We start from the raw sequence: 53,428 nt of genomic DNA on the forward strand, positions 1-53,428 counted from the left end.
GTGCCGGCGGCGCAGGCGATCACGAAGGCGGCGGCGGCCCAGGCGCAATTCACCGGAACCTTCGAGGGCTGATGACCCAGGCGGGGGCGCCATGCCGGCACAACCCACGTTAGATGTAACGCTGGCGATACAATTCGGCCAGCTCGTCGATGCGACCCGCGCGACATCGCCCGGCGATTTGACGAACAAGGCCGGGCAGGCCCTGAGCGCCGGCGGCGTCGACTACACCGTGGTCACGACGATCTACGCCAATGATCTGGCGACCGACATGAATCCGGCCCGCGCCGACGACGAAGTCTCCATCGGGCTCATCTGCCAGGAAAACAAGACTGGCAACGTGGCGATCGCGATCCGCGGCACCGCAGGGTGGCTGGAATGGATCCACGACGTCGAATTCGGGCTGGTGCCATGCCCTTTCCTGACGGGAGCCGGGCACACGGAGGACGGCTTCACCGACATGTACGAGTCGCTGCGCACCGGGGCCCAGTCGGGTTCGCCGAAGGTGGTCGACGCGCTTGCGAACCTTGCGTTCCCGCAGGCCGTCGGCTCCGTGACGATCTGCGGGCACAGCCTGGGCGGAGCCCTGGCGACGCTGCTGGCCCTCGATCTGGCGGCCAACACCACATTCGCCGCTCCCGCGGTCTACACGTATGCCAGTCCGCGCACCGGGGATTCGCTGTTCGCCGCCACCTTCGACCAGGTGGTGAAGAACTCGTTTCGCATCGCGAACCGGTTGGACATCGTCACCGCCCTGCCTCCCCCCGTCGACTACGAACACGTGCTCAATCCGACTTGGCTGAACCCGATTCGGTTGCTGCCGCTGCCACCGAAGGTTCTGGTCAAATACTCGGTGGCGTGCGAGCATTCGCTCGCGACCTACCTGTACCTGCTGTCGCTGCAATCGGGCGGCCCGACCCTGAACCTCGAGCCGGCCTGCAAGCCCTCCTAGTCCGCCGGTGTCCGGGTGGCGAGCCGAATTAACCCGCGGCGCAGCCGTTTGTCGCGCTTACCGGCGGCCAGCTCGATCAGGGCGATCTCCGCGACCGCCGCGACGAGCAGCACCGCGACCGGTTCCGGGGGCGCCCAGCCGAGCGCGGCCAGATCGGGCGCGATCAGCGCGGCCGCGGTTTCGTTGCGGGCGGCGACCAAATCGCTCAGCCCGGCCTCGGTCCGCGACTGCACGAGCAACGCCTTGGTGGCCGCCTCGGCCAGGCAGCCGTCGAGGTAGGCGTTCATCCCCGCCGCGAGCCGCTCGCCGCCGGGCGGCAGGTCGCCCATGGCGGCGGTAATCAACTCCAGCAGGTCGTCATGGAACCGGGTGTGCAGCGCCCGCAGATACTCCGACCGGCTGGGCCAATGCTGATAGAAGCTGCCCTTCGCCATGCCGGCCTCACCGACGATCGCGTTGACCGAAATCCGGGCCAGGTCGGCCGATCCCAGCAACCGCTGTCCCGCGTCCAGCAGCGCATTGCGCCCCGGCTCTGGCGATCTCACCGCACCCCCGCCCGACGTTGGCTGCGGCGGGCCAGCATTTCGCCGTACTGCTCGCAGACGTGGATCACGCCGGTGAGCTGATAGGTGATCCATCCCTTGTGGGTCGACGGCAGGTTCTTCTCGAACACCCGGTGCCCGATGATTTGCAGGGCCCACCCGCCGACGAACATCGCGGCGCCCACTCTCGGCTTGGCCCACACCAGCGGGAGGCCGGCCGCGATGATCGGCGTGCCGACGAGGTGCGTCGCCCGCACCCCCTTCGAGGTGTGCTGGGTTCGGTAGTAGGCCATCTTGTCCGCAAAAGGCGCTTCGGGCGGCGGGGCCGGCATCGCGGGATCCCTTCTTGTCAGGGCGATCGTGTCGTTGTAGCGTAAGCCATGACCGACCAGTCGGTCAACATCTGCGAGAGGACCTCCGATGGCGACTGTTCAAACCCGCGCTGGGCGCGTGGGCTACCACGAATCCGGCAGTGGTCCAACGGTTTTGCTGCTGCATGCGACGCTGCACGACCGGCACGACTTCGATCCCATTGTCGAAACGCTGGCCACGAACTACCGCACCATCGCGGTGGACTGGCCCGGGCACGGCGAATCCGATCCGCTCGTCTCCCCGATGGAGACCAGCTCGCCGCTCTTCGCTGACGTGCTGGAGGACGTCGTGGACGGCCTGGGTCTGTCGAAGGTTCTGTTGATCGGGAATTCGGTCGGCGGGTTCGCGGCCGCGCGATTGGCGATCAATCGCCCCGAGTGCGTCGCGGGTCTGATCCTCGTCAACACGGGCGGGTTTGTTGCCCTCACTCCGACGGTTCGGGCCTTTTGCCGGGTGCTCGGCACGCCGGCGGTGTTCCGCCGGGTCGCTCCCTTCTTCGTCCGCGGCTACATGAAGGCCAAGACCGACAGCGACCGGCGGATCGTCGAGCGTACGACCGCGGTGGCGAAAACGCCCGAGGGCGTCCGCAATGGCGCGGCGCTGTGGCGAAACCACGCCACGGCGCCGCTCGAGCACGACCTGCGCGGCCGCGCCGGCGAACTGTCCGTGCCCACGCTGATCGTGTGGGGCAAGAAGGACATCGCCATACCGTTGCGAGCGGGACGCGCGACCCACGACGCCATCGCCGGGTCCCGGCTGGAGATCCTCGACACCGGTCACGTGGTCTTTTCGTCGGACCCCAAGGGCTTTCTCGCCGTCGCCGAGCCGTTCCTGGAATCGGTCAGCCTGCGGCGGTGACCGGCGCGTCACCGCGCCGCGGCACTGCACAGGCTGCAACGACACGCCGAGAAACGTGACGCTGCTTCAAGGTTCGCGAACAGGAAGTCCCGATAACCCCTGCGCGCTCTCGACGGCCGCCTCGACGAAGCGGCGCAGCGCGGCGTTGCGGCCGCGCGGCAGAAACACCAGCGCCACCGGGCTCGGGGGCGCGCCCCGCAGCGGAATGAAGCGCACCCCGGGGTGGATGTTGCGCCGGACGGCGACGTCGGGGATCACGCCGAGGCCGCGATCGGCCGCGACGGATTCGATCCACTCGTCGAAATTCGCTGTCTCCACGATCGTTTCGGGTCCCGCGCCGGCGGCCCACGACCACGGGCCGGTGGTGCCGCTGGCGGTGTTGACGACCAAGGGCCACCGCGGTACCTCGGCCCAGTCCAATTCCGATCGGTCCGCCAGCGCCGAATGCACCGAGCACACCGCGACCCGAGACTCGTTGAACAGGTGCACGACGCGCAGGCCCGCCGCCGTGAGCCGGCCGCGCACGACGGCGACGTCGACCTTGCGCTGCTGCACCGCGCCCGGCGCGTCGTCCGTGCGGACCAGCCCGACCGCGGTCCCGGTGGCGCGCTCGAAGCGGGCGAGGGTGTCCTGCGCCCAGGGGTCGGGCAGCAACCAGCTGAATCCGAGGCGGATCACTGCCTGCTGCCGCACCGCGCCGAACCCGCGTTCCAGTTCCGCGAGGACTCGTTCGACATGGTCGAGGAAAGTCCGGCCGGCCTGCGTCGTCTCGACGTGGCGCGAACTGCGGTCCAGGAGCGTCACTCCCAGGGCGTCCTCCAACTGTTGAATGGTGCGGCTCAGCGCCGGTTGGGTGATGCTGAGCTCATCCGCGGCCTGCGTGAACGACTTGAGTCGCGCCACCGCCTCGAACACCCGGAGGTGGCGCAACTCGACCCGGCCGCCGTCCAAACCGCCCATGTCTGGCAAGCATAGATCGATTACATCGGGCATTTCACAGCGGCTTTCGGCGGGCCTAGCGTCGTAATCAGACCAAGGACTCAAGGAGACACAATGCCGCTGCTGTACATAGACCTCATCGAGGGCCGCACGCCGGAGGAGCTTCGGGCCCTCCTGGATGCCGTCCACGACACAGTTGTCGAAGCGTTCGGGGTGCCGCCGCGCGACCGCTACCAGGTGGTGCGCACGCATCCGGCCCACGAGATCGTCGCGTGGGACACCGGTCTCGGCATCACCCGCTCGACCGGGCAGGTGGTCGTGCACGTGGTGAGCCGGCGCCGCACGCGCGCGATGAAGGAGAAGTTCTATGAGCTGCTGGTGACCAATCTGTCCGAGCGGTGCGGGGTCGACCCGGCCGACGTGATCGTCTCGATCACCGAAAACGGCGACGAGGACTGGTCGTTCGGATATGGACGGGCCCAGTTCCTCACCGGGGAGCTGACATGACGCTCAGCACCCGACTCACGGAATTTTTCGGGATCGAACACCCGATCCTGCTCGCCCCGATGGCCATGGTCTCGGGGGGCCAGCTGGCGGCGGCGGTGACGGCGGCCGGCGGGCTGGGCCTCATCGGCGGGGGCTACGGTGACGCGGCATGGCTGGAACGGGAATTCGACCACGCCGCCGGGACCAGGGTCGGAGCCGGGTTCATCACCTGGAGCCTGGCCCGCACGCCGGACCTGCTCGACGAAGCATTGGCGCGCCAGCCGGCCACGATCATGCTGTCGTTCGGTGAACTGCAGCCGTTCGCCGACCGCATCCGCGGGGCCGGCGTCCCGCTGATCGCGCAGGTGCAGAACCTCGACCACGCGCGGCGGGCCCTCGACGCCGGCGCGGAAATCATTGTGGCCCAAGGCGGCGAGGCCGGCGGGCACGGAATGACCGCCCGCTCCACCTTCACGCTGGTGCCCGACGTCGCCGATCTCGTCGCCGCACGCTCGCCCCAAACCCTGGTGGTGGCCGCCGGCGGCGTCGCCGACGGCCGCGGCCTGGCCGCGGCGCTGGCGCTCGGCGCCGACGGTGCGCTCGTCGGAACCAGGTTCTGGGCGTCGACCGAAGCGCTGGTGTCGGCGCGGGCCCAGCAGCGCGCCATCGGAGCGAGCGGCGACGAGACCGTTCGCACCCGCGTCTATGACCTTGTGCGGCGGCTGGATTGGCCCGCCGAATACACGGTCCGGGCGCTGGCCAACCCCTTCCTCGGCACCTGGCATGACCGCGAGGAGCAGCTGTCCGGTTCGCTCACCGAGGCGGTCGAAGCCTTCCAAACGGCGACGGTCGCAGAGGATTTCGACACCGCGGCCATCATCATTGGCGAGGCAATCGGGCGCGTCCGCCAAATCCGTCCCGCCGCGGACATCGTCGGTGACATGGTCGGCGAGGCCGGCGAGATCCTCAACCGGGCGCAGGTCCGGTGCTCAGTACAGGGGTGACCAGCTCGACGTCCGCAGCAGCCGGCTCTCCCACTGATCGCGGTACTTGAGGGCCTCGTACATGTAGCTGCCCGGCGCGCGGTGCTCGGGCGGGGTCTCGGTAGTCAGCAGGTGCACGAGCGCCGCATAGTTGTTGGCGTCGTCAATCTTCTGCCACAGCATGGCTTCTCGCCGCCGATAGCTCCCATGCGCGACCTGGAAGCACGCCTGGATGTCCAGGATGCGCATCCCGCGTGGGGCTTTGGAAAGCACCCGGTAGTAGATCTCGTCCCACATGCGGATGTAGTCGTCGAGCGGGGCGGACGGCCAGCCGGTGTCCTCCATGAACAGGCTCAGCGGATGCGTCGCGCCATCGGTGGGCACGCTGGCCAGGTCGACCGTCTGCAGCGGTGACCAGGAGACGGGCACCAGCATCTTGCCCGTGACCTCGTGGCGCAGGGTGTCCAGCTCGCGCATCCAGGCCCGAAGGTCGCCGGTCTGGGCACGCTGGACCAGGCTCTCCCACGCCGCGCCGTCGCTGATCGCGGTGATGGTGACGACGTTGTAGGACACCCCGGAGCCGTGGGCGTGGTTCGTGTACCAGAGCAGCCGGGCATCGTCCCCCTTGGCCAGCATGGGCATCCAGCCGTCACGGTAGGCCGCTTCGAATTCCTCCTGCCGAGAGCCGACCACCTTGTGGGTCTCGTGAAGAAACAGCACTGGCACTCCCTGAGTTCAGGCACTAGCTCATGTCTCGTGCAAGATGAGCGCGGCGATCTGGCGGCGGCTGACCTTGCCGGTCGCGTTGTAAGGAATGCTGTCGACGATCGCCAGCCGCTCGGGCAGCTTGAAGTAGGCGATCAGCTCGCGGCAGTGCGACCGCAGCTGCTCGAGTGTCACTGGGGCGCAAGCAACTACGGCCGCCCCGACCCGCTGGCCGAGCTCGTCGTCGGCGACGCCGGCGACCGCGACGTCGCTCACCGCAGGATGGGAACGCAATGCCTCCTCGACTTCGACCGGGCCGAACTTCTCTCCCCCACGGTTGATCGTGTCACTCAGCCGGCCGCACGGGAAGATGTAGCCGTCGGCATCCCGGCGGGCGAGGTCGCCGGTGTGCAGCCACCCCTCGGTGACGTTCTGCATGGTGTTCACCCACAGTTCGCCGACCGTTCCCGGTGCGACGTCGTCGCCGGTGACGGGGTCCACCACTCGCACGTCGACCCCGGGCAGCGGCCGGCCCACCGAACCGGCCCGGGCCGGATCCCGGTGGTCTTGAGGCAGCAGGGTCGTGTAGGCCCCGAGGGTCTCGGTCTGCCCGAACACGTTGGCGAACGCGACGTGCGGCAGCGCGGCCATCGCCCTGCGCACCAACGCAATTGGCGCGGCGGCGGCCCCGTACGCGATGGCGACCAGGGACGACAGGTCGCTGGTCGCAAAGTCCGGGTGATCGAGGATGCGCTGCAGCATCGTCGGCACCATGAAGGTGGCCGTGACCCGGTGCTGCGCCACCAGCCGCAGCCACTCGCCGGCGTCGAACCGCGGTTGCACCACCGACGTGTTGCCCGAGTACAGACTGCCGAGCGTGCCGAGCGAGCCGCCGACGTGAAAGAACGGGACACACATCATGCCCACCGCGGGTGCGGCGTCCGCCCGGAACGGCGCGGCCATTCCCTTGATCCGCGCGGTGAGCTGCCGGGTGGAGATGCCGACGGCTTTGGGGAGTCCGGTCGTGCCGCTGGTGAACAGCACCAGGGCCTCCCCGTCGCCGGCGGACGGGTCGGGCTCGACGACGTCATCCGCGAGGTCGGCGGCGGTCAGGACGATCGGTGCACCCGCTTCGCGCACCCGCTGCGCGTACTGCTCCCCCGCGACCGCGACGTCGGCGCAGCCGGCGTTTTTCAGCAGTCCCTGTAGTTCCGGCGGCGTCAGCGCGGGATTCATCAGCGCGGCCGCGGCGCCGAGGCGCGGCGCGGCGAGCAGGGTCGCGATCGACATCAGGCTGCCGTTGTCGACGACCGCGACCCGCTCGCCGGCCGTCACGCCCCGGTCGGCCAGGGTGGCGGCGCACCGCCGAACCGTCGTCGCCAGTTCGCCGTAGCTGATGCTGCGCCCGTCGATGATCAGGGCAGCCCGGGCGGGATCGCCGATGGCGGCGGCCTCGTGGATCGTCCCGGTGTTCATCCGCGGTCCCTAATGCAGCGGCGACCAGGTGGAGGTTCTAAGCAGCCGGCTGGTCCACTGGTCGCGCAGGTCCAGCGCGTCGTACATCCAGGTCCCGGGGGCGCGGTATTCGGCGGGGATGTGGGTGCGGAGCAGATCGAGCAACGCTTCCGGCCTACTGATGCGCTGCATCAGGATCACCTCGCGGCGCACGTGGCTGCCGAGGGCGGGCTGGAACGAGGCGTGCATGCTCAGCATGGATGACGGTTGGTCGAGGCTCTTGGCGTAGACCTCGCCGCATCTGACGATGTACTCCTCGAACTTGTCCTCGTAGGGCCACATGGTGTCCTCCATGTAGAGGCTCATGTCGTGCTCTCGCCCGTCGACCGGCACCTCCTCGAGGCGGACCTCCTGCAGTGGCGACCACGGGAGCGGCACCAGCAGCTTGGCGTCGACCTCGTGGCGGAGCTCGTCGAGGTGGCGCATCCACTCCTGCAGGTCGCCCTTCTGGACCCGCTGGGTCAGACGCTCCCAGGCCGCGCCGTCGCGAACGGCGGTCACGGTGATCACCGTGTAGGCGGGTCCGCTGCCATGGGCCTGGTTCGTGTACCACAGCAACCGCGCGTCGTTCCCGGCGGCGAGCATGGGCATCCAGCCCGTTCGAAACGCGGCCTCGAAGTCGTCCTCACTGCGGCCACGGACCTTGTGCACCTCGTGCATGAACAGCACGCACCGACCTCCAAATTCGGGACGCCCGCCCGATGAGCGCCCTCAATCAACGGACCGTAGCCAACCAGAATTTCGCGGCGGCGCCGGGTCTGCCTATGCACGATCGCATGCCGGATCCGACCTAGACAGCCCAGTTGAGAATCTGGTTTGCTCCACTAGGTAACGATCTTCCGCGGGCAGGAGTTCACGAATGGCCCGAGTCAATGTTCCAGATGGCCCCGGCGGCGAAGCCGCCATGATCTGGTCGCTACGACCGCAGCTCGGCTCCATGGTCGAGCGCATGATCCGGGGCGCTTACCAGCAGAGCATGCTGCCGGCCGAGGAGCGGGAGCTGGCCCGGATGCGAATCGCCCAGATCAACGACTGCGTCGCCTGCTCGGACTTCCGTGCCCAGTCGGTCCTGGACGCCGGGGTCGCCCCCGAGCTGTACGACAACGTAGCCGCGTACGCCAGCTACCCCGGCTACACCACGCGCCAGCGCCTGGCCATCGAGTACGCGGAGCGCTTCGCCACCGACCACGCGTCGATGGGCGACGCGTTCTTCGACCGGCTGCGGGAGTCGTTCTCGGACGAGGAGATCCTCGATCTCACGCTGTGTGTCGCGGTGTTTCTCGGCCTGGGGCGTTCGCTGACCGTCCTGGGCGTCGACCAATCCTGTGCCATCGACCTCTGACCCCGTCGGGAAGGACCCAATGGACCTCGCCTCGGTCGACGAATTGCTGACCACCACACGGGCGGTGCGCAGACGCCTCGACCTGAACCGGCCGGTCGGACGCGAGGTGGTCCTCGAGTGCATCCGGCTCGCCATGCAGGCCCCCACCGCCAGCAACGCGCAGGATTGGCGATGGCTGGTGATCACGGACGCCGACAAGCGCGCCGCGATCGGCGACATCTACCGCAGCGTCGGCGCCGAGTACCTCGCGTACGCGGCAAAGGAGGCTTCCGATCCCCAGACCCAGCGCGTGTACGCCGGCGCGCTGGCCCTGACGGACACGCTGGCCCGGGTCCCCGTGCACGTCATCCCCTGCCTGGATAACCGCATCGACAACTCGAACCTGCTGACCGCCGCCTCCGCCTGGGCGTCGATCATCCCGGCCGGCTGGAGCTTCCTGTTGGCCCTGCGGTCGCGTGGGCTGGGATCGGTGTGGACGACGATGCACCTGGCCAAGGAGCAACAGGTGGCCGAGCTGCTCGGCATCCCGCCGACGGCCACCCAGGCCGCGCTGTTCCCGGTCGCCTACACCATCGGCACCGACTTCCGGCCGGCCGCACGCCCGCCCGCGGAGACCATCACTTATTGGAATTCCTGGGGATAGCCTGGTTGGAGCGAACTGATGCAGTCCTACACCGTGCGATTCCACGTCGACGCGCCGCCGAAAAAGGTGTGGCGGGTGCTTCACCCGCCGGCGCCGCCCGACGCGCCGCGGCCGCGGGTCCTCACCTGGCCCACCGGCAGCATGGAGATCCTCAACGAAGGCAACGAGGCCGGCGAGGGCCTGGTGCGCACGTGCGTCTTCCCGGTTCCCAAATACCTGCTGTCCGGCGGCAAGGGGCGGTCCTGGGAGAGCGTGACCGAGGCCGAGATCAACAAGCTGTCGCGCTATGTGGCCGTCGGCGCGCCATTGTGGTCGCGCGCGGAGGGTTATCACGAACTCGAGGAGCAGCCCGACGGCACGACCGTGCTGACCTTCCACGAGACCTACCACGCCTATAACCCGGTGCTGCGCTTCTTCCTGGAACGCCCCGTGCACGCGAGGATTTCTCGCGACAACCTCGAGGTGTACGAGCATGCGCTGGGCTACGCGGGGAAGGTGCGTCGGCTGACGTAATCGGCCGCCGTCGAGCACCCCGACGTGTATCTGATTTTCGCCGGCGCAATCTTCGGCGACCAGGTGACCGCGCTGCAGGTGGTGTGGGTGGACTCGCACGGTCGCTGGCCGTGGGCTGCGGGCTTCGACGGCGGACGCGGCACCCAGGCGGCGATCGGCGTGCACGCGACAACAGAAATGTGAAATGGAGTGCTCGCCCCGGTACGCTGACGTTCTATGTGGTTCAAAGCAGGCGCACCGGTTTCGGCACGGGTTGTCGCCGCCGGGCTGCTGCTTGCGGGCTGGGCGGCATCCGCCGCTGTCGCCGGCGCCGATCCCGAGCCGACGCCACCGCCGTCGCCGACGGCCTCACCCGGACCATCGCCTTCGCCGGGCGCCTCACCTGCATCGGCGCCGAAGACGACGATCGACCACGACGGCACCTACGCGGTGGGCACGGACATCGCGCCAGGCATCTACAGCTCGGCGGGGCCTGTGGGCGAGGGCACCTGTTACTGGAAGCGGACGAGTAACCCCGACGGCAACCTCGTCGACAACGCCATGAGCAAGAAGCCCCAGGTAGTGCAGATCGACCCGGGCGACAAGTCGTTCAAGACGACGGGCTGCCAGCCCTGGCAGCTGACCCCCGACGCCGCACTGCCTCCCAGCGCACCGCCCGCCGGTGTGCAAGGCACTCTCGGCATCCTCAACGGGCTGCTCGGCGGCCAGAACGGCCCGCAACCCCCCCACTCCTGACGGGAGACCGCGGCCGTTGGCAAGTGAGGCGGGTGACCCACAGGAGATCGTCGTCGTCGGCGCCGGCGTCAGCGGTTTGACGTCGGCGATCTGCCTGGCCGAAGCGGGCTGGCCGGTGCGGGTGTGGGCGGCCGCGATGCCACAACGGACGACCTCGGCGGTCGCCGGCGCGGTGTGGGCTCCCCCACGGCCCGCCGAACGCGCCGCGGCGACCCTGGGTTGGAGCGAGCACTCCCTTCGGGTGTTCCGCGAACTGGCCTGCGACCCGGGCACCGGCGTTCGCATGGCACCGGCGCTGGCCGTCGGGGAATTCATCGGCGCCGAGGCGGCCGCGCCGGCGGCCGAGCTGATCCCCGACCTGCGGCCGGCCGACCCGGCCGACGTCCCGGCGGGCTTCGGCGCCGGCTTCCGCGCCACGATGCCCATGATCGACATGCCGCAATACCTCGATTACCTGACCCGGCGCCTGGCCGCGGCCGGCTGCGCAATCGAGGAGCGCCCGGTCGGGTCGTTGGCGGAGGCCGCCGACGCCGCACCGATCGTCGTCAACTGTGCCGGCCTCGGCGCCGCAGCGCTGACGGGCGACGACACCGTGCGGCCGCGGTTCGGCCAGCACGTCGTGCTGGCGAATCCCGGCCTGCAGCAACTATTTATCGAGCTGAACCAGGCACCGGAGTGGACCTGCTTCTTCCCGCACCCGCAGCGGGTGGTGTGCGGTGGCATCAGCATCGCCGACCGCTGGGACACCACCGCGGACCCCGAGGTGACCGACCGCGTCCTCCAACGCTGCCGCCGGATCGAGCCACGCCTCGGCGACGTCGAGGTGATCGAGACCATCACCGCGCTCCGCCCGGACCGGCCGTCGGTACGGGTGGAAGCCGAGTCGCTCGGGCGGGCCCGGTGCATCCACAACTACGGCCACGGCGGCAACGGCGTGACCCTGTCGTGGGGTTGCGCGCGCGACGTCGTGCGTCTGGTCGACGGGGTCGCGCGGTGAGCATCGACTACCGGCTGGATGACCACATCGCCACCATCACGATCAACCGCCCGGAGACGCGAAACTCGTTGGATATGGCGCACTTTCGTGACTTGGCCCACGCGTGGGCGGCGTTCCGCGACGACGAACGGGCCTGGGTGGCGGTAATCACCGGCGTCGGCCGGGACTTCTGCACGGGCGCCGACCTCAAGAAGTTCATCCCCGAACTCACCGGTGACCTGCCCAGGCCAGAGGGGTGGAACAAGGACGACGCCATCCACGCCGTCCTGCATCGGTTCCCCGTGTACAAGCCGATCGTCGCCGCCGTGAACGGGACATGCGTCGCAGGCGGCTTCGAGATGCTGACCTCCACCGACATTCGCGTCGCCGTCCCCGACGCGCGTTTCGCGGTGATGGAGCCCAAGCGCGGCCTGTTCGCCGGCGGCGGAAGCACCGTGCGGCTGCCGCGCCAGCTGCCCTACCCGTTGGCGATGGAGCTGCTGCTGACGGCGGACATGGTGGACGCCGAACGGGCCCTTGCCATGGGACTGATCAACCGGGTGGTCCCGGCGGATCAACTGATGGACACCGCCTACGACTTTGCGGAGCGCATCGCTGCGAACGCGCCGCTGGCGGTGTTCGCGACGAAGCAGTCGGCCGTCGAAGGCCTGGCGCTGGATCTGAAGTCGGCCTACGACAACGAAACCCGGCACAGCGACCGGGTTTTCGAGACCGAGGACGCCAAGGAGGGGCCGCGCGCGTTCGCCGAGAAGCGACCGCCGCGCTGGCGGGCCCGGTGAAGGTTTAGGCGCCCTTAGCCGCGCGTGACGTCGCGGATCACCAGGGACAGCACCCAGCTCACGATCGACAGCAGGATGGCGGCCCAGATCGCCGTCCACCAAAAATGGTCGATCTGCAGTCCCCAGTGGGTGGTGTGCGAGGTGATCCACGCAGTGATCCACAACATCAACGCGTTGATCACGATGTGGAAGAGCCCGAGGGTCACGATGTAGAGGGGAATCGACAGGATCTGGACGACCGGCTTGATGAACGCGTTGACCAGACCGAAGATCACCGCGACGACGAAGATGATGCCGGCCGTCTGCAACGTGGTGGTGCCGCCGACGAATCTCATCCCGTGCATGAAGAGGGTGACGATCCACATTGCGATGCTGGTCAGCGCTGCGCGAAGCAGAAAGGGTCCCATGCGGGAGATCCTGCCACCCGGCGGGCGGTTTAGTTCAGGTTGTAGAAGCGCTGCGCGTTGAGGCCGCCGATCTTTTCGCGTGCCTCCTCGCTGATGTCCGCACGGGTCCGCAGGTGCTTCGTGCTCTCCGGCCATTCGCCGTCCCAGTGCGGGTAGTCGCTGGCGAACATGATGAAGTCGGCGCCGAGCACGTCGATCACGCCGGGCAGGATCGGTTCCTCCGGCTCGCACGTCACGAAGATGTTGCCGGCGGCCAGGTACTCGTGCGGATCGCGACGCCAGCCGCGCTCGACCCAGTCGCCCCGCTTCTCGTAATGCTCGTGCAGGCGATCGATGAAAAACGGGACCCACCCCGCGCCCGCCTCGAGGAAGGCGACCCGCAGCTGGGGATGCCGCTCGAAGACGCCGCCGGAAACCATCGCGGTCATCGCCGTCATCTGGTCGAAGGGAAAGCTGATGCAGTGCACCTGAATGTAATTGGTGAAGCGGTCCACGCCGATCTTCGGCAGATGGATGCCGGGGGCACCGTGAACGCCCAGCGGCATCCCGAGTTCGACGGCGGCGGCGTAGAACGGATCGAGGTCGGGGTGGTCGAGGTTGCGGGTCTTGAGCGCCGGCGGGACCAGCGTCGCCACCAGCCCGAGTTCTTTGGCTTCCGTCATAACGTCGATCGCCGCCTGGCCGTGCTCGATCGGTGTAACGGCGACGCCGAGCAACCGGCCTTGCGATGACGCGCAGTAATCCGCGATCCACTGGTTGTAGAGCCGCGAGAATCCCGCGGCGAATTCCGGGTCCTCGAGGCTGGGTGCGCACAGGCCCATGCTCGGATACAGCACCATCGTGTCGATGTGATCGCGGTCGGCGTCGCCCAGCACCCCCTCCGGTGTGCGGCAATTGATGTCGGGTGCCTTGCTGATCCCGTGTTCGGGCGGACAACCCGCACCGGGGCCCTCGTCCTCCGGATAGTTGCGGCCCTCGAACATCAACCGCAGCCGCCCGTCCGTGCTGGGCCGGACGTGGTCAGGCCAGCGTTTGATCGCTTCGATCGCCAGCGAGGAGTTCTCGGCGACGTGTCCATCGGCATCGATGATTCGCATGTATCCGGAACTTACTCTCGCGCATCGCCGCCCGGTACTGCAACGATGCTGAAGTGACAACACAACCCTCTCGGCAGAAGTTGACCCCCGATCAGCGGAATTCGTTCGTCGCGGCATTGCTGGGCTGGACGATGGACGCCTTCGACTACTTCATCGTCGTGCTCGTCTACGCCGACATCGCCAAGACGTTCCACATCAGCAAGGCGGAGGTCGCGTTCGTCACCACGGCCACCCTGATCATGCGCCCCGTCGGCGCGCTGCTGTTCGGGCTGTGGGCCGACCGCGTCGGGCGGCGCCTCCCCCTGATGGTCGACGTGACGTTCTATTCCATCGTGGGGTTCCTGTGCGCGTTCGCCCCCAATTTCACCGTCCTGGTGGTGTTGCGGCTGCTGTACGGCATCGGCATGGGCGGTGAGTGGGGGCTGGGGGCCGCGCTGGCCATGGAGAAGGTTCCCGTGGAGCGGCGCGGGTTCTTTTCTGGTCTGCTGCAAGAGGGTTACGCGTTCGGCTACCTGCTGGCGAGCGTCGCGTCGCTGCTGGTGATGAACTGGCTGGGGCTGTCGTGGCGCTGGCTGTTCGCCTTGAGCATCATCCCGGCACTGATCAGCCTCATCATCCGGTACCGAGTCGAGGAGTCCGAGGTCTGGGAGGCCGCGCAGGACCAGATGCGGCTCACCAGCACCAGGATCCGCGACGTGCTGCGCGACGGCGCGATCATCCGCCGATTTTTCTACCTGGTCCTGCTGATGACCGCCTTCAACTGGATGAGCCACGGCACCCAGGACGTCTACCCCACCTTCCTGGGCGCCACGGGCAATCACGGCGCCGGCCTGCCCAGCGCGACCGTCAAGTGGATTGTCATCGTCTACAACATCGGCGCCATCGTCGGCGGGCTGTTCTTCGGCACGATGTCGCAGCGGTTCGGCCGCCGCTACACCATCATCTTCTGCGCGCTGCTGGGCCTGCCGATCGTGCCGTTGTTCGCCTACTCGCACAGCGCGGCGATGCTGTGCCTCGGCTCGTTCATGATGCAGCTGTGCGTGCAGGGCGCGTGGGGAGTGATCCCCGCTCATCTCACCGAGATGTCCCCGGACGCCATCCGCGGTCTCTACCCCGGCGTGACCTACCAGCTCGGGAACCTGTTGGCCGCGTTCAACCTGCCCATCCAGGAACACCTGGCCGAGTCGCACGGCTACCCCTTCGCGCTGGCGGCGACGATCGTGCCGGTGCTGATCGCCGTGGCCTTCCTGACGCTGATCGGCAAGGATGCCACGGGGATTCGGTTCGGCACCTCCGAAAGCGCGTTCCTGCCAACCGAAATGACGTGAGGCTATTCGGCGCCGCTCAGCATTCGCAGCAGCAGGTGCATCGCCACCGTCGTCGACCGCTCACGGACGTCGGAACGGTTGCCGGGCAGCCGCAGCGTTCGTGTATCGGCGCCGCCATCGGCGAGCATCACTGTGAAACAGACTGTGCCGACGGGCTTTTCCGGGGTTCCCCCGCCCGGGCCGGCGATCCCGGTGATCGCGACGGCGGTGTCCGCACCGAAGCGCTTGAGCGCGCCTTGCGCCATCGCCTCGGCCACCGGTTCGGACACCGCGCCGTGCTTCTCGATCAGGGCCGGGTCCACGCCGAGCAGCTGCGCCTTCGCGTCGTTGGAGTAGGACACCACGCCGCCGGCCACGTAGTCCGAGGAACCGGCCCGGTCGGTCAGCCGCGCCGCCAACAGGCCCGCGGTGCAGGATTCCGCCGTCGCTATCCAGCGGCCCTGCAGCAACCGCGCCACCAGGTCGTCGACCCCTGAGCCGTCTTCGGAGTAGATCTGCCGTCCGTGCCGCTCGCGCAGCACCTCGGTCAGGCGCGCATAGGCGTCCGCGGCGTCCGGCTCGTAGCGGGTGACCATTTCGATCTCCCCGCGGCGCAGGCAGGTGGTGATCTCCAGGCGGTCAAAGCCGGGAACGGATTTCTCGGCGTCGCGCAGCGTTTCGGCCAGCCCCGACTCGGGCAGCCCGAACATCCGGATCGTCTCCTGGCGGTAGGTCGTTCGGCCGGCGATCGCCTCCTGCGCCGCGGGCGTCTCAATTGCCGTGTGCCACATGGGCTGAAGCTCGCGCGGCGGTCCCGGAAGCACGATGACCGTCGGCTTGCCGGGCACCACTACGCCCGGTGCCGTGCCCACCGGGTCGAGCACCTGCGCGCCGTCGGGGATCATCGCCTGTTTGCGGTTGGCGGCCCTGATGGACTCGAAAGTGCCGGGATCCAGAGCGGATTGGAACGCGGGATTGCGGGCCATCAATTTCTTGAGGATCTCGGCGATCTTGTTCTCGGTTGCCTCGTCGAGCACCAAGTCGCGGCCGCAGAAGCGCGCCACCACCTCGACGGTCATGTCGTCGGCCGTCGGGCCCAGGCCGCCGCTGGTGACGATCAGGTCCACGCCCTGCTCGGCCAGGAAACGCAGCTGCGCCTCGATATCGGCAGGGCGGTCGCCGCAGATGGTGATGTGCGCCAGCTCGACGCCCAGCTCGAGGAGGCGATCGGCGAGCCAGGGGCCGTTTGCGTCCTGGACGCGCCCGGTGAGGACTTCGGTTCCGGTGACGACAATGCCCGCGCGTGCGCTCACCGGGTTGAGCCTACTGGCGTGCCGTCGGCCGGTTGACTGAACTAGCCTGAGGCCGTGGCCGGGACGTCTGCGGCACCGCGGATTCGCTACGCCAGATGCGGTGATATCGACATCGCCTACCAGGTCTTCGGGGAAGGCCCGGTCGATCTGGTCTTGCTGGCCGGGCCATCGATACCGATCGACTCCATCGACGCCGAACCCTCGCTGTACCGCTTCTACCGGCGTCTGGCGTCGTTCAGCCGCGTGATCCGCTTCGATTTCCGCGGGATGGGTCTGTCGTCGCGAGTCCCCTCGCTGGAGATGATCGGGCCGAAGTTCTGGGCCGAGGACGCGATCGCGGTGATGGATGCGGTCGGCTCCGAGCAGGCGTCCATTCTCGCGACAAGCTACAACGCGATGAGCGGGCTGGTGCTCGCCGCCGACTACCCCGACCGGGTGCGCAGCCTGGTGATCATCAACGGCACGGCGCGGGTGCTCTGGGCACCCGATTACCCCGTCGGGGCTCGGCCCAGCGCCACCGACCCGTTCACGTCCGTCGCGATCGAGCCCGACGCGGTTGAACAGGGGTCGACGTGCTGGGAATCATCGCGCCCAGCGTCGCCCGCGACGACGCGTTTCGCGCGTGGTGGGACATCGCCGGCAACCGCGCTGCGTCGCCGAGCATGGCGCGCGCCGTGAGCAAGGTCGTGACCGAGAGCGACGTACGCGACACGCTCCCGCGCATCGGCGTGAAGACCCTTGTCTTGCACCGAGATCGCGTGAAATTCATCTTGGCGGACAACGGTCGTTATCTCGCGGAGCACATCGCGGGGTCGCGCTATGTCGAACTGCCGGGCGAAGATTCGCTGTACTGGGTCGGCGACGCCGGGGCGATGCTCGCAGAGATCGAGGAGTTCATCACCGGTGTCCGCGGGGGCTCGGACAGCGAGCGCGTGCTCACCACCATCGTGTTCACCGACATCGTCGGCGCCACCGTGCGCGCCGCGGAGCTCGGCGACCAACGCTGGCGGGATCTGCTCGACCGGCACGACACCGCGGTCCGCCGGGAAATCACGCGATTCGGTGGGACCGAAAGGAACAGGGCCGGTGACGGATTCCTCGCGACGTTTGCGAGTCCCAGTGCCGCAATTTCGTTCGCCGAGGCCGTCGTCGACGCGGTGCGTGTGCTCGGTGTCGAGGTGAGGGTCGGCATTCACGCGGGCGAGATAGAGGTTCGCGGCAACGACGTCGCCGGACTGTCCGTACACATCGGTGCGCGCGTCTCGGCGCTGGCCGGACCGAGCGAGGTGCTGGTGTCCTCGACGGTGCGCGACATCGTCGCCGGCTCCGGGCGCCAGTTCGCAGCGCGCGGTGAGCATGAGCTCAAAGGTGTGCCGGACTTGTGGCGGCTCTACTTGTTGGTCCGCGAGCGACAATGAGCCGATGATCGAGCTAGAGGTAGTACAAGCCGACGTGACCAAGCTCGAGGTCGACGCGATCACCAACGCGGCCAACACCCAACTGCGGCACGGCGGCGGTGTCGCCGCGGCCATCTCCCGCGCCGGCGGACCCGCGGTACAGCGTGAGTCGACCGAGAAAGCGCCGATCGGGCTCGGCGAAGCCGTCGAAACCACCGCCGGCGACATGCCGGCGCGCTACGTGATCCACGCGGCGACGATGGAACTCGGCGGCCCGACCTCGGCCGACATCATCTCCCGCGCCACGGATTCCACGCTGCGCAAGGCCGACGAACTCGGCTGCCGCTCCTTGGCCCTGGTGGCGTTCGGCACCGGCGTCGGCGGGTTCCCGCTCGAAGACGCGGCGCGGCTGATGGTCGACGTCGTCCGTGGGCACCGGGCGAGCTCCTTGGAGAAGGTGGTGTTCGCGGTCCACGGCGAGGCGGCCGAGCGGGCGTTCCGCGACGCGGTACAGCAGGCCTAACCGTCGGAGAGATAACGCTCGACCGTGGCGACTTTCTGCGTCATCGCGTCGCGTGCGCCGGGCCGCCAGTCCGCCTTGATCACCGTGCTGACCCGCGGCGCGCGGGCGGCCACCGCCTCGACGGCGCGCTGCACGACGGCCATCACTTCCCCCCAGCTGTCGCCCTCGATCACGGTGAACATGGCATCGGTCTTGTTGGGCAGCCCGGACTCGCGAACCACGCGGACCGCGTCGGCAACGATCTCGCCGACGCCCTCTCCGACGCCCAGCGGGGTGACCGAAAACGCGACCAGCACGGACACGTGCCGAGCCTACCCAACCTTTTCGCGGCAAGCCTGGCAGCATCGAGGGCCATGCGGGTTCTGGTGCAACGGGTCTCGTCGGCGTCGGTGTCGGTCGACGGCCGGGTGGTGGCAGCCGTCCGGCCGGACGGCCAGGGCTTGCTGGCGTTCGTCGGCGTCACCCACAGCGACGACCCCGACAAGGCGCGGCGGCTGGCCGAAAAGCTCTGGTATCTGCGCATACTCGCCGACGAACGGTCCGCGGCGGATGTCAACGCGCCGATCCTGGTGGTCAGCCAGTTCACCCTGTACGCCGACACCGCGAAGGGCCGGCGCCCGTCGTGGAACGCCGCCGCGCCCGCCGGGGTCGCCGAACCGCTGGTGACGGCGTTCGCGGAGGCGCTGCGGGCGCTGGGCGCCGAGGTGCAGACCGGCGTGTTCGGCGCGCACATGCAAGTCGAATTGGTGAACGACGGCCCGGTCACGGTTGCTTTGGAACTTTGACGGTGCCCACGCAGGTAGGTTGGTGAGTCGGGAGGGCTGAATCCGCTATGAGCACGACACCTGAGTTCGGGTCGCTTCGTTCCGACGACGACCAGTGGGACATCGTCAGCGGCGTGGGCTACACCGCGCTGCTGGTGGCGGGGTGGCGGGCGCTGCACGCCGTGAGCCCCCAACCGCTGGTCCGAGACGAATACGCGAAGGCGTTCATCGCCGCCTCGCAGGACCCGTATCTGGCGGGCGTGCTCGCCAATCCGGGAACCTCGGACGACGAGACGGCCTTTCCGCGCCTGTATGGCGTGCAGACCCGGTTCTTCGACGACTTCTTCGTGTCAGCGGGTGACGCGGGCATTCGGCAAGCGGTGATCGTCGCTGCCGGATTGGATTCGCGGGCCTATCGCCTCGAATGGCCGGATGACACAACGGTTTTCGAGGTCGATCTGCCGAAGGTCCTCGAATTCAAGGCGCGCGTGCTCGACGAGCAGGGCGCGACGCCCAAGGCCCGCCGGATCGAGGTCGGAGCCGACCTGCGCACCGACTGGTCGCGGCGATTGGAAGAGGCCGGCTTCGACACGGAAACACCGAGCGCCTGGTCGGTGGAGGGAGTGCTGCCCTACCTCACCGACGAAGCCCAGAACACGCTCTTCACCCGCATCAGCGGGCTCAGCGCGCCGGGAAGCCGAATCGCCATCGGAGCGCTGGGATCGCGGCTGGACCGCCAGCAGCTCGCCGCCCTGGAGGCCGACCATCCCGGGGTCAACATGTCCGGCGACGTCGACTTCTCCGCCCTCACCTACGAACCCAAATCCGACCCGGCGGAGTGGCTCGCCGAGCACGGCTGGGCCGTCGAACCGGTCCGCAACACGCTGGATCTGCAGGCCGGCTACGGGCTGACCCCGCCGGAGGTCGACGTTAAGATCGACGCTTTCATGCACTCGCAATACATCACGGCGACGCGCTCGGCCTAAGCCGGGACTAGGGCGTTAGCAGGACCTTCACCTCGTCACCGGAGCGCGCCTCGGCGGTCGCGTAGCCTTTGGCCGCCTCGTCCAACGGCAGTGTGGTGGTGAAGATTCCGTCGACGTCGAGCCGGCCGGACCGCAGCAGCGGGATCAACTCGGGCCAGGTCCGCTGGACGGGCGCCGTGGTCATCCGCAGGGTGATGCTGCGAATCAGGCAGCCGAGCGCGTTGAGCGGAAACGGATTCATATCGTGCACGCCCACCACCGAGACGGTGCCTCCCGCCCGCACCGCGTTGAGCGCGTCGGTCAGCGACGCGTCCGTGGCGACGGCGTCGATCACCGCGTCGGCGCCCCGGCCGCCCGTCGCCGCGAGGATCGCTTCGACCGCGGGCGCCTTGATCGGCGTGGCGCCCCACCGGGCGGCGCGATCCAGCCGGCCATCGACCTGATCGACGGCGAAAACCGTTGCCGCGCCTTGGAAAAGCGCGCTGCGCAGCGAGCACAATCCGACCGCGCCCAGGCCGATCACGGCCACGGTGCCGCCGTAGGGAATGTCGGCGCGTTGGGCGGCGGCCCAGCCCGTCGCCAGGTTGTCGGTCAGCAGCAGCGCCTGCTCGGTGCTGATCCCATCGGGCGTCCGCAGCAGCTGAAAGTCGGCGGCGGGCACGGCGAGCAGATCGGCCTGCGCCCCGCCGAGCAGGCCGCCGCCGAAGATCTGAAACCCGGAGTAGCACATGACCGGATCGCGGGTGGCACACCCCGGGCAGTGGCCGCAGCCGGTCACCGACGACACCATGACCTGGTCGCCCGCCTTGACCGTGTGCACCTCGGGTCCGACCTCCACGACCGTGCCGACGGCCTCGTGGCCCAGCGCGATCGGATCGGGCATGGTGAAATCGGCCTCGTAGAAGTGCAGATCCGATCCGCAGATGCCCGCGGCGGTGACCTCGACGATGGCCCCGTCGGGGCCGGGAAGCGTGGGATCGGGGCGGGTCTCGACCCGGATGTTGCGGGGTCCGTCGACGACTACCGTACGCATGGTGGTGTGCTCACTTTCCCTCTCGCACTCACTCTGTTTCTCGCACAACGAATTGCGACCAGTCGGGCTCGCGCACCGCGGCCCAGTACTCGTTGAGGCGCCACGGGCTGACGGTGTGGATCTCGCCGTCGGCGTTCTTGAAGTACGAGTGTTTGACCGCCGGGTGCGACCAGACCATCTTCTTGATCTGCGTTTGTGTCCGCTCGTGCCAAGCGGTGGCGGCTTCGGCCTTCGGCTCGACCGAATGCAGGTTCTGCTCGGCCAGCCGCCTGAGGCATTGGTCGACGTAGCGCATCTGCAGTTCGGATTGGAAGATCAGGCTGCCCCCGTGGGCGAGGTGGGTGCCGGGGCCGTAGATGATGAAGAAGTTCGGGAATCCCGGCACCGTGATGCCCAAGTAGGCGTACGGGCGGCTCCCCCACATCTCATGCAGGTCAATCCCGTTGCGTCCCCGTACCTTCAGCGGCCACAGCACATCGGTGTGCCGGAACCCGGTGGCATAGACGATCACGTCCGCGTCGTACGTCGCGCCGTCCTCGGTGACGATGCCGTGCGGTGTGATCTGCCGGATCGGTGTGCGCACCAACTCGACGTTGTCCCGTCGCAGCGTCCGCAGCCAGCTGCCGTTGTCCTGCAGGGTCCGCTTGCCTGTGGCGGGGTAATCGGGCAGCACCTTGTCCAGCAGCTCTTGGGAGTTCGAGCCTTCGCCGACCTGACTGGTGATCCACTGCGAGAACATCATTCGTGCGGCGGCGTTGATGTCGCTGACGGCGTAGTCCTGGTCGGCGTAGTTCGGATCGCCTTCCGCGGCGTCCAGGCCCTTGTCGGCGCCGGGCCACAGCACGAGAAACCGATACCAACGGCCGTAGAACGGCAGATGACGCATCGCCCAGCGCACGCCGTCTCCGACCTCGTCGTGGTACATGGTGTTGGGGAACATCCATTGCGCCGTCCGCTGGAACACCGTCAGGCTCTCGACCTGGTCGGCAATCGCGGGCGCGATTTGAAATCCGCTGGCGCCCGCCCCGATCAGCGCGACCCGCTTGCCCGTCAGGTCGATCGAGTGGTCCCATGCTGCGGAGTGAAATGAGGGTCCCTCGAAGCTGTCGGCCCCCTCGAACTCGGGGAGATGGGGCCGGTTCAGTTGCCCGACGGCGGTGATGACGGCCCGCGCGGTGAGTGTGCTCGTCTCGCCGTCGGCGCTGCGGACGGAGACGCTCCAGGTGCCGTCGTCGTCGTTCCATTCGGCTGCGAGTACCTCGGTGTTCCACCGGATGTGCTCGGACAGGTCGTGCTTGTTCATCACCTCGGTGAAATAGTCCTGCAGCTCGTGCTGCTCGGCAAAGAAGTGAGTCCAGTCGTTGTTGGGCTCGAAGCTGTAGCAGTAGAAATGGTTTGCGACGTCAACGCGGGCGCCGGGATAGCTGTTCTCCCACCACGTTCCGCCGGGACCGGCGTTCTTTTCGACGATGGTGAACGGGATGTTGGCCTGTTTCAGGCGGATTCCGGCGAGGATGCCCGACTCGCCGCAGCCGACCACCAGGACGGGGAGCTCGGCGGCGGATTGTGCCGGCAGGGCTGTTGGGCGACGGGGGTCGACGCCCTCCAGATCCATTTCCTCCAGGATCAGCGGCAGGTAATCGTCGGTGACGTGTTCGCAGGCGGCCCAGTCCATCATCTCCCGAATGAGTTCGAGGCTCAGCGGCTCGGGCTCGGGGCAACCCCGGTCTCGGTAGTCGGTGATCACCGGCAGCGCTGCCGCGCGGGCCCGGGCCTTGTCCTCCTCCGACATGAACCCCTGGACCTCGTTGAGGAAGATCCCCATGGGCTTGAAGTCTCGGATGAACCGCGGATCGCCGGTGATGTGGACGAGCGAAAGCAGCAGCGTCGGGATGCTGACATCCTCGAGCGCGGCCGCGATTTCGGCCGTCGAAGTGGTGAACGGACGGCCGGCGTAACGGCTGCGCATCAAGCCGATTCCTTCCGCTGGACGGGGCGCCGGGAATTACGCTACGCGCGGTTTCGTAATTGGCAGCACCACGCTACCGCGTGACGCCGGAGACGATCAAGAGCCGCTACGGGTCGTCGTCGGTGTTGCGGAGGAATCGTTCGGGGTGGTGGTAGGGGTTGGTGCGGGGTTGGCCGTGGTCGAGGTGGGGTGGGGGGATCCATTCGGTTTCGCCGTGGGCGTTGGTGCGGGTGGTCCAGCCTTGTTCGGCGAGGCGGTTGTCGGGTCCGCAGGCCAGGGTGAGGTCGTCGATGTCGGTGCGGTGGGTGGTTGTCCAGCCGCGGGTGTGGTGGACCTGGCTGTGATAGGCCGGGGCGGTGCAGCCGGGTTTGGTGCAGCCGCGGTGTTGGGCGAAGAGCATGAGGCGCTGGGCGGGGGTGGCCAGCCGCTTGCTGTGATACAAAGCCAGCGGCTTGGCCCGATCGAAGATCGCCAGATAGTGATGCGCGTGGGCGGCCCAGCGGATCACGTCGGACATCGGCACCAGGGTGCCGCCGCCGGTTAGGGCCTTGCCGGTGGCGGCCTCCAAATCCTGCAGCGTCGTGGTGACGACGATCGATACGGGTAGGCCGTTGTGGGTGCCCAGCTTTCCGGTGGTGAACAGGGCGTGCAGCGCGGCCGCAAACGCGTCGTGGTTGCGCTGGGCGGCCGAGCGGGTGTCGCGGCGCACCGCGTCCTGGTCGGGGTCCGCGTCGAGCACCGGGGTGGGGTCGTCGGGGTTGGCGGTGCCGGGGGCGGCCAGCTTGGCCAGCATCGCTTCGATCGCGGCGCGTAATTCGGGGGTGATCAGGCCGGTGATGCGGGACATGCCGTCGAAGTCCTGGTGGCCCAAAGTGATGCCGCGTTTGCGGGCCCGTTCGGCGTCGCTGAAGTCGCCGTCGGGGTGTAGCCAGTCCATGATCCGTTTGGCGTATTGGGCCAACTCGTCGGGGCGATAGTCGCGGGCCTTGCCGGCCAGATCGGCCTCGGCGGCTTCCCGGGTGCCCAGGTCGACCTCGGCGGGCAGGTGGGCGAAAAAGCTGCGGATCACCCGCACATGCGCATCGCCGATGCGCCCGTCGCGGACTGCGGTGGCGGTCGCCGCCAGCTGCGGGGGCAACGCTTCCCCCGTCAACGCCCGACGCTCCCCGAGGTCGGCGGCGTCGTCGATGCGCCGAGACGCCTCAGCCTTGGTGATGCGCAGCCGGTCGGCCAGCGCGCCGCGCAGCGTGTCGCCGAGTTCTTCGGCGCCGGCCTGGGCGGCGAGGTGATTGATCAGCGTGTGCTGCGGGGCGCGCAGCCGGCGCGCCGCGGCTTCCACCCGCTCGAGGACCCGGAGTCGTTCCGGGGGTGGTCAATACGTCAAAAGACAAATCGCACAAGCGTTTCAGGTCGTGATCGAGCGCGTCGAAAACCTCGACGATCTCCTCACGACTGCTCGCGCCCATACCTCAAATCGTATGAACGGCTACCGACAAAAACCGTCCCGATGTGACCCCTGAAACCAAAGTGGTGCAAGGGATTTCAACAGCTAGGGAGTGCCGTTCTTGCCGGGCGCCCCGAAGAAGCCGCCGAGGCCACCGGTGCCGCCGTGCCCGGTGGCGCTTCCGTTGCCGCCGTTGCCGCCGAAACCGAATATTGAGGGGGTGGTGGAGCCGCCCATTGTCACCACGGCGCTGCCGCCGTTGCCGCCGTTGGCAGGGCCGCCGCCCGTGCCGGCGTTGCCGCCGGTGCCGCCTTGGCCGAAGAACCCGAGGGCGGCGCCGCCGTCGCCGCCGTTGTTGAAGCCGTTGCCGTTGGGAGCCGCGCCTCCGTTCCCGCCGTTACCGCCTATGACGCCCCCCAGCGCGCCGGCCAGGCCGCCGGCCCCGCCGGCGCCACCGTTGCCAAGGGGCGCCGCGCCGCCGGCCCCGCCCGCACCGCCACCGGCGATGCCGAATATCGCCGCCGACTCACCGCCGGCCCCACCGGCCCCGCCGAACCCGGGGCCGGTGACGGCACCGCCAGCCCCACCGTTACCGCCGATGGTGGCGGCGAAGCCGATGAAGTCGGGGGCACCGGCGGCGCCGCCGGCACCGCCCGCGCCACCGGTAGCGGCACCGGTGCCGCCAAGGCCGCCGGCACCTCCCTGGGCCAAGTCGATTCCGAAGAAGCCGCTGGAGGCGGCGGCGCCGCCCGCGCCGCCGATGCCTCCGGTACCTCCGACGCCGGTAGCGCCGCCACCCGCGCCGCCGGCCCCGCCCATGCTCAAGTCGATCCCAAACGGGATGCGGGCGAAGCCCTGGCCGCCGGCGCCGCCTGCGCCGCCGGTACCCGTAAGACCGGTGGCGTCGCCGCCAGCGCCGCCGGCGCCGCCGAAGCCGGTGAGGAGGCCGGTTCCGGCGCCACCGGCGCCACCCTGACCCCCGAAGCCCCCGGCGGAGGTGGCGGTGCCGCCGGCCCCGCCGGCTCCGCCGATACCCGAGAGGAAGCCGGACTGACCGCCGGCGCCGCCGGCACCGCCGAAGCTGGCGGGGATGTTCCCGCTGCCCCCGCCGGTCCCGCCGGCGCCGCCAGACCCGATCAGGAACGCGTTGCCGCCGGCACCGCCGTCACCGCCGATGTTGCCCAACGTTGCGGTCCCGCCCATCCCGCCGGCGCCGCCGTTGCCCCACAGCCACCCGCCGGTGCCGCCGGCACCGCCATTGAAGCCGGGAGAACCGGTCCCGCCGGCCCCACCGCGCCCGATGAGGCCTGCGGGGCCGCCGGCGCCGCCAGCCTGCCCGGTCGCACTACCCGAGCCACCGTTGCCGCCGCGACCAAACAAGAGCCCGCCCGGACCGCCCGGCGCCCCGGTCCCCGGCGCGCCGTCAGTGCCGGGGCCGATCAGCGGGCGGCCCAGCAGCAGCTCGGTCGGGGTGTTGATCGCTTGCAGGATGGGCTGCAGCGGGTTCGCGCTGGCCGCCTCGGTTGCCGCGTAGGCGCCGCCGGCGCTCTGAAGGAGCTCGACGAATTGATTGTGAAACACCGCCGCCTGAGCGCTGAGCGCCTGGTATTGGACGGCGTGATTGGAGAATAAGGAGGCGATCGCGGTCGACACCTCATCACTTGCCGCGGTCAGCAGGCCGGTGGTGTTGGCCGCCGCAGCGGCATTGGCCGTGCCCAGCGATGAACCGATGCCCGCCAAATTCTCCGCCGCGGTCGACACCGCGTCCGGCACTGCAACTACAAACGACATCCGACAACCTCCAGGTCGCCCCCGACAAGCGGATCGTAGGCCCTTCGGGTGCCTAATTAGGCGTGGTTACAACAATTCAAAGCTGTTTCCCAGCCGCAGCCAAGCGCGCAACAATAAATCAACCCCGAATTTGCGGTGTTTAGGCGAACCGGAGGTAACGAGCGTCATGGCCCCGTTACTCGCTGGCTGCGGTGGATTTCTGCTCGCCGTTTTGTGGATGGACCTGATTTTCGACTTCCAGGTTCTTCAAAATCGAAGCGCGGGTGACGAATTGCCCGAGCCGGTGCTCGCTTCGATCGCGGGCTATTACCATCGCGCGACCACCACGTCGCGACCGATGAGCCGGTTGATCGCCTCGGTCATGCTGATCTTGTTGGCGGCGTTGGGCTTTCAGGCCGCCCGGGGACATGACCCCGGGTGGCTGCTGGCAATCTCCGCGGCGCTCGCGGGTGTCCCGATGGCGCTGGCGCTGACACGCACGGTCCCCGCCGCCGTTCGGCTCGGGTACCGTGCGGACGGTCCGGCCGAACAAACCCGGCTGGCGCGAGCGATCTGCCGCGACCACCTGGTCTGCTTCGGTGGGATGCTGGCATTTGTGATCCTGTGGACCACCTGATACGTCGTAGTGACCGCGCGCTGGTCGGGGGCGGCTGGCCACGTCAACCGCGTCCGTACTAAACTAGAACACGTTTCAGTTCCTTTCGCATCGGTCAAGCTTCCAGGAGTAGGCATGCACACCGCGATTTGCGACGAACTCGGCATCGAGTTCCCGATCTTCGCCTTCACCCACTGCCGCGACGTCGTGGTGGCTGTCAGCAAGGCCGGTGGTTTCGGCGTGCTCGGCGCCGTGGGCTTCACGCCCGAGCAGCTGGAGATCGAGCTCAACTGGATCGACGACAATATCGGCGACCACCCCTACGGCGTCGACATCGTGATCCCGAACAAGTACGAGGGCATGGACTCGCACCTCTCGGCCGAGGAGCTGGCCGACACGCTGCGCAAGATGGTGCCGCAGGAGCACCTGGACTTCGCGAAGAAGATCCTGGCCGATCACGGTGTGCCGGTCGATCACGCCGACGAGGACACCCTGCAACTGCTCGGCTGGACCGAGGCGACCGCCACCCCGCAAGTCGAAGTCGCGCTACAACACCCGAAGGTGGCGATGATCGCCAACGCGCTGGGCACCCCCCCGGCCGACATGATCAAACACATCCACGAATCCGGCCGCAAGGTGGCCGCGCTGTGCGGCTCACCGTCGCAAGCCCGCAAGCACGCCGACGCCGGGGTCGACATCATCATCGCCCAGGGCGGCGAGGCCGGCGGCCACTGCGGCGAGGTGGGCTCCATTGTGTTGTGGCCCCAGGTCGTTAAGGAGGTGGCGCCGGTGCCGGTGCTCGCGGCGGGCGGGATCGGCAGTGGTCAGCAGATCGCCGCTGCCTTGGCCCTCGGGGCCCAGGGCGCGTGGACCGGTTCGCAGTGGCTGATGGTCGAGGAAGCTTCGAACACCCCCGTTCAGCAGGCCGCATATGCCAAGGCGTCCAGCCGCGACACCGTGCGCAGCCGTTCGTTCACCGGCAAGCCGGCCCGGATGCTGCGCAACGACTGGACCGAGGCATGGGAGCAGCCGGACAACCCCAAGCCGCTCGGAATGCCGTTGCAATACATGGTTTCCGGCATGGCCGTGCGGGCCACAAACAAATACCCGAACGAGACGGTCGACGTCGCGTTCAACCCGGTCGGTCAGGTCGTCGGGCAGTTCAACAAGGTGGAAAAGACGTCGACCGTCATCGAGCGGTGGGTGCAGGAATACCTGGAGTCGACCAACAGACTGGACGAGCTGAACGCCGCCGCCGCCGTCTGACGGCGGCTGTTTGGCGGCTACTCGTCGACTTCGTCGACTTCGTCCCTAGCGGGCCCGGTGAACACCTCTTTCGTCCGGTCCACCGCGTAGGTGCCGATGTCGATCGAGTTCTGGACGATGCCGCTCGCGCCGCCCGCAATATCGCCCCGGATCATGTCGCTGGCGTGTTCGACGATGTCGGAAGCCTTTTCGACGGCGTTGGTGGCGATGTCGCGGGCGGCGTCGACTGCGTCTTTCGGATTGAAGCCCATCGGAATCTCCTTTTGTCGCAGAGCCTTTGGGAACGACTCTAGTGGCGATCGCGAGCGCGGCGTAGCCGGGCGCTGCGGGTCGCCACCATCGGCTCTCGTGGCGATCGCGAGCGCGGCGTAGCCGGGCGCTGCGGGTCGCCACCATCGGCTCTCGTGGCGATCGCGAGCGCGGCGTAGCCGGGCGCTGCGGGTCGCCACCATCGGCTCTAGTAGTTCACCAGGGTGCGCCAGTAATCCTCGGGGATCTCGGTGCCGGACCGCAGTATCCGCGCCAGCCCGACGGCCATCGCGATACCAAGGAGGCCCAGCCATAATCCGGCTAACGCGATGACTCCCCAGAGCACGGCGGTGACCGCGGGCCACGGCGATAGCACGGCGAGCACCGGCGCGAAGAAGAAGCCGGTCCCGACGTACCAGGCGGAGCCCGCGCGATCCGACGCGAGGACGAAGCGCAGCCAGCGCGGGACGGGAGCTTCGGGGGACCGAGTCTGGCTCATCGCATCAGCCGGTCATGACGATGGGGGGAAGAATCCCGCCCCGGTGAACCATCCCTCTTGCCAGCCTTGATCGCCGAGGCAGAGCATGGGCAGGCCGCGCTCCGACTGTGCGGCCGCCTGCGGGCCGGGGCACCTCGCGCCGGCCTGCTGCACCCCGTACAGCGGGTAGGAGATGACCCAATAGCCGATGGTGGCCGGCGGGAACTGGTTCGGCGGCGGGAAGTGGCACGCCTCGGCCTGCCCGCTGGGGCCCCGCCCGAAGATGAAGCGCTCGTAGTTGTCGCAGGGCGCGCCCAGCGAGGCGTCGTAATTCATGTTCGGCACGTCGCCGTCGTAACCTGCGGCGGCGCACGGCGCCATGCCGATCGTGATGCCCGCTATCGAAGCGGCGCTGAGCAGTTCCCGAATCATGTTCCACCCCACCTGTCGCCGATGACCAGGACCAAAGCATATCCGCCGGTCAAAGACGCCGGTAGGTGCAGATCAGCACCCCCGTCCCGGTCGTCGTAGCCGAGACGAGCTCGAGCGCTCGGGCCCGCCCATCGGCGGGGAACACCCGCTTGCCGCCGCCGAGCAGGATCGGCTCGAGCATCAGCCGGTATTCGTCGACCAGGTCATGCTCGATCAGTTGCGCGACCAGCGACGCGCTGCCCATCACCTGCAGCGACCGGCCGTCGCGTGCGCGCAGCTCGCGTATCGCGCCGATCACGTCGTCGGCGGGCAGCAGGGTCGAGCCCGGCCAGTCGAGATCGCCCTGGGTAAGGGTCCGGGACGCCACGTACTTCGGGATCTCGTTCATCCGGTCGGCGAACGGGTCACCCGCCCGGCTCGGCCAGGCGGCGGCCATCGTCTGCCAGGTGCGACGGCCGAACAGCAGCGCGTCGGTCTCCGCCAGCAGCTCGGAGACGGCCGGTCCCATGGTCTCGGGTTCGAAGTACGGCATCGACCAACCGCCGTGTGCGAATCCCCCGTCGCTGTCCTCGCCCTGGCCGCCCGGGGCTTGGACGACCCCATCCAGGCTCATGAAGTGGCTGGCAACGATGCGCATGTGCTCCCTCTCGGTCGGTCGGTCTCTCGTACCGATACAGACCGGTGGCGCGCGGGAAACTCATCGGCGGTGAACACGTTGCAATTCGGCCTGGCGATCTTGCCGCAATCCTTCCCAACGGTGGTGTAGCAGTGGTTTATTTGGCACAAAGAAGACGACTAGACGACTTCGTATGAAGGAGCGGACCTTGTCAGCATCGAAGACGACCACCGAGCCGAATCTGCCGCCCGGATTCGATTTCACCGACCCGGACATCCATGCCGAGCGGCTGCCGGTGGAAGAGCTGGCCGAGCTGCGCCGAACCGCGCCGATCTGGTGGAACGAACAGCCGATCGGGGCCGGCGGCTTCGACGACGGCGGGTTCTGGGTGGTGTCCAAGCACAAGGACGTCAAGGAAATCTCGCTGCGCAGCGACGTCTTCTCCAGCCTGCAGAAGACCGCCCTGCCGCGCTACAAGGACGGCACGGTCGGCGAGCAGGTCGAACGGGGCAAATTCGTCCTGCTCAACATGGATGCGCCGCAGCACACCCGGCTGCGCAAGATCATCTCGCGGGCCTTCACGCCGCGCGCCATTGAGCGCCTGCGCGACGACCTGGCCGATCGCGCCCGGCGCATCGTCGAGGAAGCGGCCGCCGAGGGTCGCGGCGACTTCGTCGAGCAGGTGTCGTGCGAGCTGCCGTTGCAGGCGATCGCCGGGTTGATGGGTGTGCCACAGGACGAACGCAAAAAACTCTTCCACTGGTCCAACGAGATGGTGGGTGACCAGGACCCCGAGTTCGCGAACAATGACGCCATCACCGCTTCGGTCGAACTCATCACGTACGGCATGCAGATGGCTGCCGACCGGGCGAAGAACCCGGGCGACGACCTCGTCACCAAGCTGGTGCAGGCCGACATCGACGGCCACAAGCTCTCCGACGACGAGTTCGGCTTCTTCGTGATCCTGCTGGCGGTGGCCGGCAACGAGACCACCCGCAACTCGATCACCCAGGGCATGATGGCCTTCACCGATTTCCCCGACCAGTGGGAGCTGTTCAAAAGGGAACGCCCCGGCACTGCGGCCGACGAGATCGTGCGGTGGGCCACCCCCGTCACGTCGTTTCAGCGCACCGCGCTGGAGGACTACGAGCTGTCCGGCGTGCAGATCAAGAAGGGTCAGCGGGTGGTCATGGTGTACCGCTCGGCCAATTTCGACGAGGACGTGTTCGACGACCCCTTCACCTTCAACATCCTGCGCGACCCCAACCCGCACGTCGGATTCGGTGGCACCGGTGCGCATTACTGCATCGGGGCCAACCTGGCGCGCATGACGATCGACCTGATGTTCAACGCGATCGCCGACGGCATCCCGAACCTGGAATCGATCGGCAAGCCCGAGCGGCTGCGGTCGGGATGGCTCAACGGGATCAAGCACTGGCAGGTCGACTACCACACCGACGGCGCGAAATCACCTGCCGCGCACTAGCCTCAACGCATGGCTACCCATCGAGCTGTTCACGTCAAGTCCGCCGGCGCACCGCTAGAACTGGTCGATGTCGAAACCCAGCCGCCGGGCCCCGGTGAGGCGCGGCTGACGGTCACCGCGTGCGGGATCTGCGGCACCGACGCACACTTCGTCGCGGGCGGCTTCCCGGGCATGACGTGGCCGCTGACGCCTGGGCACGAAATCGCTGGAACGATCGCCGAGCTCGGCTCGGGTGTCGAGGGTTTCGAGGTGGGCGATCGCGTCGCGGTCGGGTGGTTCGGCGGGTGCTGCTACCACTGCGACGAGTGCCGGAAAGGCCACTTCATTCATTGCGAGAACGGGAAGGTCCCGAGCTACCAATATCCGGGCGGGTACGCGGAGTCCGTGACCGTCCCGGGCAGTGCGCTCGCCCGGATACCCGCGGGGCTGTCCGACGCGGAAGCCGCGCCGATGGGCTGCGCCGGCGTCACCACCTACAACGCGTTGCGTCATACCAAGGCGCTGCCCGGCGACCGCGTCGCCGTCCTCGGTGTCGGCGGGCTCGGTCACCTCGGGGTGCAGTTCGCCCGTGCGATGGGTTTCGAGACCATCGCGATCGCCCGCGGCGCGGGCAAGGAGGAGGATGCCCGCAAGTTGGGTGCCCACCACTACATCGACTCCACCGCTGCGGATCCCGCCGAAGCGCTCAAGGCCCTGGGCGGGGCGGCGGTCGTGCTGGCGACCGCGGGCAACTCGCCGGCGATGGCGGCAACCGTCGGCGGGATATCGCCGCAAGGCGAGCTGGTCACCATCGGCGTCACGCCCGAACCGTTGCCGATCAGTCCCATCCAGCTCATCACACCGGGGGTCAGCATCGTCGGGCATCCCTCCGGCACCGCGAAAGACGTTGAAGACACTATGCATTTCGCCGTTGTGTCGGGCGTTAGGGCATGGATCGAGGAGCTACCGCTGGCGCAGGCCGCCGAGGGCTACGCGGCTTTGGAGCAGGGGCGCGCTCACTACCGCACCGTTTTGACGATGTGACCACGGGCGCGCTGTGACCGGCCTGTGGACCCTGACCGCATCCGACGGGGAGCTGCTGGTCCGCACCGGCGTCGCGGGTAGGGCGGCGCGAATGGGTCATCGGCTCACCATCGCGATGACGCGCTGGGAGGCCACCGTGGCCTGGGCCTCGGGCGAACCGGTCACCGCCGAGCTGACCGTGGACGTCGATTCGTTCGAGGTGCTGCGAGGCGAGGGCGGGGTCAAGGGGCTGTCCGGGCCGGAGAAAGCGGTGGTCAAATCCAATGCGCTGAAATCGTTGGGCGCCAACCGCTATCCCGAGATCCGATTTAACGCGGACACCATCGAGAAGAGCGGCGACGGGTACCGCCTCAGCGGAAAGCTGCACATCCGCGGGCAGTCCCGAAAACACGTGATCGATTTGCGCACAGTGGATCTCGGCGACGCCTGGCGGATGACCGTCGAATCGCGGGTTCGCCAAACCGATTACGGCGTCAAGCCCTACTCGCTGCTGATGGGCTCGGTCCGGGTCGACGACGAGGTGACGGTGTCGTTCACCGCCGTTCACGCCAAAGACGGCTGAGTTCAGGCGCCGCGCTACGGCGTCGGGGTGTGCGGCGCCGCATCACCGGCGTCGCCGGGGATGTGCTCGAGCACCCGGGTCAAGTACGGCTGACGATCGTTCGAGTCCGGCTGCTGCTCGCCGGGAGCGCCTTGCTGTTCCCCTCCGGACCCCGACTCGGTGACCGGTTCGCCGGCGGGCGTCTTCGACTGCGGGGCAGGCGAAACCGCCTCGGGGGGCGGAGCGGGGGCAGGCGCGACGGCCTCGGCGATCTGCGGCGGCGGCGCATGCACGACCCGCTTGCCCGGCGCGGACTCGCTGGCCGGGGCAAGCTGGATGCCCAGGGCGAGCGACAGGGACGAGACGAAGGTGATCGCTCCCGCGGCCAGCGCGGTCACGGCGCCGGCGTAGGACAGCCTGCGAGGCCGTTCTTGGGGCGCGACGGGGGGCTCACCGGCGTGCGCCACCAGTTGATCGTCGGTGAACTCGGTGCTTTGGGCCGCGGCCAGCGCCGCGCCGCGCGCCACCGTCACCTGCGCCATCGTCTGCGCGAAAACCGGTACGGGCAGAGTCTTTTCGAGCTGCCAGGAGAATCCGTCGACGTCGCTGCCCCCGCCGACGACAACCACCCCGCCGGGCCGCCAGCCGGTCGGTCGTTCGAACATCCCGCTCAGCCAGGAAGTCAGGCCGTCGAAGCCGCCGCGCACGTGCTTGACGGCCGTCTGGGTCTGGCCCTCGTAGGTGGCGACCATGACGACCGTGGCCCGGTCCTGATCGAGGATGCAGACGGCGGTCTGCTCGTACCCGATAACCGGGGCGATCGCGAGCGCCAGCGTCTCGACCGCCTCCAGCAGCCGGACGGGCACCACGTTGTCGAAGCCGGCGTCGGTCAAGGCCTCCAACAGCAGCGCCGCCTGCGCGGACGCGTCGTCGTTCCAGGTGAGCCCGATGACACGCACCCGCTGTTCGCAGGCCGACGCGCGCGCATCCACCCGCAACACCTCGTCCGCCGCTTGCTCCGCGGTGCTCAGGGCTCGGGCGCCACGGCCGGCGCGCAGGCTCAGCTCGTGATGGTCCAGGATCGTGCCGTCCGCGCCGTGTCCCTCGGCCAGGACCCACCCGAGGGTGGTCGGCGTCAGCGATAGCCCCAGTACCGTATCCAAGTCTGCACCTCAATCGGTCCCGGACCTCCGAAGCCCTCGGCCGCACTCACGCACCAAAAAGTGCTAGTGCGGCGGTTCGTGAGGGCCGGAACGGACCGGGATTGCGTGGTCTCCATCGGCTTGCTCCGTGAGAGCCTACGCGGTCCGCGCAAGATCGGCTCGCCCCGGTTCCGAATCCCCGTCAAACCCGCACGCGAACGCGGCCAAGCCGGCGATCCCTTCCCAGCAGGCCGCGAAAACGGCAGGTGACGGGCACACAGCGTTTCAACCGGTCCGCCCATTTACGTCCCCAAAAAATTATCGCGGCCCGGCCGTCGAGCATTCGCCGTCCGCAATCGAACGCGTGGGCGACCAACTCCGACACTCCGGACCGGCTCGGGAGTATGTCACACGCACCCGCCGGAAAACGACGTCGCTATTTCTGATCGCGGGCGCCCGATCTCTTAAGTCGGATACCACCCGCTGCCCTGGCTCTCCGCTCTCGTCAGGGCCGGCTGCCTCGGGGTTTGCGGCACAACGGCCGCGAACCGGCGGTCGCGCGGTTCCCGCAGTTGTGCCTGTGCGATCGCCATATCCGCTTTGCGAAATTCGGACGAAAACCGATATGAAACTGAGACACCATCGCGTCCCGATCGACATTTGGTCTAATAACCCGGTAAATTCCTGCCTGAGATCGCGATCACAGACACGGACAGGGGCAGGTATGACAGACGTGAGCGAGAAGATCCGGGCCTGGGGGCGCCGGCTTTTGGTCGGTGCGGCGGCGGCTGCCACCCTCCCGGGCCTGATCGGTCTTGTGGGGGGGTCGGCGACCGCGGGGGCGTTCTCCCGCCCGGGTCTGCCCGTCGAATACCTGCAGGTGCCGTCGGCTTCAATGGGCCGCAACATCAAGGTGCAATTCCAGAGCGGCGGAGACGGCTCGCCCGCGGTGTACCTGCTCGACGGCCTTCGTGCCCAGGACGACTACAACGGCTGGGACATCAACACGCCGGCGTTTGAGTGGTACTACAAGTCCGGCCTGTCGATCGTCATGCCGGTCGGTGGGCAGTCCAGCTTCTACACCGACTGGTACCGCCCCGCGTGCGGGAAGGCCGGCTGCTCGACTTACAAGTGGGAGACGTTCCTGACCAGCGAGCTGCCCGGCTACCTGTCGTCGCAGCGGAGCGTCAAGGCGACCGGTAGCGCCGCGGTCGGCATCTCGATGGCCGGTGCATCGGCGATGAACCTGGCGAACTACCACCCGGGCCAGTTCGTCTACGCCGGTTCGCTGTCCGGCTACCTCAGCCCGTCCACCGGGCAGGGCTGGATAGGCCTGGCGATGGGCGATGCCGGCGGCTACAAGAAGGAAGACATGTGGGGGCCGGACAACGACCCCGCGTGGCAACGCAACGACCCGTTGGTCAACGTCAACCTGCTCGTCGAGCACAACACCCGGCTCTGGGTGTACTGCGGTAACGGGACCCCGAACGAACTGGGTGGCGCCAACTTGCCGGCCACGTTCCTCGAGAGCAACTTCATGATCGGCGTCAACAAGAAGTTCCAAGACGCCTACAACGCCGCGGGCGGCCACAACGCCGTCTTCAACTTCCCGCCCTACGGAACGCACAGCTGGGAGTACTGGGGAGCGCAGCTCAACGCGATGAAGCCCGACCTGCAGAGCAGCCTGGGTGCGACCCCCGGCGGCGGTGGATAACCACCTGACCTGCCAGAGATTCCGCTACTGCGCCTGACGGAAACGCCAGGCGCAGTAGCGCGTCAGGGGGCCTTGAATCGGTCGGTGACGTCGGTCCATGCGGTCACGTCGGTGCGGTGGTTGTTCATGTTTCGGCACTGGCCGTAGACGCGCAGCACCCCCACGTCGGGGGCCTCGGTCTGCCGATACACGATCGCCGTGACGGCGTCCTTGGTGAGGGACCGGGCGAACACGTGGTCGTTGGGTGGTAGGCCCTCGGTCCAGCCGTGGCCGACGAGCGTCGCCGCGAGGCCCGGGAAGTAGGCCTCGGCTTGGGTATCGGCGGGCAACGCGAAGGTCAGGTAGATCGCGCCCTGGTACGGGGGGTCGTCGCGATTTTTGCACGACATCAACGTGTAGCCCGCCGACGTCGTGCGCAGTCCGGTCAGGGTGACGATTTGCCTGGCCGACTCGACCGCCTGGGACCGCGACTGATCGTCGCTGACCGGGTTGGCGGGATGGTCGAGAACGTCGGAGGGGGTGGTGTGCAGCCTGTCCACCAGCAGGATGGCCCCGCTCATGAGCAGCGAGGCCGTCAGCGCGGCCGCGGTCAGCGCGCGAACCTGGGTCGTGCGCAACCAATCTCCGCGAGACACCTGCGACATCAGTGCCCAGGCTAACTCGGGAGAGAATCAGCATCATGGTCATCACCGGCGCTCGGGGGCGGCGCACCCGCCCGGTGGCGCGCCGCGCGCTGCCCGGCATGGTGGCCATCCTGGTGTGCGCGGCGCCGGTCGCCCGGGGCGACGCCGCCGGCCCGTTGATCGGGTTGGTCGACGCCGCCGCGCAGCGGCTCCAGGTCGCCGAGCCGGTGGCCGCCTTCAAGTGGAAGACGGGCGGCGCCATCGAGGACCCGGGCCGGGTCCAGCAGGAGCTCGCCGAACTGGGCGCCGAGGCGAGCGCCGCGCGCGTCGACCCGAATTACGTCACCCGCGTCTTCGGCGATCAGATCAACGCAACCGAGGCAATCGAATACGCGCGGTTCGCGGACTGGAAGCTGAACCCGGCGGACGCGCCGGGCGCGGCGCCAGACCTGTCGGAGTCGCGGTCGACGATCGACGGCCTCAACCACACGATGATGACTCAGATCGTGGCGGGCTGGGACCTGTTGCACTCCCCCGGCTGCGCCACCGACCTGGACGCCGCGCGAAGCGAAGTCGCCCGCGCCCGCCAACTCGACGGCCTTTACCAGCAAGCCCTTTCGCTTGCGACCAAGTCGTATTGCCAGGGCTAATTTATTTAATTCTCACCATTCTCTAAAGCTCTGATTTCGCTGCTCAGGGCCCCAATTGCGCTGCTAGACGGCTTATCTCGCGACCTTTTCGAATCGGTAACGCTTCGGACACGCCCCGCGAAATGCCTGGCATGAGAAAACTCTGCAAGCCTCTCGTCACGTCCGCCATCATCGGCGGGTTCGTTGCAGCATCGCTGAGTTCCTCCGGCGTCGCAGGCGCCGCTCCCGGCGCCCCCAACTGGGACGCGGTCGCCCAGTGCGAATCCGGCGGCAACTGGCACGCCAACACCGGCAACGGGGAATACGGTGGGCTGCAATTCAAGCCGGGCACCTGGGCCCAGTACGGCGGTGTCGGCAATCCGGCGGCCGCGTCCAGGGAAGAGCAGATCGCCGTCGCCAACCGGGTTTTCGCGCAAGACGGACTCGACCCATGGCCGAAGTGCGGCTCGGCGTCCGGCCTGCCGATCGCGATGTACACGCACCCGGCGCAGGGCATCAAACAGATCATCAACGGGCTTATCCAGGCGGCCGTCCCGCACTGACGAACATTGCGCCCTATGAGCCGGGGCGAAGCTGTGTTTGGATCAGCGCATGGAAGGTTCGGCGACTGTTCACATGGCGGCGCCCGCGGATAAGATCTGGGATCTCATTGCGGACGTTCGCAACACGGGACGGTTCTCCCCGGAGGTGTTCGAGGCGGAGTGGCTGGGCGACGCGACCGGCCCCGCGCTCGGCGCCCAGTTTCGCGGCCACGTCCGGCGAAACGAGATGGGACCGGTCTACTGGACGACGTGCAAGGTCACCGCATGCGAGCCCGGCCGCGAATTCGGGTTCGCGGTGATGCTCGGCGACCGGGCCGTGAACAATTGGCACTACCGGTTGGCGCCCAGCGGCGGCGGCACCGACGTGACCGAGTCGTTTCGGCTCAACCCCGCGCCGTGGCTCGGCATCTATTGGTTGTTGGGCGGATTCCTGCGCAGGCGACGCAACATCCGCGATATGACCAAGACCCTCAACCGGATCAAAGACGCGGTCGAGGCGGGCTGACTCGACGTGAAATCGGTCTTCATCACCGGCGCGGGCAGCGGCATGGGCCGCGAGGGAGCGAAGCTCTTCCACGCCAACGGCTGGCGCGTCGGCGCGGTGGACCGCAACGAGGACGGCCTGACGACGCTGCGGGGAAAGCTGGGTGACGACCGGCTGTGGACGCGTGCCGTCGACGTCACGGATAGGGCCGCGCTGGAGGCCGCGCTGGCCGACTTCTGCGCCGGCAACCCCGACGGCGGGCTCGACATGATGTGGAACAACGCCGGCATCGGCGAATCGGGCTGGTTCGAGGACGTGCCGTACGAGGCCGCGATGCGCGTCGTCGAGGTGAACTACAAGGCGGTGCTGACCGGCGCCTACGTCGCGCTGCCCTACCTGAAGAAGAGCCCCGGCAGCCTGATGTTCTCGACGTCGTCGTCGGCGGGCACCTACGGGATGCCGCGCATAGCGGTCTACTCGTCGACCAAGCACGCGGTCAAAGGATTGACCGAGGCGCTCAGCGTGGAATGGCAACGGCACGGGGTGCGCGTGGCGGACGTGTTGCCGGGTCTGATCGACACCGCCATCCTCACCACGACCACCAATCACTCGGACGACGGCGGGCGGGCGATGTCCGGCGAGGACGTCCGCGCCAGCGCGCCGAAGAAGGGCATGATGCGGCTGATGCCGGCGAGCAGTGTCGCGGAGGCGGCCTGGCAGGCTTACCACAACCCGAAGCGGCTGCACTGGTACGTGCCGAAGAGCATTCGCATGATCGACCTGCTCAAGGGTCTGAGTCCGGAGTTGGTGCGGGGCCGCATCGTCAAGGCCCTGCCGGCGCTGATGCCGAAGCAGCAGTGAGGGGGATGGCAGGGTGCGAAACCGTTGGATCGCAGCCGTTTTGGTGCTGATCGCGGGGGCCGGCGTGGCGGGTTGCGGGCAGGCGCAGACGGTGCCCCGCAAAGCCGCCCGGGTGACCGTCGGGGGCGCCACCCAGACGACGCGTCCCGCCGCGTGCAGCCAGACCCAGTCCTATCGGACCCTCGACATCGGCGATCACGATGCGCACGTCGAGGCGGTGGTGATGCTCAGCGGCTACCGGGCCATCCCGCAGTGGGTGAAGATCCGCAACTTCGGCGGGTTCACCGGTAGCTTCTGGCAGGGCGGGGTCGGAGACGCGCACGTCGACCTCACCAACAACGCGTACACCATCACGGGCAGCGCATACGGAATCAGCAGCAGCGACCCCAACAAGACGGTGACCACCGACTTCAAGATCGTCGCCGAGTGCTGAGCGGGCACGCGAATTCCGCCTAGGCTGGGTCCAGACCACCCGAGCTGATGGAGGCCCCGTGAAGGAAAGGTTGCACTGGCTGGTGATGCACGGGTTCATCCGGGGCGTCGCGGCGATCGGCATGCGGCGGGGCGACCTTCAGGCCAGGTTGATCGCCGACCCGACGATCGCCAACGACCCGGTTCCGTTCTACGAGCAACTGCGCGCCCGGGGGCCGCTGGTGAAGGGCCGGGTGAACTACCTGACCACCGACAATGCCCTGGCCCACGAGCTGCTCCGGTCGGACGACTTTCGCGTGGTGAACATGGGGTCGAACCTGCCGGCGCCGCTGCGTTGGCTGGAGCGCCGCACCAACGACGACAATCTCCTGCATCCCCTGCGCGCGCCGTCGCTGCTGGCCGTCGAGCCGCCGGACCACACGCGCTACCGCAAGACGGTGTCGGCCGTGTTCACGCCCCGGGCGGTCGCCGCGTTGCGCGACAACGTCGAGCACACCGCGACCGACCTGTTGGATCGGCTGACCGGCGAGCCCGGCGTGGTCGACATCGTCGGGCGATACTGCTCGCAGCTCCCCGTCGCGATCATCAGCGACATCTTGGGGGTCCCCGAGCGAGACCGCCGCCGCGTCCTGGAATTCGGGGAGCTCGCGGCGCCGAGCCTGGACCTCGGCCTGCCCTGGTGGCAATACCGCACCGTGCAGAAAGGCATCGTCGGGTTCAACGCCTGGCTCGCCGACCACCTGCGCGAGTTGCGGCGCGCCCCGAGCGACAACCTGATGAGCCAGCTGATCCAAACGGCCGAAAGCGGTTCCGCCGAAACGCATCTCGACCCCGACGAACTCCAGGCCATCGCCGGCCTGGTGTTGGCCGCGGGCTTCGAGACCACGGTGAACCTGCTGGGCAACGGGATCCGGATGTTGCTGGACACACCCGAGCATCTGGACACGTTGCGTCGCCGCCCCGAGTTGTGGGCAGGCGCCGTCGAGGAGATCCTGCGCCTCGACTCGCCGGTGCAGCTCACCGCGCGGGTGGCGCTGCGCGACGTCGACGTGGCCGGCATGCGGATCAAACGCGACGAGCTGGTGGTGATATACCTGGCCGCCGCCAACCGGGATCCGCGCACGTTCCCCGACCCCGACCGCTTCGACATCGAAAGACCAAACGCCGGAAGGCATCTCGCGTTCTCCGGGGGACGCCACTTCTGCCTGGGGGCGGCCCTGGCGCGTGCCGAGGGGGAAGTCGGGCTGCGGACGTTCTTCGACCGTTTTCCGGAAGTGCGGGCGGCCGGCACCGGAAGCCGGCGGGACACACGAGTGCTGCGCGGCTGGTCGACGCTGCCGGTGGTCCTGGGGCCGGCACGGTCGATGGCGCAGGTGGACGCCTGACGGGCTAGCGGCGGCGGCGGCGCCGCCGGCCCGGCCAGCTTCGGCTACCGGAACAGGCCGCGATGAGCGTGGTGGGGGCCGCCGTCACGGCGACGAGCGCCAGCCTTCGGATGGCTTCGCGCCGGGTCAGCAGGCCGTCGACCGGATCGGCCCCGATCTCCTCGGAGGTATCGCGCTGCGATGTCACGACGCAAGTATGCGGCAAAGCCGCAGCCAACAGCGGGATTTGTGCGCGGTTGGTCCACCGGCTAGGGGTCCTCGCCCGCGGGGCCGCTTCGCCAGCGGAGCGCCCCCGCGGCGACGATGATCACCGCGGGCAACGTGCCGACCGCGAAAATGCCGAACTGCCAAGCCCATCCGATCGCCTTGTTGCGGAATTCTTCATCGTGGGCGACCTCGGCGCCGGTGGGTGTCCTGGCCACGCAGCCGTGGGTCTTGGCCCACCAGTCGTTGCGCACCAATTCGTAGCCGTGGGTGTTCACCCAGTCATGGCAATCCTCGCTGGTCCCCCAGAACCCGCGGGCGAGCGCCCCGCCGCGCCGGCCAGCATTCCGACCAGCGCGATCCCGATCAGCACCTTGGCCCGCGTGCTCATCGAGCCGCGGCTCATTGTCCGGCCAGGTAGCGGCCGAACCAATCGAGCAGCCGCTGCCACGCGTCGGCCGCGGCCGCGGCGTTGTAGCGCGGACCGGTGTCGCTGAGGAAGGCGTGGTCCGCGCCGGGCTCGACGACGATCTCGTTGACCAACCCGGCGCGGTCAAGCGCGGCTTTCGCGGCGGCCTGGGTGCCGGTGACCCGCGCGTCCAGAGCTCCGTAGATCGCCAGCACGGCGGCCCTCGATCCGGCGAAATCCGGGCTGGGTGGCAACGGCCCGTAGAACGGGACCGCGGCTGACACCCCCGGCGCGCCCGAGGCCAGCAGTTGCCACACCAATCCCCCGCCGAAGCAGAAGCCCACCACGCCGACCTTCTGGCCCGGGGCGCGCAATTCCAGTTCCGCCACACCGGAGTTCAGGTCGTGGGTGAACCGTTCCGGAGGGATGCCGCCCAACGCGGCGGTGGCCTGCGCGGGGTCCTGGAATGTGGCCGTGCCGCCCTCCTCCGACAACAGGTCGATGGCAAGCGCCGAATGGCCGGCCCCGGCGAGCCGCCCGGCCACCGAGCGCACCCAGTCGGTCAGGCCCTTGTTCTCGTGAATGACCAGGACGCACCCCTTGGAATCGGCGGCCTGGGCCCACGCCCCTTGCAGCTGCCCCTGCGGCCCGGCCCAGGTGATCGGCGTGGTCGGCCTCGTGCTGGCCGCGCCGGGCGGTTGCGCTGAGCCGGTTGAACTTTCGGGCGTAGACATGGGCGCTCCCCCGGGGTTTTTCGCCGAGCAGGCCGAGATGAGCTCGGCGGCGGCCGCGGCCCCGAGACCGAGCAGGGCCAGCCGCCGCAGGGTTTCGCGGCGAGTCAGCAGGCCGTCGACGTGGTCGGTTGCAATCTCCTCGGCGAGGTAGCGCCGCAGCATGGTCACCCTGGCGAGTATGCCGAAAGTCGATGGTTGACACGTGTCCGGTAACCCGGTTTATTTGCCGCTATGACGGAAGTTTCAGCGGTTTCTCCGCTCGCGGTCCAGGACGTCGTGGTCGGGATGTGGCAGGCACTGTCGCGGCGGGATTGGGATGCGGTCAAGACGTTCCTGGCCGACGACTGTCTCTACGTCGACATGCCGGTGCCCGCGTTGGCGGCACGCGGCCCGGACGACATCGTGAAACGGCTCAAGATCGGGCTCGAGCCGCTGGCGGGCTACGAGAACCACGACGGCGTGCTGGTGTCCAACGGCTCCGACGTCATCTACGAGCATTCGGAGACTTGGACTTTCGCGTCGGGCGAGCGGGGCGTGCTCAGGTTCGTCACCGTCCACAAGGTCGAGGACGGCAAGATCACCGTGTGGAAGGACTACTGGGACATGCAAAGCCTGGTCGGCTTCGCACCGCCCAACCACTTCGAGAACTTGGCGAGCGCCGACACCAGCTGGGTTTTCGACGCGTCGGCCTTGGTCTGACGACGGCGCCGCCGCGCGCTACTTGAAGAAGTTGCTCAGGCCAAACACGCCCGAGATGAAGTTGCCGGCGTTCAACAAGCCCGACACCTGACCAGATATGCCGGGGTTCAAGGCGCTCGCGACGCCGTCGCTGAAGAAGCCCGAGACGAGGCCGTTCACGGTGCTGCCGGAGGCGGTGTTTCCAAAGCCCGACATGAAGCCGTCGGCTGTGGTGCCGCCGCTGGCCGTGTTTCCAAAGCCCGAAACGTCGAAGCCGGTGTTGCCGAAGCCTGAGGTGGTCAAGCCGCTGTCACCGGTCAGCCCGAGGCCCGTGTTGACGTTGCCCGAATTCCAGATGCCCGTGTTGACGTTGCCGGAGTTCCCCCATCCGGTGTTCGTGTTGCCGGAATTCCAGAAGCCTGTGTTGCCGCCCGTATCCAGGGTGCCGCCCGCGTTCCCGAAGCCGGTGTCCAATTGCCCCGAGTTGAAGAACCCGGTGTTCAGCGTGCCCGAATTGCCGAAGCCGAAATTGGCCGTGCCCGAGTTCCCGAACCCGATGTTCCCCACACCGGAGTTTCCGAGGCCGAAGTTGCCGTGACTGCCCGGCGCGTTAATGCCCGCGTTAAGGATGCCGACATTGCCGGTACCGGAGTTGAAGAAACCGATGTTGCCGGTACCCGAGTTCCCGATTCCGATGTTGCCGCTGCCCGAGTTCAGTCCGCCGAGGTGGAACTGGCCGGTCACGTAGTTGTAGTAGGTGTTGCCGACACCGATCTCGTTGTCGCCGGTGAGCCCGAGGCCGATGTTGGCGTTGCCGGTGTTGCCGGCGCCCGTGTTGCCGAAGCCGTTGTTCCCGGCGCCGACGTTCGAGTCGCCGTTGTTGCCGATGCCCCAGTTGGCATTGCCGGTGTTCCCAAACCCTATGTTGCTCAACGGGCTACCCGGTGGGGTTGTGAAGTCGGAGTTAGTGTTCCCGAAGCCGACGTTGAGGCTGCCGGTGTTCCCGCTGCCGAAGTTGAGGTTGCCGGTGTTTCCGCTGCCGACGTTGCCAACGCTGGGGTGCAGGGCGTTGCCGTTCCCGCCGCCGATGTTCCTGTCGCCGGTGTTTCCGGTGCCGAGGTTGGAGTTGCCGGTGTTTCCGTTGCCCACGTTGTTGGTGCCGCGGTTACCCAGACCCAGGTCGAAGGTTGGGGCGGCAGCCACCAGGCCTTGCTTGACGGCCTGCAACGGCGAGGCGTTCGCCGCTTCGGCCATGGCGAAGCTGATCCCGGCCCCGTTGAGGGCCTGAGCAAACTGGGCGTGGAACGCCGTCGCCTGGGCGCTCAGAGCCTGAAAGCCCTGGCCGTGGGCGGAGAACAGCGCCGCTATGGCCGCCGAGACTTCATCCTCTGCGGCGGCCAGCACCCCGCTGGTGGGGGCGGCGGCCGCCGCGTTGGCGGCGGTGAGGGCCGAACCGATGTGGGACAGATCCGTTGCCGCCGACGCGAGGAATTCTGGGGCCGCCACCAGATAGGACATCGGTGTACTCCTCGATATCGCCAGCCCCCCGGCGGACGCACACTGTATCGCCATCGCACCCGGGCAGTGGGCGTTTCCACCAAACATTCACCCCGGCGTCAGGAGCTGGACGGGCACGTGCAGGTCGAACTTGGCCGGCGGCCGGGCGTCGAAAACCGTTAGCACGAACGGTGATTCGTCATGTGCGGCCCCCAGTCCCGGCGGTACCGCTGGGCACCGTCAGAGGTGCTCCATCAGGCGGGACATCAGCTCGTCCTCGAAAAAACGGGGCTCATGCAGCGGGTAGGTCCGCGGCTCGGGTAGCGCGATGTGGATGTGCCCGATCGCCGCGATTACCGCCGCGCCCGGCCAGTGGTGATGGGTCTCGGCGTCCGGCGCCGGAGAGGATTGCGGGTGAAATTTGGGCAGTAAGTGCAGCATGGCGGATGCCTTCGGATCGTGGCTGGCTCCTACCAGTAGTCAAGCCTATTGAACACATGTTAGACAAGCATCATGGCGCCGGCAACGCCGATCGCCGAGGGAGAACGAACCCGACCTCGATCGGAAGGGGAGCGCAGATCCGATGATCACCCGGCGGTGGAAAGAGTCCGATGAGGCCAAGAGCAGCTACGTCAAGGAGCTGTTTTCCGCCCTGGCTTCGCGCTACAACGTGATGACCGATCTGTGGACCCTCGGGCTTCATCGCCTGTGGAAGCGACAAGCTCTGGAGCTATGCGCCCTGCGGCCGGGCGAACGGGTGCTGGACGTCGCCACCGGGACCGGTGACCTGGCGTTCCTGGAGGAGGCCGCCGTCGGGCCGGACGGCAAGGTCGTCGGGGTCGACTCCTGCGCGGCGATGCTTGCGGTCGCGCGGGGCCGACACCTCGGCGTCGTCGACTTCCAAGAGGGCGACGCCATGGACCTGCGGTTCCCGGACGCGTCGTTCGACGTGGTCACGATCAGCTTCGGGCTGCGCAACGTGGCGGACCGCGGCCGGGCGCTGCGCGAATTCCGCCGCGTCCTGCGGCCGGGCGGCCGGTTGATGGTCCTCGATTTCAGCAGGCCGAACTCGAAGGTGCTGACGCTCCTGCACGACGCGCTCTACTTCGTGCTGATGCCGGCGCTGGGCTGGGCCGTGGCCTGGCACCGCGACGCCCATCACTACACCTCCGATTCGATCCGCACCTGGCTGTCCCGGGACGGGCTGGCCAAGGCAATGCTGGAATCGGGCTTCGTCGACGCCCGCTACGTCTCACTCAGCAGCGGGTTCGCAACCGTCCACTTCGGCGTGCGCGAAGCCCGCCTGACAGAGCTAACAGCAACGGCGGCAACGGATTCCGCCTAGCGCTGCAGGGCCTCCTTAGTAGAGTGTTGCCGAGCGTTGAGCTCCTCGCGCTCGCTCAACGGCGACGGCGCGTCCGGCGTCGACACGTCGAAGCCCCGCCACTGCGCCCCGCGGCTCCTCGCTAACTAGCCCCGGGCGTAAGCATGGCGCTGTTCGCCCCGGAAGGATAGAAACTGAGACGACGATGCGGAGGGCGGCTTGTCACGGGCGGACTACGAACGGATGCGGGCGGCGCATCTGAATGCGGTGCGCGCCGCCCTGGAAGACCACATCGCGCGGCTGGACTGGTCCCGTCAGCGCATCGAGCGCTACCAGGAATCGCGGCTGCGATCCCTGCTCGCGTTCGCCCGCGAACGCTCCCCGTTTCACGCGCGGCGGCTGCGCGGGATCGACCCGTCGCGCGCCTCGGTCGCCGATCTGGCTTCGCTTCCGGTGATGACCAAGCGGGACGCCCAGGAACAGTGGGACACCATCGTCACGGCACCCGGCCTCGACCGCGACGGCGCCGAACGCATTCTCGCTGAGCAGCAATGGTTTTCGTACACCCCGGGCAACGAGCAGGTCTTCAGCTCGGGCGGCTCCAGCGGCGTGCGCGGCGTGTACGTGTGGGATTGGCAGTTCTTCGTCTCGGCAGCCTGTCTGGCGTGGCGCACCCAGGCGCGCGAAGAGCAACGCGGCGAGACGATTTCGCGCGGCACGCGGCTGGCGGTGCTGGAGGCCGGCGTTCCGCCGCATGCCAGCACTCCGCTGTTCGACGTGCCGACCGTCCCGGGCATGAAGACCGTCGTGATCGCCGCCGGCGGCCCGTTCGAGGAGGTGCTTGCCGCGGTGGCGGCCGCGCGCCCCACCCATTTGGTGGGCTACCCGTCCGTGATCGGCCGGCTCGCCCGCGCCGCGATCACCGGCGAGCTTCGCATCGAGCCGGTGCGCGTCAGCACCAACTCCGAGCCGTTGCTCGGCGAGGACCGGCAGGTCATGCGCGAGGCGTGGGGCGCGCCGATCCACAACCTCTGGGGCTCAACGGAAATCGGGGTGCAAGCGGTGGGCTGCGCCCGCGGCGAGGGGCTGCACGTCTGCGAGGACGAGGTCGTCCTGGAACGGGTCGACGACGACGGCAGGCCGGTGGGGCGGCCCGACCAGCCGGCCGCACGCACGCTCGCCACCGGGCTCGCCAACCGAACGTTCCCCTTCATCCGCTACGACCTCGGCGACCAGGTCACGCCACTGCCGGGTGAGTGCGCCTGCGGCAGCGCGTTCGCTCGCGTTGCCGACATCGGCGGACGCCGCGACGACGACTTCCGTTACGGCGCAACGACGATCCCGGCGATCGCGTTCCGGCATGTGCTGGGCACCGATCCGCGGATATCCGAATACCAGGTCACCCAGACCGCGGCCGGGGCCGACATCGTGGTCGTCGGGGACCCGGACCGAGAGGCGCTGAGTTCCGCCCTGGTTGCCACGCTGCGACGGTACGGGTTGGCCGATCCGACCATCCGGATCCGGGCCGCCGACACCCTACAGCGCCATCACGGCAGCGGGAAGCTGCGACGGTTCATACCGCTTTAGGTCGCGTCTGCTCGCGGTAGAACGGCTAGGTCTCGGCGAGGCGCTTGAGGCACTTCAGGGTTTCGGACAGGTTGCGGCCGACCTGACGCACGGCGATCCGGTCGGCGATGTAGCCGATCAGGCCGCCGGGCGCCTGGTAGGACAGCCGGAACGTCACCTTGGTCTTGCCGTCGGCGGCGTCGCGCAGTCGGATGCGCCCACGCAGGTTGACTCCGGTGATCCCCACCCACGCGACGTCGCGGCGGTCGTCGAACTCGACGATCTCGATCAGGCCGCCGACCGGCACCGAGCCGATCTTCCAGTGCACGGTGTAGCGCGCGCCGAGGCCGCGTTCGATGTCGTTCGAGGACTCCCACCGCTCGAGGCTGGTCATGAACGACGGGTAGCAGTCCGGATCGCTGACGATCTTCCAGACCGCGTCGCGGTCGGTGTTGATCACACAGCGGCGTTCGACGCGCATCAGCCGATCACCGGGAATCGACGCTCGGCGGCCAGGCGGTCGACGCCGTCCTGCAGGCTGGCCATCACTTTGTCGTGGACGGCTTCGTCGTCGCCGTCGACGTCGATCGGGTGCTGCACCTCGATGACGATCTTCGTCGGCAGCGGAATGTGGCCCGCGAAGTCGCTGATGTTGAGGCCCCACGGCAGGGCCAGCGATATCGGGATGCTCTTGAGCCGCAGCAACTTGTCCGTCATCAGCAGCTTGGCCAGCCACTGCCCGCGGTTGAGGAACAGCGCGCTCTCCTGGCCGCCGACGCTGGCGACGGGCACGATCGGCACGCCGGCCTCCCGGGCCAGCCGCACGTAGCCCTTGCGCCCGCCGAAGTCGACCTTGTGGCGTTCCCAGGACGGGCGGAACACCTCGTAGTCCCCGCCGGGATAGACCAGCAGCGCCGCGCCGGAATCCAGTGCCAAACGGGCGTTTTCGGGATTGGCGGCGACGGTGCCGAACTTGCGTAACCAGCCCAGCGGCGGCGCGGAGACGACGAGGTTGTGCGCCAACTGATAGAAGGGCCGCTCGACGCCGAAGTACGAGCAGAACGCGAGCGTGAACACGAAGGTGTCCGGGGGCACGTTGCCGCCGCTGTGGTTGCCGACCAGCAGCACCGGCCCGTCCGCCGGGATGCGGTCCAGGCCCCGCACGTCGGCCCGAAAGTACAGCGACGCCAGCAGCCAGGTCCCCGGAAGCTGGTCGCGGATGTAGTCGGGGTCGCGCTGATCGAGGTCGGCTTTGGGAACCCGCGACACCACCTGGTTGCGGGCCCAGCCCAAGACGTCCCCCATGGTCGCCATTACGGCGGGGTACCCCGGTGTCGCCGGGCGTCAAACGCGGTAGATGCGGGCGGCGTTGTCGCGGGCGATGAGGTCGACCACCCGGATCGCGTCGTCCCGGCTCCAGTCTCCGTCGGCGACGAATCCGCTCAGCACGCGATGAATGCCCTTGCGCCACAAAGCCGCACCGAGGAAGTGCAGTTCCGGGGGACCGTAGCCGTCCGACGAGTACAGGATGCGCCGGAACGGCGCCATTTCCAGCAGCCGGGCGAGAAACGACGGGGACCGCGCCCCCAGGTAGTTCACGCTCAGCCCGCCGTCGACGTAGACGTTGTTGAAGGCCTGCGCCAGGTAGCCGGCCTCGCGCTCGTAGGGATAGCAGTGCAACAGCACGATCGGCGTGGGCGCGGATTGTCGCAGGAAATCGAGCAGCAATAGCGGGTTGGCCCGGCGCAGGTCGCAGTCCCGGTCGCCGAAGCCGACGTGGAATTGCAGGGGCTTGCCGAGCCGCAACGCCTGGTGCAGCCCGAACCGCAGCAGCACCCGATCCGTCAGCCGGGTGCCGCCGCTGTCGCGCCAGCGGGCCGCGGCCTCGGCGACCTGGGCCGCGGACGGTTCGCTCAGGTCGCCGTCGAACCCGCCCCGGTAGGCCAGGATGGATTTGGTGCCGACGGCGGTGGCCGCGCGCCGGTGCAGGATCTCCTCGAAGGCCGAGGCGTAGTCGCCCGGCGCCCGCGCGGCCTGCTCGGCCACCTGCTCGAGCCGGACGACCTCGTGCGCGCGGTTGCCCGACCACTCGGCCATCTCGGCGGTGCCGGCCGTTTCCCCGGCGCCGATTCCGGTGTCGACGAGCCAGTCGCTCACGTTGGCGGCCGGCAGGAACAGCCTCGCCAGCTCGGCTTCGCTGTGCTGCCGACGTCGTTCCCAGTAGGCTTGCGCGTCAACGTGTTTGGGCAGCCCGAGGATCGGGGCGCAGTGGGCACGCACGGCGAAGCCGAGCTGGGAGTCGAAGCCGGAGTCGACGAGCGGTTCGGTGTTGGCCTCGTTGAGGGCGTTCTCGAACCGTCCCCGATCCCCCGCCGCCAACCAGGACCCGTGCACGTGCTGGTCGATCAGCGCCACCTGATCGATGTGCTCCGCCAGGGCGTTCACAGGCTCCAGGCCATCCGGAACTTGTCCGCCAGCTGCTCGGCATCGAGATCGCCGTAGCGCTCATGCTCGAGGCTGCGGACCGCGACCACCATGTCGACCGCGGCGTCGCCCAGGATGCCCCGCAGCAGGGCCGAACCATCAAGCGCGGCAATGGCTTCCGGCTGTCCTTCCGGCAGGAGCAGGATGCCCGCGTCGGCGCGTTCCGACTCGGACAGCCTGGCCGGGTCCACGGTGATCTCCGGCGGCAGCGCCGCCTGGCGCTTGATCCCGTCAAGCGCCAGGCCGAGGATCGCCGCCGTCGCCAGGTAGGGGTTGGCCGACGGATCGACGATCTTGACCTCGACGTTGGCGCCGCGCGGGCTCGCGGGCCCACCCTGGATGAACCGCACCGCCGCCTCCCGGTTCTCGGTCCCCCAGCACGCGTAGGCGCCGGCCCAGTTCCCGGGCCGCATCCGCAGGCCGGACACGATGGATCCGCAAAGAATGCCCTGGGCTTCGGGCAGGCCACCGATCACCCCGGCGACGGCGCTCTCCCCCGCCGCCGTCATGCCCGCTCGTCCGGGCCCGTCGGAAAACAGCGGGCCGTCCGGGCCGGTCAACGAGAAGTGTTGGTGCGCGCCGGATCCGACACTGCCGGCGAACGGCGCCGGTGACATGCTGACGCGCAGCCCCTGACGGCGCGCGGCCCGGCCGATGATGAGCCGGGTCACCGCCAGCTGATCGGCGGCGGCCACCGGCGCCAGCGGCGACAAGGAGATCTCGAACTGGTTGGCGCCGTACTCCGGATGGAACTGCTCGATGCCGACACCAGCCGTCGTCGCCGCCGCGTTGACGTCGCGAATGAACGCCTCGTGTTCGAGCACGCCGGCCAGGCCGTATTGCGCCCACAGCGCGGCGGGCAGCCGGCCGCCGTCGGGCTCGACCAGGAGGAACTCGATCTCGTGCCCCACGCTCGCCCGCAGGCCGGCTTCCTCGAGCGCGGCCTCGATGCGGCCCAGCGTGCCCCGGGCGCACGCCGGCACCGGTGTTCCGTCCTGCTCGAAAAACGAGGCCGGCGCCCAGGCCAGCCCGTCGCCGACGATCCGCATGGCCGACAGGTCGATGCGCAGCCGCTGATCGCCGACGACCCCGACGTCGTCGGTGAACGCGATGCCGCTCTGGTCGATCGCGAAGCCGTGCCAGGAGGGGCTGGCGCCCAGGCCGGGATCGGCGAAGGTGTTGGTGCGCCGGATCGGGACGGTCTTGGCGTGCGTGAGACCGGCGGGGTTCACGACGCTGCCGATGACGGTGTCGACGCCTTCCCCCTCCAGCTGGGCGATCGCGGCGGCGGCGAGCGGGGTGGCTGTCATGGCAGCCATTGTGGCAACTCGGTCAGTTCTGCCGCGGGATCAACTCGGTGGCGAAGCGATCGACGAAGTCGTCGAGCGGCGCCTTACCCGCCGGCCGGATGACGAATTTGGTCAGGCCGGCGTCGAGGTAAGCGTCGAGTTGGCGGTGCAATTGGTCCCAGTCGGCCGCAATCAGCTCGCCGGGATCGAGTTCGGGACGGCGCCGCCGGGCCGCCGCCGCCAGCTCCGGGGACAACTCGCCGTCCGCGACGGCCAGCGAGATGCCGTAGTGGTCGGGCTCGATGCGCCGGCCGGCTTCCGCCGCGGCCCGCTCGATCGCCTCGCGTCCCGCGCGCGCCTCGGCCGGGGTGAGGAAGCTGCCCAGCCACCCGTCGGCCAGCGCGCCGATGCGCCGAAACGCCGCCGGCGCCGAGCCGCCCAGCCAGATGTCCAGCGGCGGCACCGGCCGCGGGGCGACCGCGGCCCCGCGCACGGTGAAATACCGGCCGCTGTAGCTGGCGGTGTCGTCGACCAGCGCCGCGCGCAGCACCCGCAGCGCCTCGTCGAACACGGCCGCGCGTTCGCCGTCGGGGACCACGAACACCTCCCGCTCGGCCGGAATCGCCGAACGCAGTCCGAAGACGGGTAGGACGCGCTTGGGCGCGACGGCCGCCAGCGACGCCAGCTGCTTGGCCACCAACACCGGGTGCCGCCCCGGCAGCACGGCCACCGACGTGCCCACCTTCAACCGGGTCGTGCGGGCCAGCGCATAGGCCATGCCGACCACCGGATCGACCGCCGGGGAGTAGACCAGCTCGGAGAACCACAGCGAGTCGACCCCGCTGCTCTCCAAATGATCGACGATGCCTGCGAGCCGGTCTGGGGCGGTGTCCAGTCCCAGCCCCACGCCGAAGCGAATCTTCACAGGTATCGCAACGCCGGTTGCGCGTCGGTTTGTGCCCGCCAAACTCAACTCGCTGCGCAGTTCCCCGGCGTGTCGTCGCAGACGTTGCAGTGTCGCGGCGCCTACGCGCGGCTGGGCAGGGTCAGCTTGCAGGCCTGGCCGATGTCGAGGGTGCGGAGCATCCGGCCCATGCCGACCCACAGGGCGCAGGACATGGCGAGGTCGGCGAGCAGCTCCTCGGTGAAGTGCTCGTTGGCGCGGGCCCAGAAGTCCTCGTCGTCGCGCAACTTGGTGTGCTCGGTGCCGAATCGGTGCGCGAACTCCGCGGCCAGCCGCTCCTGCTCGCTGTACCCCGGCCAGGTGCGCCACTCCAGCGCGTGCTCGTACAGCTCCTCGTCCACGCCGGCGGCGGGGCCGTCGGCGTCGCGGGTGTTCATGCACACGGTGCATTCGTTGTCATGGGCGATGACGGTCCGGGCCAGCTCGCGGGTGCGCATGGGCAGCCGGTTCTTCGTGTAGACCGCCTGGCTGAAGTTGGCGATCGCGCCGCCGAGGTCCGGAGACTTCGCGGCCCAGCCATAGATGTCGTCGTCGGCGAACGTTCCGATTCGGCTCATGGCGTGATGGTACGCCCAGCCCCCTGGCCTAGCGCGTTTATGGCCACCGTCGGCGTCTCGTTGTCCCAATCCCGTTGGGCCAGAACTCGATGCGCGACGCGTCCGAGCGCGGCCTGCACCTGTCGCCGGTCGGGCCGGCCCTCGAAGCCGGGCGAGCGTTCCAGCTTGTCGACGAGCCAGGCCACTAGGAGCGAGTGCACGTATTCGACCTGCTGCGCCCCGGCCGGGGTCAGCCACAATTCGTCGCCCTCGCCGCGCGCGTAACCGGTGGCGACCAGGCGGGAGAATGTGGGCTCCAGCACCTCGAACGGGATCCGCAGGTAGTCGGCCATGTCGGTGAGCCGCGCGACCCCGTACATCTGCCCATAGCGATTGATGCGCAGGACGCCCCACAACCCGGCGACGTCGAGCCGGCAATCGGGTCGCATCGCGATGCTGCGCAGTCGCATGCCCGGAACCCCCCGCAGCAGGCGGCCGATCGCGGCCTCCAGCATGTCGTCGGGCGTCTGGGTGGTCGGCATGGCGAACGCCTCGCCGATGTCGCCCCGCTTGTTGCCGATGCCGCGCAACGGCACTTGGCGCAGAAACAGCGCCACGACGAAGCCGACCAGCGAGACCGGGACCGCCCACAGGAACACCTGGGTGAGCGAGTCGGCGTAGGCCCGCACGATCGGCGCGGCCGTGTCGCGGGGCAGCCGGTGCAGGGCCTCCGGCGAAGCGGCCGCGGCGGCAGGGGCGCGCGCTGCGGCCAGGGCCGGACCGATCCGGCCGTGTAGGAAGTTGGTGAACAGCGAGCCGAATATCGCTGCGCCGA

62 protein-coding genes and 2 pseudogenes (2 of these 64 cut by a window edge) are annotated in these 53,428 nt (G+C 68.5%); 32 read left to right on the top strand and 32 right to left on the bottom strand.

Features of this window, described 5'->3' with window-relative positions; translation table 11 throughout:
- On the top strand, positions 1 to 72 hold the end of the coding sequence (locus AC5Y4S_RS24070; RefSeq protein ID WP_500035113.1) for a YbhB/YbcL family Raf kinase inhibitor-like protein. 522 nt of this gene lie to the left of the window's left edge; the window shows 72 of its 594 coding nt (coding positions 523–594); its start codon lies off the left edge, out of view; the stop codon is at positions 70 to 72.
- A gap of 19 nt (positions 73 to 91) precedes the next feature.
- A complete protein-coding gene (locus AC5Y4S_RS24075; RefSeq protein WP_500035114.1) occupies positions 92 to 949 on the top strand; it encodes a lipase family protein in 858 nt (285 codons plus the stop codon).
- Here the strand turns inward: AC5Y4S_RS24075 and AC5Y4S_RS24080 are convergent.
- Together AC5Y4S_RS24080 and AC5Y4S_RS24085 are read right to left on the bottom strand one after the other, a co-directional pair.
- Positions 946 to 1,494 (bottom strand): TetR/AcrR family transcriptional regulator, encoded by a 549-nt coding sequence (locus AC5Y4S_RS24080; protein ID WP_500035115.1) that lies wholly within the window; start codon positions 1,492 to 1,494, stop codon positions 946 to 948. The two genes, AC5Y4S_RS24075 and AC5Y4S_RS24080, sit on opposite strands and share 4 nt — an antisense overlap.
- Positions 1,491 to 1,823 (bottom strand): DUF962 domain-containing protein, encoded by a 333-nt coding sequence (locus AC5Y4S_RS24085; protein WP_500035116.1) that lies wholly within the window; start codon positions 1,821 to 1,823, stop codon positions 1,491 to 1,493. Before AC5Y4S_RS24085 ends, AC5Y4S_RS24080 begins: the two co-directional genes overlap by 4 nt.
- Before the next feature lie 88 nt (positions 1,824 to 1,911).
- Between AC5Y4S_RS24085 and AC5Y4S_RS24090 the strand changes: the two genes are divergently transcribed.
- Positions 1,912 to 2,721, top strand: coding sequence for an alpha/beta fold hydrolase (locus AC5Y4S_RS24090; RefSeq protein ID WP_500035117.1), 810 nt, complete (start codon positions 1,912 to 1,914; stop codon positions 2,719 to 2,721).
- 66 nt (positions 2,722 to 2,787) lie between these two features.
- Here AC5Y4S_RS24090 and AC5Y4S_RS24095 read toward each other — a convergent pair whose 3' ends face one another.
- Positions 2,788 to 3,681, bottom strand: a complete 894-nt coding sequence (locus tag AC5Y4S_RS24095; protein WP_500035118.1) for a LysR family transcriptional regulator — start codon at positions 3,679 to 3,681, stop codon at positions 2,788 to 2,790.
- A 93-nt stretch (positions 3,682 to 3,774) separates the two neighbouring features.
- On the opposite strand from AC5Y4S_RS24095, the gene AC5Y4S_RS24100 reads away from it, so the two are divergent.
- Both AC5Y4S_RS24100 and AC5Y4S_RS24105 read left to right on the top strand, forming a co-directional pair.
- On the top strand, positions 3,775 to 4,167 hold the full coding sequence (locus AC5Y4S_RS24100) for a tautomerase family protein (RefSeq protein ID WP_500035119.1): 393 nt from the start codon (positions 3,775 to 3,777) through the stop codon (positions 4,165 to 4,167).
- Positions 4,164 to 5,150, top strand: coding sequence for an NAD(P)H-dependent flavin oxidoreductase (locus AC5Y4S_RS24105; RefSeq protein ID WP_500035120.1), 987 nt, complete (start codon positions 4,164 to 4,166; stop codon positions 5,148 to 5,150). The genes AC5Y4S_RS24100 and AC5Y4S_RS24105 overlap by 4 nt, the downstream gene beginning before the upstream one ends.
- Here the strand turns inward: AC5Y4S_RS24105 and AC5Y4S_RS24110 are convergent.
- Genes AC5Y4S_RS24110 through AC5Y4S_RS24120 form a run of 3 tightly spaced genes read right to left on the bottom strand, consistent with a single transcriptional unit; the run spans position 5,136 to position 8,009 of the window.
- Positions 5,136 to 5,849, bottom strand: a complete 714-nt coding sequence (locus AC5Y4S_RS24110; protein ID WP_500035121.1) for a hypothetical protein — start codon at positions 5,847 to 5,849, stop codon at positions 5,136 to 5,138. The genes AC5Y4S_RS24105 and AC5Y4S_RS24110 overlap by 15 nt on opposite strands.
- Positions 5,850 to 5,876: 27 nt before the next feature.
- Complete coding sequence (locus tag AC5Y4S_RS24115; RefSeq protein WP_500035122.1) at positions 5,877 to 7,310, bottom strand: class I adenylate-forming enzyme family protein; 1,434 nt, start codon at positions 7,308 to 7,310, stop codon at positions 5,877 to 5,879.
- Between the two features lie 9 nt (positions 7,311 to 7,319).
- Positions 7,320 to 8,009: a hypothetical protein gene (locus AC5Y4S_RS24120; RefSeq protein WP_500035185.1), complete on the bottom strand. Its 690-nt coding sequence runs from the start codon at positions 8,007 to 8,009 to the stop codon at positions 7,320 to 7,322.
- A gap of 199 nt (positions 8,010 to 8,208) precedes the next feature.
- Between AC5Y4S_RS24120 and AC5Y4S_RS24125 the strand changes: the two genes are divergently transcribed.
- Genes AC5Y4S_RS24125 through AC5Y4S_RS24155 form a run of 7 tightly spaced genes read left to right on the top strand, consistent with a single transcriptional unit; the run spans position 8,209 to position 12,358 of the window.
- Positions 8,209 to 8,691, top strand: coding sequence for a carboxymuconolactone decarboxylase family protein (locus tag AC5Y4S_RS24125; RefSeq protein WP_068138652.1), 483 nt, complete (start codon positions 8,209 to 8,211; stop codon positions 8,689 to 8,691).
- Positions 8,692 to 8,710: 19 nt separating this feature from the next.
- Complete coding sequence (locus AC5Y4S_RS24130) at positions 8,711 to 9,334, top strand: nitroreductase family protein (RefSeq protein ID WP_500035123.1); 624 nt, start codon at positions 8,711 to 8,713, stop codon at positions 9,332 to 9,334.
- A gap of 18 nt (positions 9,335 to 9,352) precedes the next feature.
- Positions 9,353 to 9,847, top strand: coding sequence for an SRPBCC family protein (locus AC5Y4S_RS24135; protein WP_068189461.1), 495 nt, complete (start codon positions 9,353 to 9,355; stop codon positions 9,845 to 9,847).
- Between the two features lie 24 nt (positions 9,848 to 9,871).
- Entirely contained in the window at positions 9,872 to 10,030 is a 159-nt protein-coding gene (locus AC5Y4S_RS24140) for a DUF4262 domain-containing protein (protein WP_500035124.1), read from the top strand.
- Positions 10,031 to 10,063: 33 nt separating this feature from the next.
- A complete protein-coding gene (locus tag AC5Y4S_RS24145; RefSeq protein WP_500035125.1) occupies positions 10,064 to 10,582 on the top strand; it encodes an Rv1352/Rv1906c domain-containing protein in 519 nt (172 codons plus the stop codon).
- 16 nt (positions 10,583 to 10,598) lie between these two features.
- Positions 10,599 to 11,579: an FAD-dependent oxidoreductase gene (locus AC5Y4S_RS24150; RefSeq protein ID WP_500035126.1), complete on the top strand. Its 981-nt coding sequence runs from the start codon at positions 10,599 to 10,601 to the stop codon at positions 11,577 to 11,579.
- Positions 11,576 to 12,358: an enoyl-CoA hydratase/isomerase family protein gene (locus AC5Y4S_RS24155; protein ID WP_500035127.1), complete on the top strand. Its 783-nt coding sequence runs from the start codon at positions 11,576 to 11,578 to the stop codon at positions 12,356 to 12,358. The genes AC5Y4S_RS24150 and AC5Y4S_RS24155 overlap by 4 nt, the downstream gene beginning before the upstream one ends.
- Before the next feature lie 14 nt (positions 12,359 to 12,372).
- Here AC5Y4S_RS24155 and AC5Y4S_RS24160 read toward each other — a convergent pair whose 3' ends face one another.
- Positions 12,373 to 12,765 carry a phage holin family protein gene (locus AC5Y4S_RS24160; protein WP_500035128.1) on the bottom strand — a complete coding sequence of 131 codons (393 nt, stop codon included), beginning with the start codon at positions 12,763 to 12,765 and terminating at the stop codon, positions 12,373 to 12,375.
- Between the two features lie 29 nt (positions 12,766 to 12,794).
- Positions 12,795 to 13,862, bottom strand: coding sequence for an amidohydrolase family protein (locus tag AC5Y4S_RS24165; RefSeq protein ID WP_500035129.1), 1,068 nt, complete (start codon positions 13,860 to 13,862; stop codon positions 12,795 to 12,797).
- Positions 13,863 to 13,993: 131 nt separating this feature from the next.
- Here AC5Y4S_RS24165 and AC5Y4S_RS24170 point away from each other — a divergent pair, with 131 nt between their 5' ends.
- Positions 13,994 to 15,190 (top strand): MFS transporter, encoded by a 1,197-nt coding sequence (locus tag AC5Y4S_RS24170; protein WP_500035186.1) that lies wholly within the window; start codon positions 13,994 to 13,996, stop codon positions 15,188 to 15,190.
- A 2-nt stretch (positions 15,191 to 15,192) separates the two neighbouring features.
- Here AC5Y4S_RS24170 and AC5Y4S_RS24175 read toward each other — a convergent pair whose 3' ends face one another.
- Positions 15,193 to 16,482, bottom strand: a complete 1,290-nt coding sequence (locus AC5Y4S_RS24175) for a competence/damage-inducible protein A (RefSeq protein ID WP_500035130.1) — start codon at positions 16,480 to 16,482, stop codon at positions 15,193 to 15,195.
- 54 nt (positions 16,483 to 16,536) lie between these two features.
- Here AC5Y4S_RS24175 and lipJ point away from each other — a divergent pair.
- Together lipJ and AC5Y4S_RS24185 are read left to right on the top strand one after the other, a co-directional pair.
- Positions 16,537 to 17,900 (top strand): annotated as a pseudogene (gene lipJ, locus AC5Y4S_RS24180) (bifunctional lipase/adenylate cyclase LipJ).
- 4 nt (positions 17,901 to 17,904) lie between these two features.
- Complete coding sequence (locus AC5Y4S_RS24185; protein ID WP_500035131.1) at positions 17,905 to 18,402, top strand: macro domain-containing protein; 498 nt, start codon at positions 17,905 to 17,907, stop codon at positions 18,400 to 18,402.
- Here the strand turns inward: AC5Y4S_RS24185 and AC5Y4S_RS24190 are convergent.
- Entirely contained in the window at positions 18,399 to 18,704 is a 306-nt protein-coding gene (locus AC5Y4S_RS24190) for an MTH1187 family thiamine-binding protein (protein WP_500035132.1), read from the bottom strand. The genes AC5Y4S_RS24185 and AC5Y4S_RS24190 overlap by 4 nt on opposite strands.
- Before the next feature lie 51 nt (positions 18,705 to 18,755).
- On the opposite strand from AC5Y4S_RS24190, the gene dtd reads away from it, so the two are divergent.
- Together dtd and AC5Y4S_RS24200 are read left to right on the top strand one after the other, a co-directional pair.
- On the top strand, positions 18,756 to 19,187 hold the full coding sequence (dtd, locus tag AC5Y4S_RS24195; protein ID WP_500035133.1) for a D-aminoacyl-tRNA deacylase: 432 nt from the start codon (positions 18,756 to 18,758) through the stop codon (positions 19,185 to 19,187).
- 47 nt (positions 19,188 to 19,234) lie between these two features.
- Positions 19,235 to 20,152 (top strand): class I SAM-dependent methyltransferase, encoded by a 918-nt coding sequence (locus AC5Y4S_RS24200; RefSeq protein WP_500035134.1) that lies wholly within the window; start codon positions 19,235 to 19,237, stop codon positions 20,150 to 20,152.
- 7 nt (positions 20,153 to 20,159) lie between these two features.
- Here the strand turns inward: AC5Y4S_RS24200 and AC5Y4S_RS24205 are convergent, their stop codons facing one another.
- The 4 genes and pseudogenes from AC5Y4S_RS24205 to AC5Y4S_RS24220 all read right to left on the bottom strand — a co-directional run bounded on the left by AC5Y4S_RS24205 (position 20,160) and on the right by AC5Y4S_RS24220 (position 26,389).
- Entirely contained in the window at positions 20,160 to 21,185 is a 1,026-nt protein-coding gene (locus AC5Y4S_RS24205) for an alcohol dehydrogenase catalytic domain-containing protein (protein WP_500035135.1), read from the bottom strand.
- Between the two features lie 28 nt (positions 21,186 to 21,213).
- The gene (locus tag AC5Y4S_RS24210; RefSeq protein WP_500035136.1) at positions 21,214 to 23,154 is read right to left on the bottom strand and encodes a flavin-containing monooxygenase; all 1,941 of its coding nucleotides are present in this window, start codon (positions 23,152 to 23,154) and stop codon (positions 21,214 to 21,216) included.
- Positions 23,155 to 23,260: 106 nt separating this feature from the next.
- A pseudogene (locus AC5Y4S_RS24215) lies at positions 23,261 to 24,620 on the bottom strand (HNH endonuclease signature motif containing protein).
- 83 nt (positions 24,621 to 24,703) lie between these two features.
- On the bottom strand, positions 24,704 to 26,389 hold the full coding sequence (locus tag AC5Y4S_RS24220; protein WP_500035137.1) for a PE family protein: 1,686 nt from the start codon (positions 26,387 to 26,389) through the stop codon (positions 24,704 to 24,706).
- Between the two features lie 166 nt (positions 26,390 to 26,555).
- On the opposite strand from AC5Y4S_RS24220, the gene AC5Y4S_RS24225 reads away from it, so the two are divergent.
- Together AC5Y4S_RS24225 and AC5Y4S_RS24230 are read left to right on the top strand one after the other, a co-directional pair.
- On the top strand, positions 26,556 to 27,005 hold the full coding sequence (locus tag AC5Y4S_RS24225; RefSeq protein WP_500035138.1) for a hypothetical protein: 450 nt from the start codon (positions 26,556 to 26,558) through the stop codon (positions 27,003 to 27,005).
- Between the two features lie 114 nt (positions 27,006 to 27,119).
- Positions 27,120 to 28,250, top strand: a complete 1,131-nt coding sequence (locus AC5Y4S_RS24230) for a nitronate monooxygenase (RefSeq protein ID WP_500035139.1) — start codon at positions 27,120 to 27,122, stop codon at positions 28,248 to 28,250.
- Between the two features lie 17 nt (positions 28,251 to 28,267).
- On the opposite strand, the gene AC5Y4S_RS24235 is transcribed toward AC5Y4S_RS24230, so the two are convergent.
- The 4 genes from AC5Y4S_RS24235 to AC5Y4S_RS24250 form a co-directional block, all read right to left on the bottom strand.
- Complete coding sequence (locus AC5Y4S_RS24235; protein WP_500035140.1) at positions 28,268 to 28,501, bottom strand: Rv1893 family protein; 234 nt, start codon at positions 28,499 to 28,501, stop codon at positions 28,268 to 28,270.
- 206 nt (positions 28,502 to 28,707) lie between these two features.
- Entirely contained in the window at positions 28,708 to 28,998 is a 291-nt protein-coding gene (locus AC5Y4S_RS24240; protein ID WP_500035141.1) for a hypothetical protein, read from the bottom strand.
- A 12-nt stretch (positions 28,999 to 29,010) separates the two neighbouring features.
- Positions 29,011 to 29,409, bottom strand: a complete 399-nt coding sequence (locus AC5Y4S_RS24245) for a hypothetical protein (RefSeq protein WP_500035142.1) — start codon at positions 29,407 to 29,409, stop codon at positions 29,011 to 29,013.
- Positions 29,410 to 29,458: 49 nt separating this feature from the next.
- Positions 29,459 to 30,046, bottom strand: coding sequence for a dihydrofolate reductase family protein (locus AC5Y4S_RS24250; protein ID WP_500035143.1), 588 nt, complete (start codon positions 30,044 to 30,046; stop codon positions 29,459 to 29,461).
- Positions 30,047 to 30,233: 187 nt separating this feature from the next.
- Here AC5Y4S_RS24250 and AC5Y4S_RS24255 point away from each other — a divergent pair, with 187 nt between their 5' ends.
- The 3 genes from AC5Y4S_RS24255 to AC5Y4S_RS24265 are packed head-to-tail and all read left to right on the top strand — an operon-like array spanning position 30,234 to position 33,096.
- Complete coding sequence (locus tag AC5Y4S_RS24255) at positions 30,234 to 31,511, top strand: cytochrome P450 (RefSeq protein WP_231985435.1); 1,278 nt, start codon at positions 30,234 to 30,236, stop codon at positions 31,509 to 31,511.
- A 9-nt stretch (positions 31,512 to 31,520) separates the two neighbouring features.
- A complete protein-coding gene (locus tag AC5Y4S_RS24260) occupies positions 31,521 to 32,534 on the top strand; it encodes an alcohol dehydrogenase catalytic domain-containing protein (protein ID WP_500035144.1) in 1,014 nt (337 codons plus the stop codon).
- 22 nt (positions 32,535 to 32,556) lie between these two features.
- A complete protein-coding gene (locus tag AC5Y4S_RS24265) occupies positions 32,557 to 33,096 on the top strand; it encodes a YceI family protein (protein WP_500035187.1) in 540 nt (179 codons plus the stop codon).
- Between the two features lie 14 nt (positions 33,097 to 33,110).
- Here the strand turns inward: AC5Y4S_RS24265 and AC5Y4S_RS24270 are convergent, their stop codons facing one another.
- The gene (locus AC5Y4S_RS24270; protein ID WP_500035145.1) at positions 33,111 to 34,238 is read right to left on the bottom strand and encodes a DUF7159 family protein; all 1,128 of its coding nucleotides are present in this window, start codon (positions 34,236 to 34,238) and stop codon (positions 33,111 to 33,113) included.
- Positions 34,239 to 34,941: 703 nt separating this feature from the next.
- On the opposite strand from AC5Y4S_RS24270, the gene ag85B reads away from it, so the two are divergent.
- Positions 34,942 to 35,931 carry a diacylglycerol acyltransferase/mycolyltransferase Ag85B gene (gene ag85B, locus AC5Y4S_RS24275; RefSeq protein WP_068138239.1) on the top strand — a complete coding sequence of 330 codons (990 nt, stop codon included), beginning with the start codon at positions 34,942 to 34,944 and terminating at the stop codon, positions 35,929 to 35,931.
- Between the two features lie 62 nt (positions 35,932 to 35,993).
- Here ag85B and AC5Y4S_RS24280 read toward each other — a convergent pair whose 3' ends face one another.
- Complete coding sequence (locus tag AC5Y4S_RS24280) at positions 35,994 to 36,575, bottom strand: lipoprotein LppJ family protein (protein WP_500035146.1); 582 nt, start codon at positions 36,573 to 36,575, stop codon at positions 35,994 to 35,996.
- Between the two features lie 98 nt (positions 36,576 to 36,673).
- On the opposite strand from AC5Y4S_RS24280, the gene AC5Y4S_RS24285 reads away from it, so the two are divergent.
- From AC5Y4S_RS24285 to AC5Y4S_RS24310, 6 genes are all read left to right on the top strand, one after another.
- Positions 36,674 to 37,204 (top strand): chorismate mutase, encoded by a 531-nt coding sequence (locus AC5Y4S_RS24285; RefSeq protein WP_500035188.1) that lies wholly within the window; start codon positions 36,674 to 36,676, stop codon positions 37,202 to 37,204.
- A gap of 122 nt (positions 37,205 to 37,326) precedes the next feature.
- The gene (gene rpfC / locus AC5Y4S_RS24290; RefSeq protein WP_500035147.1) at positions 37,327 to 37,746 is read left to right on the top strand and encodes a resuscitation-promoting factor RpfC; all 420 of its coding nucleotides are present in this window, start codon (positions 37,327 to 37,329) and stop codon (positions 37,744 to 37,746) included.
- 31 nt (positions 37,747 to 37,777) lie between these two features.
- Entirely contained in the window at positions 37,778 to 38,251 is a 474-nt protein-coding gene (locus AC5Y4S_RS24295; protein ID WP_500035189.1) for an SRPBCC family protein, read from the top strand.
- A gap of 6 nt (positions 38,252 to 38,257) precedes the next feature.
- Positions 38,258 to 39,091: an SDR family oxidoreductase gene (locus tag AC5Y4S_RS24300; RefSeq protein ID WP_500035148.1), complete on the top strand. Its 834-nt coding sequence runs from the start codon at positions 38,258 to 38,260 to the stop codon at positions 39,089 to 39,091.
- A 13-nt stretch (positions 39,092 to 39,104) separates the two neighbouring features.
- Positions 39,105 to 39,524 (top strand): lipoprotein LpqH, encoded by a 420-nt coding sequence (locus tag AC5Y4S_RS24305; RefSeq protein ID WP_500035149.1) that lies wholly within the window; start codon positions 39,105 to 39,107, stop codon positions 39,522 to 39,524.
- A 58-nt stretch (positions 39,525 to 39,582) separates the two neighbouring features.
- Positions 39,583 to 40,908 carry a cytochrome P450 gene (locus tag AC5Y4S_RS24310; RefSeq protein ID WP_500035150.1) on the top strand — a complete coding sequence of 442 codons (1,326 nt, stop codon included), beginning with the start codon at positions 39,583 to 39,585 and terminating at the stop codon, positions 40,906 to 40,908.
- Between the two features lie 4 nt (positions 40,909 to 40,912).
- On the opposite strand, the gene AC5Y4S_RS24315 is transcribed toward AC5Y4S_RS24310, so the two are convergent.
- From AC5Y4S_RS24315 to AC5Y4S_RS24325, 3 genes are all read right to left on the bottom strand, one after another.
- Positions 40,913 to 41,095, bottom strand: coding sequence for a hypothetical protein (locus AC5Y4S_RS24315; RefSeq protein ID WP_068138219.1), 183 nt, complete (start codon positions 41,093 to 41,095; stop codon positions 40,913 to 40,915).
- Between the two features lie 61 nt (positions 41,096 to 41,156).
- Positions 41,157 to 41,390, bottom strand: a complete 234-nt coding sequence (locus AC5Y4S_RS24320) for a hypothetical protein (RefSeq protein WP_500035151.1) — start codon at positions 41,388 to 41,390, stop codon at positions 41,157 to 41,159.
- Between the two features lie 124 nt (positions 41,391 to 41,514).
- Positions 41,515 to 42,423: a dienelactone hydrolase family protein gene (locus tag AC5Y4S_RS24325; protein WP_500035152.1), complete on the bottom strand. Its 909-nt coding sequence runs from the start codon at positions 42,421 to 42,423 to the stop codon at positions 41,515 to 41,517.
- A gap of 63 nt (positions 42,424 to 42,486) precedes the next feature.
- Between AC5Y4S_RS24325 and AC5Y4S_RS24330 the strand changes: the two genes are divergently transcribed.
- Positions 42,487 to 42,954, top strand: a complete 468-nt coding sequence (locus AC5Y4S_RS24330) for a nuclear transport factor 2 family protein (protein ID WP_500035153.1) — start codon at positions 42,487 to 42,489, stop codon at positions 42,952 to 42,954.
- Positions 42,955 to 42,972: 18 nt separating this feature from the next.
- Here the strand turns inward: AC5Y4S_RS24330 and AC5Y4S_RS24335 are convergent, their stop codons facing one another.
- Together AC5Y4S_RS24335 and AC5Y4S_RS24340 are read right to left on the bottom strand one after the other, a co-directional pair.
- Complete coding sequence (locus tag AC5Y4S_RS24335; RefSeq protein WP_500035154.1) at positions 42,973 to 44,451, bottom strand: PE domain-containing protein; 1,479 nt, start codon at positions 44,449 to 44,451, stop codon at positions 42,973 to 42,975.
- Positions 44,452 to 44,670: 219 nt separating this feature from the next.
- Entirely contained in the window at positions 44,671 to 44,871 is a 201-nt protein-coding gene (locus AC5Y4S_RS24340) for a hypothetical protein (protein ID WP_500035155.1), read from the bottom strand.
- Positions 44,872 to 45,013: 142 nt separating this feature from the next.
- On the opposite strand from AC5Y4S_RS24340, the gene AC5Y4S_RS24345 reads away from it, so the two are divergent.
- Both AC5Y4S_RS24345 and AC5Y4S_RS24350 read left to right on the top strand, forming a co-directional pair.
- Positions 45,014 to 45,775, top strand: a complete 762-nt coding sequence (locus tag AC5Y4S_RS24345; protein ID WP_500035156.1) for a ubiquinone/menaquinone biosynthesis methyltransferase — start codon at positions 45,014 to 45,016, stop codon at positions 45,773 to 45,775.
- Between the two features lie 222 nt (positions 45,776 to 45,997).
- Positions 45,998 to 47,341 carry a phenylacetate--CoA ligase family protein gene (locus AC5Y4S_RS24350; protein WP_500035190.1) on the top strand — a complete coding sequence of 448 codons (1,344 nt, stop codon included), beginning with the start codon at positions 45,998 to 46,000 and terminating at the stop codon, positions 47,339 to 47,341.
- A 25-nt stretch (positions 47,342 to 47,366) separates the two neighbouring features.
- Here AC5Y4S_RS24350 and AC5Y4S_RS24355 read toward each other — a convergent pair whose 3' ends face one another.
- The 7 genes from AC5Y4S_RS24355 to AC5Y4S_RS24385 all read right to left on the bottom strand — a co-directional run.
- Complete coding sequence (locus tag AC5Y4S_RS24355) at positions 47,367 to 47,801, bottom strand: SRPBCC family protein (RefSeq protein WP_500035157.1); 435 nt, start codon at positions 47,799 to 47,801, stop codon at positions 47,367 to 47,369.
- Positions 47,801 to 48,634: a lysophospholipid acyltransferase family protein gene (locus AC5Y4S_RS24360; protein ID WP_500035158.1), complete on the bottom strand. Its 834-nt coding sequence runs from the start codon at positions 48,632 to 48,634 to the stop codon at positions 47,801 to 47,803. Before AC5Y4S_RS24360 ends, AC5Y4S_RS24355 begins: the two co-directional genes overlap by 1 nt.
- A gap of 30 nt (positions 48,635 to 48,664) precedes the next feature.
- Positions 48,665 to 49,765: an amidohydrolase family protein gene (locus AC5Y4S_RS24365; protein WP_500035159.1), complete on the bottom strand. Its 1,101-nt coding sequence runs from the start codon at positions 49,763 to 49,765 to the stop codon at positions 48,665 to 48,667.
- Entirely contained in the window at positions 49,762 to 51,114 is a 1,353-nt protein-coding gene (locus AC5Y4S_RS24370) for a type I glutamate--ammonia ligase (RefSeq protein WP_500035160.1), read from the bottom strand. Before AC5Y4S_RS24370 ends, AC5Y4S_RS24365 begins: the two co-directional genes overlap by 4 nt.
- Before the next feature lie 22 nt (positions 51,115 to 51,136).
- On the bottom strand, positions 51,137 to 52,018 hold the full coding sequence (locus tag AC5Y4S_RS24375; protein ID WP_500035161.1) for a TIGR03854 family LLM class F420-dependent oxidoreductase: 882 nt from the start codon (positions 52,016 to 52,018) through the stop codon (positions 51,137 to 51,139).
- A 101-nt stretch (positions 52,019 to 52,119) separates the two neighbouring features.
- A complete protein-coding gene (locus tag AC5Y4S_RS24380; protein WP_067154583.1) occupies positions 52,120 to 52,614 on the bottom strand; it encodes a carboxymuconolactone decarboxylase family protein in 495 nt (164 codons plus the stop codon).
- Positions 52,611 to 53,428, bottom strand: partial view of an MDR family MFS transporter gene (locus AC5Y4S_RS24385; RefSeq protein WP_500035162.1) — the final stretch only. Its footprint extends 1,279 nt past the window's final position; only the last 818 of its 2,097 coding nucleotides appear in the window; its start codon lies beyond the right edge, outside the window — the gene reads right to left on this strand; its stop codon occupies positions 52,611 to 52,613. The genes AC5Y4S_RS24380 and AC5Y4S_RS24385 overlap by 4 nt, the downstream gene beginning before the upstream one ends.

The sequence above is a fragment of the Mycobacterium sp. NGS64 genome (genome assembly GCF_059812245.1).

Bases quoted from the DNA above. Each gene is read 5' to 3' on its own strand.
- AC5Y4S_RS24260 (WP_500035144.1), top strand. From the start codon at position 31,521: ATGGCTACCCATCGAGCTGTTCACGTCAAGTCCGCCGGCGCACCGCTA.
- AC5Y4S_RS24335 (WP_500035154.1), bottom strand. From the start codon at position 44,451: ATGTCCTATCTGGTGGCGGCCCCAGAATTCCTCGCGTCGGCGGCAACG.
- AC5Y4S_RS24125 (WP_068138652.1), top strand. From the start codon at position 8,209: ATGGCCCGAGTCAATGTTCCAGATGGCCCCGGCGGCGAAGCCGCCATG.
- AC5Y4S_RS24235 (WP_500035140.1), bottom strand. From the start codon at position 28,501: ATGGGCTTCAATCCGAAAGACGCAGTCGACGCCGCCCGCGACATCGCC.
- AC5Y4S_RS24095 (WP_500035118.1), bottom strand. From the start codon at position 3,681: ATGGGCGGTTTGGACGGCGGCCGGGTCGAGTTGCGCCACCTCCGGGTG.
- AC5Y4S_RS24165 (WP_500035129.1), bottom strand. From the start codon at position 13,862: ATGCGAATCATCGATGCCGATGGACACGTCGCCGAGAACTCCTCGCTG.
- AC5Y4S_RS24085 (WP_500035116.1), bottom strand. From the start codon at position 1,823: ATGCCGGCCCCGCCGCCCGAAGCGCCTTTTGCGGACAAGATGGCCTAC.
- AC5Y4S_RS24345 (WP_500035156.1), top strand. From the start codon at position 45,014: ATGATCACCCGGCGGTGGAAAGAGTCCGATGAGGCCAAGAGCAGCTAC.
- AC5Y4S_RS24105 (WP_500035120.1), top strand. From the start codon at position 4,164: ATGACGCTCAGCACCCGACTCACGGAATTTTTCGGGATCGAACACCCG.
- AC5Y4S_RS24100 (WP_500035119.1), top strand. From the start codon at position 3,775: ATGCCGCTGCTGTACATAGACCTCATCGAGGGCCGCACGCCGGAGGAG.
- AC5Y4S_RS24135 (WP_068189461.1), top strand. From the start codon at position 9,353: ATGCAGTCCTACACCGTGCGATTCCACGTCGACGCGCCGCCGAAAAAG.
- AC5Y4S_RS24240 (WP_500035141.1), bottom strand. From the start codon at position 28,998: ATGAGCCAGACTCGGTCCCCCGAAGCTCCCGTCCCGCGCTGGCTGCGC.
- AC5Y4S_RS24120 (WP_500035185.1), bottom strand. From the start codon at position 8,009: ATGCACGAGGTGCACAAGGTCCGTGGCCGCAGTGAGGACGACTTCGAG.
- AC5Y4S_RS24340 (WP_500035155.1), bottom strand. From the start codon at position 44,871: ATGCTGCACTTACTGCCCAAATTTCACCCGCAATCCTCTCCGGCGCCG.
- AC5Y4S_RS24185 (WP_500035131.1), top strand. From the start codon at position 17,905: ATGATCGAGCTAGAGGTAGTACAAGCCGACGTGACCAAGCTCGAGGTC.
- ag85B (WP_068138239.1), top strand. From the start codon at position 34,942: ATGACAGACGTGAGCGAGAAGATCCGGGCCTGGGGGCGCCGGCTTTTG.
- dtd (WP_500035133.1), top strand. From the start codon at position 18,756: ATGCGGGTTCTGGTGCAACGGGTCTCGTCGGCGTCGGTGTCGGTCGAC.
- AC5Y4S_RS24250 (WP_500035143.1), bottom strand. From the start codon at position 30,046: ATGCGCATCGTTGCCAGCCACTTCATGAGCCTGGATGGGGTCGTCCAA.
- AC5Y4S_RS24205 (WP_500035135.1), bottom strand. From the start codon at position 21,185: ATGCGTACGGTAGTCGTCGACGGACCCCGCAACATCCGGGTCGAGACC.
- AC5Y4S_RS24210 (WP_500035136.1), bottom strand. From the start codon at position 23,154: ATGCGCAGCCGTTACGCCGGCCGTCCGTTCACCACTTCGACGGCCGAA.
- AC5Y4S_RS24360 (WP_500035158.1), bottom strand. From the start codon at position 48,634: ATGGCGACCATGGGGGACGTCTTGGGCTGGGCCCGCAACCAGGTGGTG.
- AC5Y4S_RS24145 (WP_500035125.1), top strand. From the start codon at position 10,064: ATGTGGTTCAAAGCAGGCGCACCGGTTTCGGCACGGGTTGTCGCCGCC.
- AC5Y4S_RS24230 (WP_500035139.1), top strand. From the start codon at position 27,120: ATGCACACCGCGATTTGCGACGAACTCGGCATCGAGTTCCCGATCTTC.
- AC5Y4S_RS24280 (WP_500035146.1), bottom strand. From the start codon at position 36,575: ATGTCGCAGGTGTCTCGCGGAGATTGGTTGCGCACGACCCAGGTTCGC.
- AC5Y4S_RS24200 (WP_500035134.1), top strand. From the start codon at position 19,235: ATGAGCACGACACCTGAGTTCGGGTCGCTTCGTTCCGACGACGACCAG.
- AC5Y4S_RS24160 (WP_500035128.1), bottom strand. From the start codon at position 12,765: ATGGGACCCTTTCTGCTTCGCGCAGCGCTGACCAGCATCGCAATGTGG.
- AC5Y4S_RS24370 (WP_500035160.1), bottom strand. From the start codon at position 51,114: ATGACAGCCACCCCGCTCGCCGCCGCCGCGATCGCCCAGCTGGAGGGG.
- AC5Y4S_RS24170 (WP_500035186.1), top strand. From the start codon at position 13,994: ATGGACGCCTTCGACTACTTCATCGTCGTGCTCGTCTACGCCGACATC.
- rpfC (WP_500035147.1), top strand. From the start codon at position 37,327: ATGCCTGGCATGAGAAAACTCTGCAAGCCTCTCGTCACGTCCGCCATC.
- AC5Y4S_RS24090 (WP_500035117.1), top strand. From the start codon at position 1,912: ATGGCGACTGTTCAAACCCGCGCTGGGCGCGTGGGCTACCACGAATCC.
- AC5Y4S_RS24245 (WP_500035142.1), bottom strand. From the start codon at position 29,409: ATGATTCGGGAACTGCTCAGCGCCGCTTCGATAGCGGGCATCACGATC.
- AC5Y4S_RS24330 (WP_500035153.1), top strand. From the start codon at position 42,487: ATGACGGAAGTTTCAGCGGTTTCTCCGCTCGCGGTCCAGGACGTCGTG.
- AC5Y4S_RS24380 (WP_067154583.1), bottom strand. From the start codon at position 52,614: ATGAGCCGAATCGGAACGTTCGCCGACGACGACATCTATGGCTGGGCC.
- AC5Y4S_RS24220 (WP_500035137.1), bottom strand. From the start codon at position 26,389: ATGTCGTTTGTAGTTGCAGTGCCGGACGCGGTGTCGACCGCGGCGGAG.
- AC5Y4S_RS24355 (WP_500035157.1), bottom strand. From the start codon at position 47,801: ATGCGCGTCGAACGCCGCTGTGTGATCAACACCGACCGCGACGCGGTC.
- AC5Y4S_RS24285 (WP_500035188.1), top strand. From the start codon at position 36,674: ATGGTGGCCATCCTGGTGTGCGCGGCGCCGGTCGCCCGGGGCGACGCC.
- AC5Y4S_RS24225 (WP_500035138.1), top strand. From the start codon at position 26,556: ATGGCCCCGTTACTCGCTGGCTGCGGTGGATTTCTGCTCGCCGTTTTG.
- AC5Y4S_RS24115 (WP_500035122.1), bottom strand. From the start codon at position 7,310: ATGAACACCGGGACGATCCACGAGGCCGCCGCCATCGGCGATCCCGCC.
- AC5Y4S_RS24350 (WP_500035190.1), top strand. From the start codon at position 45,998: ATGCGGGCGGCGCATCTGAATGCGGTGCGCGCCGCCCTGGAAGACCAC.
- AC5Y4S_RS24130 (WP_500035123.1), top strand. From the start codon at position 8,711: ATGGACCTCGCCTCGGTCGACGAATTGCTGACCACCACACGGGCGGTG.
- AC5Y4S_RS24075 (WP_500035114.1), top strand. From the start codon at position 92: ATGCCGGCACAACCCACGTTAGATGTAACGCTGGCGATACAATTCGGC.